The organism is Aeromonas sp. PI_26 (assembly GCF_027854445.1).
GTDB classification, from domain to species: Bacteria; Pseudomonadota; Gammaproteobacteria; order Enterobacterales; family Aeromonadaceae; genus Aeromonas; species Aeromonas veronii.
This window is the reverse complement of the sequence record NZ_JAJNOE010000002.1, coordinates 171,294-228,964: the sequence shown is the minus strand read 5'-3', so window position 1 is coordinate 228,964 and position 57,671 is coordinate 171,294. Positions and strand designations below refer to the sequence as shown.

Below are 57,671 nucleotides of genomic sequence, written 5' to 3'. Positions count from 1 at the left end.
TCCGCTTCATCGGTCTCGGAGAGCAGGGCATCGACCCCGCACTCCCAAAATGCATCCTGCAGGGTCGCCAGCCCTTCACGCAGTTCGGGGGGCATGGGAGTTCGCCCCTCCTTGTAGGCCGGATAGACCTCTTTGCGCCAGCTATGCACCTCGCCATCAAACACGGCAATGACATGGGTCGGCTCGCTATTGGCCAGCAGCTTGCGGCAGGTATTGATAAGGTTGGCGCGGGTTGCAACCAGCGCCTGGGCAGGGGTCAGTGCCTGCTGGGCCTGTACCGCGTGCAGACGGCGAATGAGGTTGAGGGCATCGATGATGAGCAGGTGTGGCCGGATAGTTGACATGGGGCACTCTTGGCGGTCGGGACGCCCCATTGTAACAAACCGCTCGCCTTATGGGGGATTGATGGCGGTCGGGAAGGCATAGCGCCAATAAAGAGGGGCGCCGATGCGCCCCTCTGTCGATGATGTATCTGTACCCTAGCGGACGATTTCGTAGCAGGGCACATACTGGCTGCCCGGCAGCTTCATCCGCTGCTGCTTGACGAAACTCTCCAGCAGCTTGTCCATCAGGTGCATCAGCTCCTTGTCACCGTGCAGCTTGAAGGGGCCTTTCTTCTCGATGGCGCGAATGCCCCCTTCCTTGACGTTGCCGGCGACGATGCCGGAGAAGGCACGACGCAGGTTGGCGGCCAGCAACTGGGGTGGCTGGTTGCGGTGCAGATCCAGACTGGCCATGCTGGCGTGATCCGGTTCGAAGGGAAGCTGGAACTCCGGCTCAATCTTGAGGGACCAGTTGAAAGAGTAGGCATCGCCGACAGATTTGCGGTATTCGCGGATTTTCGGCATCGCCTCTTTCATCACCCGGGCCACTTCCGGTGCATCGCCGACAATGATCCGGTAGAGCTTGGTCGCCGGTTCACCGAGGGTCGCCTTGATGAAGTCGTCGATGGCACGGAAGTAGTCGGCACTCTCTTTCGGGCCGGTCAGGATGATGGGCATCGGCTGCCGCTCGTTGGCCGGATGCATCATGATGCCGAGCAGATAGAGCAGCTCTTCGGCGGTGCCGACCCCACCCGGGAAGATGATGATGCCGTGGCCGAGGCGTACGAAGGCTTCCAGCCGTTTCTCGATATCCGGCAGGATCACCAGCTCGTTGACGATGGGGTTTGGCGGTTCGGCCGCGATGATGGAAGGCTCGGTCAGGCCGATGTAGCGGCCGTTTCTTACCCGCTGTTTAGCATGGCCGACGGCGGCCCCCTTCATCGGGCCCTCCATGGCGCCAGGGCCACAGCCGGTACAGATGTTCAGCTCACGCAAGCCCAGTTCGCTGCCCACGGCGCGGGTGTACTGGTACTCGATCTCGTTGATGGAGTGGCCACCCCAGCAGACGATCAGGTTGGGATCGGCGCCGGGCAGGATCACCTTGGCGTTGCGCAGGATGGCGAACACCACGTTGGAGATATGAGTCGAATTGGTGAGGTTGACCAGCCGGTTCGATTCGAGCTGATTGGAGACATAGAGAATGTCGCGCAGCACCGAGAAGAGGTGCTCCTGAATGCCGCGAATGATCTCGCCATCGACAAAGGCGTGCTCGGGGGCATTGAACAGTTCCAGCTTGACCCCGCGCTCGCGCCGGATCACATGAATATCGAACGATTTGAAGCGCTCCAGTATCTCCTTGGAGCTGTCGGTATGGCTACCGGAATTGAGCACTGCCAGCGAGCAGTTGCGAAACAGTTGATAGATATCGCTGGAGGCAGTCTGCTTGAGGCGATCCACCTCGAGCTGTGACAGCAAATCCATGCTGCCAACGGGATTGATGTGCGTAATCATAGGTTCCCCTTTACTCACTTGTTATCGTTGTGTTTTTCCCTGGGGAGAAAAGGGGACGCTATGTTGCATCCCCTGAGATCGATAGTAGTGGTAATAGAGGGAGGAGGGAAATAGGGCGACGACTGTTCGCTTTTTTTTTAGCCGCTTGTCAGGCCAGAGTCACTTGATCCCGACCGGTGTGCTTGGAGTGGTAGAGCGCCTTGTCCGCCCGTTCAAACACATCTGACGGGTTGTCCCCATCCTTGAACAGGGTTGCACCGATGGAAATGGTGATCTCCACCTTGGCATCGCGAAAACGGAACGGGATGCTCTTGATGGTCTGGCGCAGGGTCTCCAGCGGCTTCTGGAACTTGTCCGGATTGATGTTGGGCAGCAACACCACGAACTCTTCTCCACCAAAACGGGCGATGAAATCTGTATCACGCAGCGCGCTTTGCAGCGCCTTGGCGACTACTTTCAGCGCCTTGTCACCCGCCATATGGCCGTAGTTGTCATTGATGTTCTTGAAGTGATCGATGTCGATGATCGCCATGCAGAGCGGAGTGCGGTAACGAAGCCAACGTTTGTACTCCTGCTCCAGCCGTTCATCGAGGGCTGCCCGGTTGTGTACCTGAGTCAGGCTGTCGAGGAACAGCTTGTGTTTTTGAATGGTCAGCCGCTTCTTGTACTCGGCGGTCTCCTCCTTCATCAAGCGCAGCTTGGACTCCATGGTGGAGAGGCGGGTGAGCAGGTGACGTTCCCGTGCTGCGGTACTTTCCCGTTCTTGAAGCAGCAGGTTGATGGCGCCCATATGGCCGGAGATGGCGCGCTTGAGCGCATCGATGGAGTTATGGCTGGCCAGGGAGTGATCGATCGCCTGCAACTCGTTGACCAGCGCCTCGCGGGTCTCTCGGGTTTCGTTTTGCAGCGCACGCCCCTCATCGAGGGATTCGGTAAAGCCGACATGTACCGCGGAGAGGCTCTCGTTGAGGGAGCTGAGAAAGGCGCGGGAGGCTTTGCGCTCCTCACGGGTGCCTTCGATGATGAGCTCGATCACCTGCAGGCAGGTTTCTGCCAGCAGGGCAGGGTTGATCCCGATCAGCAGTTGGCGGCGAATGTCACTCAGGCTCTCGCCGATGGCGCCGGCAAAGTCGAGTTCGGTGATAAGTCGCTGCAGCTCATCGGCGATACGGGCGTGATCCTTGAGATCAAACGGGTCGACATCGGGCTGGCAATCGTTGCTGGCAGTATCGCTTTCTTGTTGAGTTGCACCTGAGGGTGCCAACAGGGGTTGGCTTGGCAGCAGCTGGATCTTGATCGCCTGCTGGTAGAACTCCAGCAGCTTGATCACCTTCTTCTGGTGATCGGCAATGCCGTAACCGGCGGGACTTGCCAGAAATTCCTTGAGGGACTTGCGGGTCTCTTCCGGGAAGCCCTTGATGGTTTTCAGCTGTTTGGAACCAAGATCGATGGCAGTTTGAGTCAGGGTGATCGACTCTTCCAGCGCATTGCTGTGCTGCTGCAGCAATTTTTCAATGGCCAGCAGGTCGGCGTCCAGCGAGGTAAATGCGGGGTTGTTATCCAGTTTCTGCTTGAGCTTGGCGAAGCGATTGTCCAGCTCGCGGTCGAAGCCACGGCAGGAGAGCATCAACTTGTTGATAAACTGGATGCCGCGAGCACGCTCTGCATCGGAAAACGACAGTACGCCGTCGAGTTCCAGCTGTTTCTGCTGAAGGGATTCCCTGAGTCTTGCCAATTGTCCTGCTACGGCAGCGATGTCATTCATTATCAGGTCGCCCTGTTGTCATTATTGTTTTTGGTGTTGGATAGCAACAGTGGTCGAACCTGGTTTCGATCCTCGCCTGTTATCTACATTGTTTCCTGGTGGTTATCGGCTGCCAGCTTCCTTGCAAGGCTGGGCCAATTAACCCATTGCTTTTCATGAGAAGAATTGACTTTTACCAGTCCCTTGTCAATTGCCATCAGGCCGCATTGCCACACATCTCCATTAAAAAATGCCGCTTGTTGGCAATCGATCGCCGCGAGCTCCAACCAGGCGTTTTGCTGGCATTTTTCACTGAGCTGAATGGCTCCCGACAGGGCGAGATAGCAGAGGTCAAACAGGCCATTGTGATCGAGCGCGGTCGCCGCTTTCGGCAGGAAGGGGTGACTGACAATCCCGAGGCTGATCCGGCGATCCAGCGGATAGTTGCAAGGGAAGGCGGCGATGGCGGTCAGCAGGTCTCCCGCCAGTTGATGCAGGTTGGTGACGTGGCGCTGTGGTACCACATAGAGCATGTGTCCTTCACGCAAGTCATAGATACGGCCATCTTGCGGGGTCAGGGTGTCCATATAGGCACCGAAGGCCTGCTCGATTTCTCTGCTGGCCTGATAGCCGTGGCGCTCCAGCGTGTTAACCAGGAAAGGCACCCGGAACAGCAGATAGTGCAGTTTGTCATCGAACTCGCTGGAGGGTTGTTCACTGAGGTACCAGCGATCCGATTTCAGCTGGCGCTTTGCCATCTCCCGTGGCCAGCGGTTCATCAGCCGCTGCCAGTTGGCCAGCCCCGAGCGTGGCTCGATCAGCAGGGCCTCATTGGTCCGTTTCAGTTGCAGGCGGGCAGTACGCAGCTTTAGCCAGAGGGTGAAGAAGAGGTAGATAAAGAGCGCCAGCAGCAGGCTGGTGGTGATACTCGACCAGAGATAGCGCTCCTGCTGATGCTGGCTGTTGTTAAGTCGTTGCTCCAGCTCCTTGATATGTTGCACCCGCTCGACCTGGACATAGTTGTCACGGATCGCCGCCTGCTCCATAGCCTGCTCCTGCTGGCGCACCTCCTCGCCAAGACGGTGGAAGCGCTTGTAGCTGTCGAGAGCCTGACGCAGATACCCCTTCTGCTCGTAGGCAAGCGATAACAGGCGGAATACCTCGTACTGACGGCGAGTATCACCGAGCTGATTGGCCAGCGCGCGGGCGTTCTCCAACTGCAGAATGGCGATGGCGCCCTCCTGCTTCTTCAGATAGAGCTCGCCGAGCAGCAACAGGGTATCGATCAGCGGCTCTTTGGCATCGCTCAGTTCGTGGGACTGACGTGCCGCATTGAGGTAGTTGCTGGCCAGCGAGAGGTTGCCGCTTTGCAGGTAGGTTTTGCCGATTTCGTATTTGAGCAGGGAGGCTTGTGGTCGGTTGCTCCCCTCATCGAGCAGATCCAGCGCATTGAAGAAGTAGACCAGCGCCATATTGAGGTCGCCCTGCTCGCGGTTGAGTCGTGCCAGCACCATCAGGGAGTCGCACAGCAGGGAAGGGTTTCCGATGGAGTGGAAGTAGTTGGCCGCCTCATTGGCATACTGCAGCGCTTTCTGGGGCTCCTGCTCCTGTTGGTAGAGTTTCACTATCTGGTTCGACAGCAGGCCAAGAAAGAGCGGGTCGTTGAGGCTTTTGGCCTGTTGCTGGGCATCGATATATTCCCCCAGTGCCAGTTGTGGCTGCTGCAGCGCGCGATAGAGGTCGCCGCTGATGGCGCTGACCCAGGCACTGGCGAGGGGATTGGGGGTCTTGGCGGCCCAGATCCGCGCATCTGCCAAGTGGGCCTTGGCATCATCGAAGTGCTGGTTCTCGATGTCGTAGCTGGTGCGTTGCAGGCGACCATAAATTTGCAGCTGGCTCTGCTTGAGCGTAGGGACGGCCAGCTGCTCGTCCAGTTGATCCATCAGGGCGCGGCTGGTGCTCTGGTTATCCGGTTTGAGGGCCTGGCTGCGGATCTTGAGATAGAGGCCGTGGGCCTTGAGTTCCGGTTGCTGCTCTTTGTCTGCCAGCGCCATCGCCTTGTCGAGCGCTTGCTGGGTGGCCTGATACTGGCCCAGTTGCAGCAGACACTCCCCTTTGAGCAGGTGGGCGCCTATGGTCTGGGCCGCTGTGCTGTAGCTCAGGATGGGCTCGCGATAACCGAACTCCTGGCGATTGCTGATGATTTGCTGGGGATTATTGGCTGCGCGCGTCAGGAAGGCGGTGGTGATCTGGACGCATCTGGCAGGATCGGTCAGTACCATCGATTGCGCTTGTTGCAGATCGATAGAGAGTTGCTCCTTGTCCAGATCCAGATTCGGAGCTGACAGGGAGGACATCATCATGGCCAGAAAAAACAGTTGATTCATTGGATTAAGGACGGCGCAGAGGTGTTGGCATGTTATCCAAGCCCCCCCCTGCGAGTCCAGCGTTTACTGTGGTTTGCTGGTGGCCGGCAAGTGGGTTTCGTCTGGATTTTATTATCCAGCACCCTTATCCCAGCTGCGCAAGGCATCGATTGAAGCCTTTTTTGCCCGTCATGGAGGGCTGTGCGACTGCCCTCTCTGTCGCAGCTCGACTTTATTGGCGGATCAGACGCAGGTTGGCGGGCACCGCTTCGAAATTGGAGCGGAACGGGTTGATGTCGAGGCCGCCGCGACGGGTATAGCGGGCATAGACGGTCAACTGCTCAGGCTGGCAATAGTGCTTGAGGTCGATAAAGATCCGCTCGATGCACTGCTCGTGGAACTCGTTGTGCTGGCGAAACGAGATGAGGTAGCGCAGCAGCTTCTCCCGATCGAGTTTCGGCCCCTTGTAGCGGATCACCACGGAGCCCCAGTCCGGCTGGCTGGTGACCAGACAGTTGGATTTGAGCAGGTGGCTGTGCAGGGTCTCCTCGACCAGCTCGCTACCTGCTGCACCTTGCAGCAGGGACGCATCAAACTCGTAATTGTCTACCTCGATATCCTGCTCGTCGATGCACTCGCCGGGCAGCTGGGCAATCTGGTGCGGCGCCTTGTCGAGGGGGAACAGGGTCACTTTGACGGTCTCGCCCGCACAGGCACTCAGATCCTTGGTCAGCATGGCGGCGACTGCCTCGATAGAGTCGCAACGGGTCTGGTTGAAGGAGTTGAGGTAGAGCTTGAAGGATTTGGATTCGATCAGGTTCGCACTGGTGGCCGGAATGGCCACTTCACCCACCGCCACCATCGGCTTGCCCTTGGCGTTGAGCCAGGAGAGCTCATAGAGGGTCCAGACATCGCAACCGCTAAAGGGCAGGTCATCGCCCAGCTGGAGATCATCCCGGTTCAGGCTACGTGGAACCGGCTGCAGCAGGGCGGGGGTGTACTGGCTGATGTAATCGGATTGCTGGCCCAGACTCAGGCCGGTCAGGGCGCTGGCCCCGGCGTATCTATCTTGTTTGCTCACAGGGTTGCTCACGTAATGTGCTCATGATGAGTGGAATGAAACGGGCCATTGCTGGGCCGGATGGTTGCAGCCGTTTGGCTTGGGCGTCGGCCTCTCTGTATCCCGGGTTCTGTTTCTCGGGTCGCAAGGTCGGCTGGCAACCTTGTCTGTTAACGGGTTTGGTGGTGCAATAGCGGACTTTGCCAGCAATTGTGGGGATTTTCGATGTCGGATCAAGTTTTGTCTGCCCTGGAGCACTTTTTTGCCCGCTGGCAACGGGATGGCGAGGCCAGACGAGGCCTGCCCCTGTGCGAGTGGGAGGCGGACTGGCGTTCCCCCTGCCAGCTTGGTGAGCCCGCCGATGGTCGGGTGGCCTGGCGTCCTCACCATCGCTCCGAGCCCGCCGATTTTACGGCCATGGGCGATGCTCTTGAGCTGACAATTCATCCCGGCGCCATTGCCCTGTTCGGGCACTGGTTCAGCCGCCCCATCCCCTGCCTTTTCAAGGGGCTGCGCCTTGAATTGATCCTGCCGTGGAACGACGCAGATCTCGACCTGCTCAGGGAGAACCTCATCGGCCACCTGCTGATGTTGCGCAAGTTAAAACGAACCCCCTCCATCTTTATTGCCACCACCCGCAACGAGATGACGCTCATCTCCCTTGATAACGAAAGTGGTCAGGTGTGGCTGGAGTGGCTTGATTCAGGCCGCCGTCTGACGCTGGCTCCCTCCTTGCCGGCGTTTCTGGAACGGTTGGAGACGTTGCCGCAATAGCGCCGCTTCGAGCCAAGGTTACCCATCGGAACGAAAAGAGCCTTGCCATGCGGCAAGGCTCTTTTTTATGGCATCGTGTACAGGGAACGCGCTTAATCCTTGAAATCCCAGGAGAGGTTGGAGACCAGACGGCAGCTGTCGCACTTGAAGTCGAAGATCTCGTGCAGCGGCTCTGCCAGCGCCCACTCACCGCCACAGCTGGGGCAGGGGCGCGCCTTCTCCTCGGCAGCGCTCAACCCGCCCACCCGGTAGAGGTAGTAGTAGGTGGGGATGCCGCTCAGCACTTCCAACCGTTTGGCCAGATCGCTGCCGCGCCGGTAGAGGCGGCTGCCCACTTCGCCGATTTCATGCAGCGCCGCATGTTCGGCGATGGAACCGTTCATCTGTAACTGATCGCATGCCTCCCAATCCTCCTGCCACTTGATGATCTGTTTCTGATCGCCGTTGGCGACCGCGGGCAGTTGGTAGAGCGGAATGGGGGCGAAGTGGTCACCACAGCGCAGCGGCGAGCAGGTATGCAGGAAGCTGGTATAGAGCAGCATCCAGCTGGGGCGCTCGCCCTGTGTGCCGCAAGGGTCGGTGCTGTCGGAGAGCAGATCCGCCCCTTGAAGATGGAGCTTTGGCGCCAATAACCCGGCCTGATTGAGCTGCTGTTCGGCCAGTTTGACCTGCTCGCTCTGGTTGTCGGGGTGCAGGCTATCCTGCTCCGGGCAGACTACCCGACTGACGAAATAGCCGTCATGCATGCTGGTGGGGAATTCCCGCCCGAGGATCTGGCCCTGATAACGCAGCATGTCGAGGTAGTTGACGATGGCCCGCTCGGCTTCGCCAAGGGAGGTATCGCGGTAACACTCAAAGCAGAGTTCGACGATATACATGGTTCAGCCTTGCCCCTGCTGGAGGAGCAGGTCGGTCAGGCGATCCACCTTCTGTTCGATGCGCGCGAGCTGTTCGGCGAGTTGCTGCAGGGTGAGCTCCGGTGCTGGCTGAGGCACAGCCTCTGGCAGGATCTCGCTCTCGGCGGTCGCAACTGGCTGCTGCTTCCACTGGCTCAGCACTTTCAGCAGCTCGGCCATCGGCACAGGCTGGGTGAGGCGGGCCTTGATCATGGCGGTGGTGGGTGTCAGGCCCTTGGCGGCCAGCTCGTTGGCAATTCGGATGATCTCGTGGGCGGACATAAGCATGCTCTGGGTGAGAAGGGGGGATCGATATCGGGGCGGGATCTTAACCAAAGCCGGCAGGGGAGGAAAGGGGCTGGCGGCTTAGCGGGGCTGGCGCAGCATCACATCGAGCTGGTCGATCGCCTCGCACCAGTCGGAGTCGTTCCACAGGGCATCGCGTAGAAAGCTTGCCTGGGCGGCGTTCCAGAAACCGGCCTCCGGCAGCAGGGTCTCATTGTCGAGGTGATGGTCGTGCACAAAGCGGTGCAAGCTCAGCTCGTCGTTGGCCATCCCGAGCTGGGCAAACAGGGCTGGCAGATCGTGGACAAGGGGTTCCATCTCGTCTCTCCCTTTGTTTAATCCCTGAGATTATAGACAGGCACAGCCATCGGGCGCAGAGACGAGATTGGGGATCAGGCAGAGGGGATGCGATGGGGTGGCAGATCAACGCCCACGACGTGCAGCCCCTGCATCTTGAGGGTGCCCTGATAGTGGCTCTCGCCATCGCTGGAGAATTCAAACTGATAGTGGGTCAGCAGTCGCAGGGGATTGCGGGCCAGCTCCCGCCGATGGCGAGCCAGTGACAGCAGTTGCAGATCATGGTGCTGGCAGTAGCGGCGCATATATTGCCATGCCACTTCTGCCTGTTGGCGTTGCAGCCAGAACAGGCCGCCCATCGCAATCAGCAACAAAATTCCGAGCATCTCTCCCATAGGCGGGCTTCCTTATCGTGATGTCGATAACCGGGAGTCCTGCTCGGCACTCCCGATCTCCTTTTCTATTTCCCGCCGTGTTGCCTCGTGGCGTGAGGGGGAGGCGAGGGATCAGGCCGAGGCAAACAGACGGCCGATGGCCTTGCCCAGCGCATCGCTGCGTTCGGGGTCTCGCAGTCTGGCCAGCATATCATTGCGCAGGGCCGGTAAAGTGACCAACTCGGCAAAAACCTGATTGAAGAACTGGGTCGGTTGCAGTGCCAGCTGTTCCAGATAGTGGCTGAGCAGATTGGCATCTTTCAGATCGGGCCAGAGCCGGCCCGCAATGGCGAGCAGCAGCGCAGGGCTCGGCTGGGTTTGCAGCAGGGTCAGCAGCTTGTTGGTGCGCAAAGTGCTGCCGGGGCAGGAGGCCATGGCGCGGCAGAGGTAGGCCAGGGTCTCAGGGTTGGGGGCGGCGCACTCCTGCTCCTTGCCGATCCGCTCGAGCAGGGCCCCTTGTACTGCAGGCGGCAGCTGGGCGTTTTCAAGGCTCTGGCAGAGGGCATAGAGCGGTTCCTGCGGCAGTTTGGGCAGCGCCTTGCAGGTCAGCGCCAGATTGCGTTCATCATGCAGCCGCTCGGCCAGATCGGCAAAGCCCTGCAGCCCCAGAGTCTGCCAACCGGTGTCGTTGGGGGCGGCCAGATAGTGGCAGAGGGCATCGTAATAGGCAGAAGGGGCCTGCTCCAGCTGGCGCGCCAGCTTGGCATGCAGACTGGCCATCTTGGCCTCCGCCGGGCGGAAGGTGTAGGGATTGTTGGCCAAGCGCTGGGCTTTCTCTTCATCCAGATCGCCGGTGAGCTTGTAGCCCAGGGTCTCCACCACCTGATCCATGAACAGCTTGGGGCCGTTTGACATCAGTAGGCCACGCTCATCGAGGGCGAACTTGAGGAACCAGAGGTAGTGGCGAGACTCGCTCGGCTGGAAGAAGTGCACACCCAGCCAAGCGTGTTGTTGCAGCGGCCAGGGATAGGGCTCCTGCTGCTGTTCGATGCGGACAAAGGTATCGCTTGCCAGTGGCCGCACCTGGCGGCCCATGTCAAACAGCTGGAACTGGGTGCCAGCCTGAGTCAGAAATTCGGTCAAGGTATTGATGGCAGTAGGCGTCGCAGACATGGTGAGATCCGGCTAATGGTGATGCGGGCCGATTATAAGGCCCTTGCCGAGGATAGCCAGTGGCAGCAGACGTGCGCTGCGGCAGATATCAACATGGCAGCCATGCGGGGGGAGGTGTATAGTATCGCCCTTTTTTAACGGCGGCAGGTCGCGCTGGTTGCCGTGTATGTCGACGAGCTGGCTGAATCGCCGGTGCTGCGCGACCGAATGTACCGGCATCCTGGCTGGCCCTGTCGGATCAGCGGATCAATCTGTGGTTATGAGGAAGAGAGCGAGATGAATCAATATTTGCTGGTAGCTGGCCTGTTGGGGGAACTCACCGCCGAGTTGCAGCGCCTCGAGCGCTGGCAAGCTGACCATCCCGGTGACGAAGCCCTAGCAAGCACCCTGCCTTTTTGTGTCGATACCCTGAGCTTTGATCAGTGGCTGCAGTTCGTGCTGATCCCGCGCATGGAGCAGCTGGTGATGTTGCAGGCTCCGCTGCCCACCAGCGTCTCCCTCTATCCCATGGCCAGCGAAGTCTACAAAGAGGATCTGGCCGAGGCAGAAGCGCTGCTGCGCCTGCTCGCCCGCTTCGACCTGCTGCTTTCCGGCAAAGTGATCGAACAATGATGCCAGCGCAAACCCGAGAAGAGAGTGACCTGAAGCTGACCCTGCTCTATCAGGATGAGTGGCTGGTGGCGGTCAACAAGCCGTCCGGTCTGCTGGTGCACCGCAGCTGGCTCGACAAGGGCGAGACCCGTTTTGCCATGCAGATGACCCGGGATCTCATCGGTGGTCGCCATGTCTATCCGGTGCATCGCCTCGACCGGCCCACCTCCGGTGTGCTGCTGTTTGCGCTCGATCCGGTGATTGCCCGCGCACTCACCGAAGCCTTCACCCAACGTCAGGTGCACAAGGAGTATCTGGCATTGGTGCGTGGCTGGGCACCCGAACAGGGGGTGATCGACTATCCCCTCAAGGAGCAGCTGGACAAGATTGCCGATGCCATGAGCAACCCGGCTCGTCCGGCGCAGGATGCCGTCACCACCTTCCGTCGCCTGCACCAGGTCGAGCTGCCCCACGCGGTCTCCAAGAAGCACCCCACCAGTCGCTACAGTCTGGTCAGATTGTTCCCGAAGACCGGCCGCAAGCATCAGCTGCGCCGCCATATGGATCACCTGTTCCACCCCATTGTCGGGGATACCACCCACGGGGATGGCCGCCACAACCGTTTCTTTCGCGAGCACTTTGGCTGCGAACGGCTGCTGCTGGTGGCCCGCACCCTGAGCTTTACCCATCCGGTGCTCAAGGTGCCGATGCGGATCCAGGCGCCACTCGGTCAGGATGTATTGCGCCTGTTTGCCGAGCTGGGCTGGCCCGCCAGCGAGAGCGACTACTAAGCGCCTGATCCTCAGCCCTGAACCGGTGGCATCTGACACCAGCTTGCTGATAGAGTTGCTCAAAAGAGTGACTCAAGCAGGGAGAGGAGAATGGCGCAGATCGATATCGTGGTAGGAACTGTCTATGGCGCAGCCATGCTGGTGGCCGAGACCTTGGCAGATGAGCTGGAACGCAAGGGGCATCACTGTACCCTGCACGAAGAAGCACTGCTGGCGGACATCGACCCCGGCCGTTTTTTATTGCTGGTCAGTGCCACCACCGGGCAGGGGGACATTCCTCCCAATCTGCAGCCCTTTGCCAGCGAGCTGGCTGACAAGGCGCCCTGGCTCAAGGGGCTGCGGTATGCACTGATTGCCATGGGCGACAGCAGCTATGACCATTTTTGTGGCGCGGGCCGTCGGCTGGACGGGTTGCTGCAAGAGCTGGGGGCCACGCAAGTGATGCCCCCTCTGGAGCTGGATGCCACCGTGCACGATGAACCTGAACAGGTGGCACTCAACTGGCTGAAAAAGTGGGATATTCAGCCCTGAATATTCTTTGAAATAGAGCCATATCAATCCCCTGATCCTTAACCGGCAGGGGATTGTCATTTGCACAAATGTCATCTCACTCAGCAAGCATATTTTCCACGCTTATTGCCGATAGTGGCGGAGGGATATTTCCCCCTTTTGACATTCCATCGGCGTAATGGTTTCAAGTGCACTGCAGACCCGTCATCCAAATAAAAGTTCAATCTTGAAAGCGATCTCAGTCATGTTTTTGTCATTCGATCGTAAAATAATGACTTTGGTTCAGTCGCAAATTAATTGCTGGTAACGCTTTCAAGTTTGGTGTGACTGCTTGTTTTGCGATTTTATTGGTTAACTGTTGCTTTGTTGGACGTTTTTTTGCTGACGGGTGTTGTGACGATCGTTTGCCGAGCGATTTGTCGCCATTTTGTGAGTCGCTTCATATTTGTCGTGAAATACGCTCCCTATAATCAACCTCGGTTATCACCAACAGGATTACATGGTGATAAGAAGTTGAATATTCAGGATCACACTCCTCACTGCGGGAAATAAGGAATATGACAATGAAAATGAAGTGGCTCCCGATTGCAGCAGCTGTTACTGCTGCCCTGGCTTCCCAAGCCGCCTTTGCCGTAGATTTCCACGGTTACTTCCGTTCCGGCGTCGGTGTTTCCGGCGACGGCGACATGGTTAAATACAACGTCAATAAAGTTGGCCGTCTGGGTAACGAAAATGATACCTACGGTGAAGTGCAACTGGGTCAGGAAGTATTCAACAAAGATGGCAAGACTTTCTATGTTGATTCCATGTTTGCCATGGCTTCCAACGGTTCAAACGACTGGGAAGGTACCGGTACTGTTTGTAACTTCGATGCCAAGCAGTGCAATGGTGATTCCGACTTCGCTCTGCGTCAGTTCAACGTACAAGCCAAAGGCTTGCTGAACTTTGCTCCTGAAGCAACCCTGTGGGCTGGTAAGCGTTACTATCAACGCCATGACATCCACATCTCCGACTTCTACTACTGGAACATCTCCGGTGCCGGTGCTGGTATCGAAGGCATCCAGGCTGGTCCGGGTAAAGTATCTTTCGCATGGGTACGCAACGATCGCAGCGCTGCCGATGTGTTTGGCCAGTACACCAATACCGGTACCAGTGCAGCTCCAAACTACGTCAAGAACGAAGATCTGAACGTCAATACTCTGGATCTGCGTTATGCCGGCATCCCGCTGTGGACCGATGCCTCTCTGGAACTGGGCGTGGATTACGCTCTGGTAAATGAAACCAATGATCAGAAAGCACTGAAGAAAGATCCGCAAGATGGCGTCATGCTGACTGCTGAACTGACCGCAGGCATCCTCGGTGGTTTCAACAAAACCGTTCTGCAATACGGTACCGAAGGTTACTCCAAGACCATGGCTTTCTACGGCGATGGTTCCTGGTACGGTGCTGAAGCCAAAGACGGTGCCGATGGTTTCCGTATCATCAACTGGGGCGTTGTTCCGATGGGCAACTCCTGGGAGATGGGTCACCAGTTGGTCTACGGTGTAGGCAACGAAATGTGGGATGGCAACGACAAGTATGAAACCATGTCCGCTGTTATCCGCCCTATGTACAAGTGGGATGACTTCAACAAGACCATCTTTGAAGGCGGCTACTTCAAGGACAACAACAAGTCTACCAATGGTAGTGAAGACAAAGATGCTGGCTACAAGCTGACCCTGGCACAAGCCTGGTCTGCCGGTTCCAGCTTCTGGGCCCGTCCGGAAATTCGTGTGTTCGCCTCCTATCTGGCTAACGACGAAGACAAGAAAGTCTTCGAAGGCAATACCTCCAAAGACACCTACCAATTTGGTGTTCAAGCAGAAGCTTGGTGGTAAGCAAAAGTTTAAGTTAAGTTAGTGACTGCCCCCTTATGGGGGCAGTTTTGTTTCGCCGGATCACGGCCACCGGATTATGGAGATAAGAAAAATGAAACGGGTAAAGATGTCTATTGCAGCCGTAATCACTGCGCTATTAACCGGTTGTGCCGGAAACATGGTTGTTCCTCTGCAAGAACACGGCTCGATCTTGAGCGATGCAGATCAAGCCAAGCAAGCGTTGGCCAAAGCCTCAAGCTGCTGTGTGGCGTTTAAAGATTTCAGTTATGCCCCCTTGCCTGAAGGTGAGACCTTGCTGGCCATTGATGGCAAGCAACCTACTTTTGAGTTTGATGAGGGGATGAGTTACTTTGCTGCTTATCGCTTGCCGACCAACACCGGCAATCTGGCGATCAGCCTGGCATCACAGGTGAGTAAAACCGTGATGGTGCCCAAGGTCATTATGCTGGATGCCGAGTTCAAGGTGACTCGGGTCCTGGGTGAGTCAGTATTCAGCTATCAGCCTGCTCACCTGCTCGATAACGACCGTATCGAAGGACGTCTCTTTGTTGACCGCAGCATGCCTGGCAACCCGGCCAGCGAAACATACATGATCGTTTATGCGCCCGCGGATAAGCTCTCAGGCAGCACAACAATCCTGCATCCATCAAAAGCATTTGCTCGCGCTAATGGTACCGTTGAGCCTGATATCAAGGATCCGGTGATCCCGCACTCCCCTTGGGGTTTGGTGCAGATCAAAGTCAAAGATATGGCCCGTGGGAGTGGCCTTGAAGCGGTATTCAAACCCGAATATGCCGACAAGGTGGCCATGAGCCAGGCTCAGCAGGTTGCAGCGATAGCGACTACCGCAGCCGTTACCACAACTGCAACAGCTGTGGTCGCAGCCAAACCTGCTCCTGCCATGCTGAGTGAAACTGAAGCCTTCTATCAGAGCCAGATCGAAAAAGCTGTCAAGGCGGGGGACATCGACAAGGCGATGAAGCTGGTGAACGAGGCCGAGCGGGCTGGTTCAACCAAGGCAAAAAGCGTGTTTATTGATGCGGTCAAGCGCTCGCAAAAATAGAATAATACGACCATTTACTGGTCAGATATATTTATTGAGGCCTCCCTTGTTGGAGGCCTTTTTAATCGGTAGACTGTAATAAATAAAAATCACGCCGTTACATTTGGTTACAGTGAGTTGCTTTTTGATGTAAACGGCATTATTAAAATACAAAGTGAAACTACTATTTATATGTCTTTGTAATAGAGTGATAATGCGGATTGTTAACTTATATTAGTGTTGTTTTTTAGCTGCTAAACAAGTTGTGATCTTCCCTCCAAATTCAATATTCCCCCGCCTTCGAAAGCAGCAATTTATGACCCGCTGGGTTATATTCTGATGGTCAAAATAAACAAGCCCGACTCGAAGATATCTGAATGAATCAGTCCTTATTTCATCCAGATAGATCGTTCAGGGACGACAATCCATTCAGGAGCGCACACAATGTTCAAAAATGCTTTCTCTAATCTGCAAAAGGTTGGTAAGGCGCTGATGCTGCCAGTATCAGTCTTGCCAGTCGCAGGTATTCTGCTGGGGGTGGGTGCTGCCCACTTCAGCTGGATGCCGGAAATTGTCTCCCAATTGATGGAGCAAGCCGGTGGTTCCGTATTTGGCCAGATGGCCCTGCTGTTCGCAGTGGGTGTTGCTCTGGGCTTTACCAATAACGACGGTGTATCCGGTCTGTCAGCCATCGTTGGCTACGGCATCATGGTCGCAACCCTGAAGGTCATGGCACCTGTGATGGGTGTTGAAACCATCGAAACCGGCGTGCTGGGTGGTATCCTGGCCGGTGGTATCGCTGCCTGGGCGTTCAACCGTTTCTACAAGATCCAGCTGCCAGAGTACCTGGGCTTCTTCGCGGGCAAACGTGCCGTACCCATCATCACCGGTTTCCTCTCCATCGGTCTGGGTGTGATCCTGTCCGTGATTTGGCCGCCAGTGGGTGGCGCCATCGGTGCCTTCTCTGACTGGGCTGCCAACCAGAACCCGGTACTGGCCTTCGGTATCTACGGCGTGGTTGAGCGCTCTCTGATCCCGTTCGGTCTGCACCACATCTGGAACGTACCGTTCTTCTATCAGGCTGGTACCTGCGTCAACGGTGCCGGTGAAACTGTTCACGGTATCATGACCTGCTTCCTGACTGCTGATGACGCTTCCCGCGCTGCCGGTAACGGTTTTGGTCAGCTGGCTGGTGGCTACCTGTTCAAAATGTTCGGTCTGCCTGCTGCTGCGTTCGCCATTGCTCACGCTGCCAAGCCGGAAAACCGCGCCAAGATCGTTGGTATCATGGCCTCTGCAGCCCTGACCTCTTTCCTGACCGGTATCACCGAGCCGATTGAATTCTCCTTCCTGTTCATCGCTCCGGTTCTGTACGCCATCCACGCAGTATTGGCTGGTCTGGCTTATGTGCTGACCAACTCTCTGGGTATCGTACACGGTCACACCTTCTCCAACGGCTTCATCGACTTCGTGGTGCAATCACCGCGTGCCGACAACATGCTGCTGCTGGTTGGTCTGGGTCTGGTTTACGCGGCCATCTACTACGTCGTATTCAGCTTCGTTATCCGTGCCATGAACCTGAAAACCCCGGGTCGTGAAGACGAGACTGCTGAAGAGGCCGTTGGCCAAGGCAAAGACGAAATGTCTGCTGCTCTGGTTGCCGCCTTCGGTGGTAAAGAGAACATCGCTTCTCTGGATGCCTGCATCACCCGTCTGCGTGTTGGTGTGAAAGATGTTGCCAAGGTTGACCAAGCTGGTCTGAAGAAACTGGGTGCTGCCGGTGTGGTAGTGGCTGGTTCCGGCGTTCAAGCCATCTTCGGTACCAAGTCCGACAACCTGAAAACCGACATGGACATCTGGATGAAGAGCAACTAATCCTGTTGCCTGAATATCAGCGTGTTTGAAGAGGGAGGCGAAAGCCTCCCTCTTGCTATTTCTGGTTATGGATCGTGCGAGTCGCTGTAGATCGATCTCGGCAGGAGTCTCTTTGCCCAAGGGGCGATATGTAACGGGTTGCCCAATGGTGGCCCAACAGCACAAGGTGGTGTGCTCCGCTCACCTTATCGCACGGCATTGCCAGATAACCCCATAGCCCCATAAAGCCAGCCAATAAAAAGAGCGCCACCTGGGCGCTCTTTTGTCGAGTCGGGGGGATTAGAGTTTCTCCAGATCCCGCTCGATTTCGCTGATCTTGTTCTGTACCACTTTTTCCAGATGGCGCAGGTCGCGCAGGATCTTCTGCTTGATGTCCGGGTCGGCCTGCTGATGGACGCCCTGGGTCAGGTTATCCAGCTCATCCACCACATATTTGAGGTTGGCGTTGATCTCGGTGACATCCTTGTACTCATGGGTACCGGAATCGACCAGCATGGTCTTGCGCTGGCGCGGGTATTTGAATTTGACACTCTTGGCGAAGAACTCGCCTTTCTGCTTCTTGAAGTAGATCTTGAGGATGTCGTGGTTTGCCTCCTGGCGCAGGGTATAGCTGTCGACGGAGGCGGGATCCTGGATCCCCAGGCTCTTCAGATTCTCGTACATCAGGCTTCCTCGGTTTGAAACGATCCTGTCCCATCCATCTTAACCGATGCCTCATGGCTTGCCTGTGACAGGGGCGCCAAAATCAAAAGGGCGCCATCAGGCGCCCTTTTCATCACAGCAATGCTGATTACTCGTCGATGGAGCGCAGCAGGGCGTTGATGCCGACTTTGGCACGGGTTTTGGCATCGACCTTTTTGACGATCACCGCCGCGTAGAGGCTGTACTTGCCGCACTTGGAGGGCAGGGAGCCGGAGACGACTACGGAGCCAGCCGGTACGCGGCCGTAGTGGATTTCGCCGGTTTCACGGTCATAGATGCGGGTGGACTGGCCGATGAAGACGCCCATGGAGATGACGGAACCTTCCTCGACGATGACCCCTTCAACCACTTCGGAGCGGGCTCCGATAAAGCAGTTGTCTTCGATAATGGTGGGGTTGGCCTGCAGTGGCTCCAGTACGCCACCAATGCCGACGCCGCCGGAGAGGTGGACGTTTTTACCGATCTGGGCGCAGGAACCCACGGTGGCCCAGGTGTCGACCATGGTGCCTTCGTCAACGTAGGCGCCGATGTTGACGTAGGAGGGCATCAGCACAGTGTTGGGCGCGATGAAGGAGCCTTTGCGAGCAGTCGCCGGCGGTACCACGCGTACACCGGCAGCCTTGAACTGCTCTTCGGTGTAGTTGGAGAACTTGAGGGGAACCTTGTCGTAGTATTGGGCGTCGTCGCCCTTGATGATGTAGTTGTCGTTGATACGGAACGAGAGCAGTACCGCTTTCTTCAACCACTGATGAACGACCCACTCACCGGCGATCTTCTCGGCAACCCGCGCCTTGCCGGAGTCCAGCAGGTCGATGGCTTGCAGGATGGCGGACTTGGTGGCGCTATCCACGGAGCCCGGAGTAATGGTGTCGCGGCGCTCGAAGGCCGCTTCAATGATCTGTTGCAACTCGGTCATGACAGGTTTCCTTTAAAAAATTCTGTTTGTTGTATCACACTTTTCCGACTGTTTTTAAGGGGTTGACCGGAATTCTTCCGGCCAGCGGCCATTTCTTCATCCGGTGTGCGCCAACCAGTTGTTTGGTATGGCAAAAAACGCCCGACAATCAGCCTCTTTCGAATCACCTTTCGCTTAATCCAGTACCGACTGCTGGGGATTGAGCTGGTGTACCAGTCGCTCTTCCAGCTGCAGTTGCTGCTCCGCCGTCAGTGGCTCGCCATCGAGGCTGGTCAGGCTGAAAAAGTCCTCGACCCTCTCACCGAAAGTGGCAATTTTGGCGGCGTGCAGCGACAGTCCGCACTGCTGGAAAACGGCACCGATCCGCGCCAGCAGGCCGGGGGTATCGAGGGCAGTCAGCTCCATCAGGGTGTGACGGCTCTCCCCTTTATGAGGCAGGAAGACTACCCGGGTCGGTACGCTGAACTGGCGGTGGCGCCGCGACAGCGGCTTGTTGCGCAGCACCAGCTTGCCCGGCTCCTGCAGCGCCTTCTCCAGCGCCTTCTTGATGGTGGCGGTGCGGTTGGGGCTGATGGGCTCGCCGCTCGGCTCCAGCACCACGAAGGTATCGAGCACATAGTTGCTGCGCGAGTTCATGATCTGGGCATCGTGGATGTTGAGGTTCTTCTGATCCAGTGCCGAGGCGACGGTGGCAAACAGATTCGGGGTATCGCGGCAGTAGATAAACACCTCGCTGCCTCCGCGGGTCGGGTGTTTTCCGATGATCACCAGCGGAGCCGGATTGTCACCATGCTCAATGATATGGCGGCAGTGCCAGGCGATCTGCTCCGGGCTGTGACGCAGGAAGTAGTCAGCCTTGAAATCGGCCCAGAGCTGGTTGATCGCCTCTTCCGATACATCCCGTTGCGCCAGCAGTTGCTTGGCCTGACGCTGGTTTTCGCGAATGCGCAGCCGCATGTCGGGCGGGTTCTCCAACCCTTGGCGCAGCGCCTTCTGGGTCGCGAAGTAGAGCTCGCGCAGCAGGGTGCCCTTCCAATCGTTCCACAGGGTATCGTTGGTGGCGCAGATATCGGCCACGGTGAGGCAGTAGAGCAGGTCGAGATGCTGCTCGTCGCGCACCTTCTGGGCAAAGTCGGTGACCACGTCGGGATCGTAGATATCGCGGCGCTGGGCGGTAACCGACATCAGCAGATGGTGGCGCACCAGCCAGGCGACCAGTCGGCTCTCGTAGCGATCCAGACCGTGCAGCTGGCAGAACTCCAGCGCATCGACGGCGCCGAGCTCCGAGTGATCGCCACGCCGCCCCTTGGCGATGTCGTGGAACAGGGCGGCGATGCTGAGCAGTTCCGGTTTGCGCAGCCGGGTGAAGACCTCGTGGCAGAGCGGGTGACTCTGGCGGCTGGCCGGATTGGGGAACTGGTGAATGTTCTTGAGCAGCCGGTGGGTGTGCTCATCTACCGTGTAGGCGTGGAACATGTCGAACTGCATCTGGCCGACGATCAGGTTCCACTGGGGCAGATAGGCCGCCAGAATGCCGTACTTGTGCATCAGGGTGAGCGGCAGGCCGATGCCATTGGGGTGGCGCAGCAGCGCCATAAAGAGGCGACGGCAGTCGGGCAAGTCTTGCAACCAGCAGTTGAGTTTGCGGCGTGCCTCGCGCAGTTGGCGCAAGGTGGCCGAGTGGATGCCCGCAATCTCGGGATGCTGGGCCATCTGATAGAAGAGGCGCAGGATGGCGGCTGGTTCACGGCTAAACAGCTCCGCATCCACCGCATCGATGAGGCGGCCACGAAGCTGGAACTCGTCGGAGAGGCGGCGCACATCCATGGCGGTGTTGCCGAGGATCGCCTCGTCAAACAGCTGCAGCAGCATCTCGTTGAGCTCGGAGACCCGCCGCACCGTCTGGTAGAAGCGCTTCATCATCTGCTCGACCGGAGTGTTGCCTTCCCCTTCGAACCCCAGCATCTGGGCCACGGTGCGCTGGCGATCGAACAGCAGTCGGTTATCTCCCTTGTTGATAGCCATGTGCAGGGCAAAGCGCACCTTCCAGAGAAAATTCTGGCAGTCGAGCAGTTCGCGATACTCGGCGCGGTTGAGAAAGCCGTGGCTGGTCATCTCGAACAAGGTAGTGGCGCCGAAGTGGCGGCGGGCGACCCAGGCGAGGGTCTGAATATCCCGCAGGCCGCCCGGATTGCTCTTGAGATCCGGCTCCAGCTTGTAGGCGGTGCCGAGAAACTGCTGATGACGTTCAGCCTGCTCCTGGCGCTTGGCGCGAAAGAAGGCTTCGCTTGGCCAGAAGTGCTGGGGGCCGGTGGCCTCTTTGAGCTGCTGGAATCCCTCCTGGCGACCTGTGATGTAGCGGGCCTCGATGAGGTTGGTGGCGACCGTAATATCGGCGCGCCCCTGCTCGAGACACTCCGCCACGTTGCGCACCGCCTGACCCACCTCCAGCTTGAGATCCCACAGCAAGGTGATGAACTCGCCGATCCGCAGTCCCAGCACCTCGTCCAGCTCTTCGCCGTCATAGAGGATTAGCAGGTCGATATCGGAGTGGGGGTGCAGCTCGCCGCGACCATACCCCCCCACCGCGATCAGGGTGAGGTCGCTCTTGTCAAAGCCGAATTTCTGCCACAGGCGGCAGAGCAACTGATCCATGTACTCGGAGCGGGTGGCGACCAGCTCGATGATGTTGTCGCCGGCATCAAAACGGGCGTGCAGCCAGCCGAGAAAGCGGCTCAGGTACTCTTTGCAGTTGTCGCGAGTGAGCTGGTCATCGGGTAACAAATGGGGGGAAAGCAGGCTGGCGTCCATGGCATCTCACACACAGTGGCAGGCAAACGGCTGAAACAGAAGTAAAAACCCCGGCGCTTTGGAAGTTCAGGGCCGGGGTTCGATGTTAGCTGTGTTTGATGAAGCGGTCGATAGTGTCATCGGGGCGCAGGGTGAGCACCTCGCAGCCATCATCGGTCACCAGCAGGGTGTGCTCCCACTGGGCGGAGTCGCCGCCATCCTTGGTGGTCACGGTCCAGCCATCCTTCGGATTGACCTTGCAGTGATACTTCTTGCTGTTGACCATCGGCTCGATGGTGAAGCACATGCCCGCTTTCAGCTCCAGCTTGCCACTGTTGCGGTAGTGGAGGATCTGCGGCTCTTCGTGGAACTCGGCACCGATGCCGTGACCGCAGTAGTCACGCACCACGGAGAAGCCGGCCTTCTCGACGATGGGCTGAATGACGGCACCAATCTCGGTAATGCAGGCACCCGGACGCACCTTCTTGATGGCGGCGTAGAGGCTCTCTTGCGCAACCTTGCAGAGCTGGCGGCGCAGCGGGGTGGTTTCACCCACGATGAACATGGCCGAGGTATCGCCGTGGTAGCCATCCTTGATGACGGTGATATCCAGGTTGATGATGTCGCCATCGCGCAGCTTCTTGTGATTCGGGATACCGTGGCAGATCACATCGTTCACCGAGGTGCAGATGGATTTGGGGAAGCCGTGGTAGTTGAGCGGAGCTGGAACCGCCTGTTGTACGTCGACAATATAGTCGTGGCAGAGGGTGTTCAGTTCGTCAGTGGTGACGCCAGCTTTGACATGGGGCGCAATCATGACCAGCACATCGGCGGCCAATTGGCCGGCAACGCGCATCTTTTCAATCTCTTCCGGTGTCTTGATTTTAATGGACATGGGATCTCTCTTGCGGCCTGCCACTGGGCCTGCGAGGGCAGACAGGACAGGTAATGAAAAATAGATGCGTTTGCAATCAGGGCAAAATTTTATCCGCAACCCCTGCGTACTTCCAGTGTGATTGTCATCACAACGTCAAATCGGCGTCGCAGCATCCTCTGGCGGGATCCATATTTACACCTGTTTAGGGTGTCGGCCGGTGGTGTCCTGAACAAAGTTATGGTATAAAGCGCGCCGGAATGGGGAACTTGCGTCCCGATTTCATCACCCTTACTTAAACAACACACACACATCGACACATATGCCGGGGTGCCTTAACGGGTCGGTTATATGGGATGTGTGGAGGCCTAACCCCAATACAGAGGTATAAAATGGCTAAAGTTTCTATGCGCGACATGCTGCAAGCCGGCGTTCACTTCGGTCACCAGACTCGTTACTGGAACCCGAAAATGAAATCCTACATCTTCGGTGCCCGCAGCAAAGTTCACATCATCAACCTGGAAAAAACCGTTCCGATGTTTGACGATGCCATGAACTTCATCAGCTCCGTAGCTGCCAAGAAAGGCAAGGTACTGTTCGTTGGTACCAAGCGTGCCGCGTCTGAAGCCGTAAAAGAAGCCGCTGAGCGTTGCGACCAGTTCTATGTAAACCACCGCTGGCTGGGCGGTATGCTGACCAACTGGAAAACCGTTCGTCAGTCTATCAAGCGCCTGAAAGATCTGGAAACCCAGAGCCAAGACGGTACCTTCGACAAGCTGACCAAGAAAGAGGCGCTGATGCGTACTCGCGAAATGGAAAAGCTGGAGAAGAGCCTGGGTGGTATCAAGAACATGGGCGGCCTGCCTGACGTTCTGTTCGTTGTCGATGCCGACCACGAGCATATCGCTATCAAAGAAGCCAATAACCTGGGTATCCCGGTAGTTTCCATCGTTGATACCAACTCCAACCCGGACGGCGTTGACTATGTCATCCCGGGTAACGACGACGCTATCCGTGCCGTACAGCTGTACCTGAATGCTGCTGCTGACACCGTACTGGAAGCTCGCGCTCAGGACATCGTTGTTCAAGCCGAACAAGATGGCTTCGTTGAAGCTGAGTAATTGATAAGGACTGTAAAGCCCTTATTAACCAAGCTGATGTAATTGGTTAGCAGGGGCCCTTGTGGCCCCTGTTTCTTGTCAATTCAAGACCGAGGATACTGGACATGGCAAACATTTCTGCCGCCCTGGTAAAAGAACTGCGCGAGCGCACCGCCGCTGGCATGATGGATTGCAAAAAAGCGCTGGAAGAAGCCAACGGTGATATCGAGCTGGCTATCGAGAACATGCGTAAATCCGGTCAGGCCAAGGCCGCCAAGAAAGCTGGCCGTATCGCCGCTGAAGGTGTGATCTTCGCCCGTACCGAAGGCAACGTTGCCGTCATGATCGAGCTGAACTGCGAGACTGACTTCGTTTCCAAGGATGCCGGTTTCCTGGCCATGGGTCAGAAGATCGTCGAGATCGCTGCTACCCAGAAAATCGCTGACGTTGACGCGCTGAAAGCCGCCGACTTCGGCAACGGCGAGTCCGTCGAGCTGACCATCACCAACCTGATCGCCAAGATCGGTGAGAACATGAATCTGCGTCGCGTGATGCTGGTTGAAGGTGACAACCTGGGCACCTACGTTCACGGCTCCCGCATCGGTGTTATCACCAAGCTGGTTGGCGGTACCGACGAGCTGGCCAAAGATCTGGCCATGCACGTTGCTGCCAACAGCCCGCAATTCGTCAAACCGGAAGACGTGTCTGCCGAAGTCGTTGCCAAAGAGCGCGAAATCCAGATCGACATCGCCATCAACTCCGGCAAGCCGAAAGAGATCGCCGAGAAGATGGTTGAAGGCCGCATGAAGAAGTTCACCGGTGAGGTTTCCCTGACTGGTCAACCGTTCGTGAAAGATCCTTCCATGACCGTTGCCGAGCTGCTGAAGAAAGAAGGCGCTGACGTTGTCTCCTTCACCCGTTTCGAAGTGGGTGAAGGCATCGAGAAGCAAGAGACCGATTTCGCTGCTGAAGTTGCAGCCCAAATCGCGGCCGCTCAAAAGGCCTAATCGAACCGGTTTTTCCGTTTCCCCAGACCGCGACTTATGTCGCGGTCTTTATATGACCAGGAATCAGTGACATGAGTACCAATCCCAAACCTGCATACAGACGTGTTCTTCTGAAGTTGAGTGGTGAAGCCCTGCAAGGATCCGAGGGTTTCGGCATTGATCCGGCGGTGCTGGAGCGGATGGCCCAAGAGATCAAAGAACTGGTTGAGTTGGGTGTTCAGGTCGGTCTGGTCATCGGTGGCGGCAACCTGTTCCGTGGTGCCGGTCTTGCCAAAGCGGGCATGAACCGCGTGGTGGGCGACCACATGGGTATGCTGGCAACCGTGATGAACGGTCTGGCCATGCGTGATGCCCTGCATCGTGCTTATGTGAATGCCCGTCTGATGTCTGCCATCTCCCTGCAAGGCGTCTGTGACTCCTACAGCTGGGCCGAGGCAATCAGCCAGCTGCGCGCTGGCAAAGTCGTTATCTTCTCTGCCGGTACCGGCAACCCCTTCTTCACTACCGATTCTGCGGCTTGCCTGCGCGGGATCGAGATCGAAGCTGACGTGGTGCTCAAAGCCACCAAGGTTGATGGTGTATACAACGAAGATCCGGTCAAGAATCCGGATGCCGTGCTGTATCATGAACTGAGTTATGATGAAGTTCTTGAAAAAGAGCTCAAGGTGATGGATCTTGCTGCCTTTACCCTGGCACGTGACCATGATCTGCCGATCCGCGTGTTCAACATGAACAAACCGGGTGCCCTGCGCCGGGTTGTCATGGGTGAACCGGAAGGCACTCTGATCCACCACGTTGGTAAATAAGATAAAAGTGAGCCACCTGGCGCTCTTATCCTATCCATCACGTCAGTAAATAAGATAGACACGGGCCGTGTAGCGGCTCGTTCGCCAAAAGGAAAACCACTGTGATCAACGAGATTAAAAACGACGCCAAGGACCGTATGGGCAAGAGCGTAGAAGCGCTCAAGACTCAAATGTCCAAGATCCGTACCGGCCGCGCTCACCCGAGCCTGCTCGACGGTATCCAGGTTGAGTATTACGGTGCTGCCACTCCGCTGAAACAGTTGGCCAACGTCGTGGCAGAAGATGCTCGCACCCTCTCCATCTCCATTTTTGACCGCTCCATGATCCAGGCGGTAGAGAAGGCGATCCTGACCTCCGATCTGGGCCTGAACCCGTCCAGCAATGGCCAGACCCTGCGCGTGCCGCTGCCGCCGCTGACCGAAGAGCGTCGTCGTGACCTGACCAAGATCGTCCGTGCCGAAGCTGAAAATGCCCGTGTTGCCGTGCGCAACATCCGTCGTGACGCCAACGCTGACCTGAAAGCGTTGCTGAAGGACAAAGAGATCTCCGAAGACGACGACCGTCGCGCCCAGGAAGAGATCCAGAAACTGACCGACTCCTACATCAAGCTGGTCGATGAGGCCCTTGCCGTAAAGGAGAAGGAGCTAATGGAAATCTAACCGTCTGAAAGGTATATTACGAGCGCCGTGTAGTGCCCCTGCACGGCGCTTTTGTCTTTGTGGGAGAATTACATGTCGCTTTTGGCTGCGTTGGGTGATTGTGCCAACTCGTCTTTACCCCGTCACGTCGCCATCATCATGGATGGTAACGGTCGCTGGGCCCAGAACCGAGGCAAGATGCGGGTTTATGGCCACAAGGCGGGCGTCAAGTCAGTGCGCGAGGCCGTTACCTTTGCTGCGCGTGCCAAGATCGAGGCATTGACCCTGTTTGCATTCTCCAGCGAGAACTGGCGCCGCCCGGAAGGGGAGGTCAGTGCCTTGATGGAACTGTTCATCACAGTGCTGGGTCGTGAGGTGCAGAAACTGCACAACAACGGGATCCGGCTCAAGGTGATTGGCGATACTGCTCGCTTTAGTGAGCGGTTGCAGGCCAAAATCGCCAAGGCGGAAGCCTTGACCGCCAATAACAAGGGGTTGACCCTGAACATTGCGGCTAACTATGGCGGCCAGTGGGATATCGCCCAGGCGGCCCGCAAGCTGGCTAAAGCAGTGGCGGCCGGTGAACTGGCCGCTGACGACATTGATGAATCCATGTTGACCCGCGAGGTTTGCATGGCCGATCTGCCACCCGTGGACCTGTTGATCCGCACCGGTGGCGATCATCGCATCAGCAACTTTGTGTTATGGCAGCTCGCCTATGCCGAGCTCTATTTTACCCCGGTATTGTGGCCCGATTTCAACGAGGCCGAGTTCAGTGAGGCGGTCGCCTCTTTCGTTGCCCGCGAGCGTCGCTTCGGTTGCACTGGTGAACAGATACGGGAATTGATCGCCGAGCAGCAGACCGGCTAAACCCCGCTCCCAAGAGAGAGGTTTCTTTTGCTAAAACAACGAATTATTACTGCTTTGATGTTGATCCCCCTGGTGTTGGGGGCGCTCTTCTTTCTGCCATTGAAATTTTTTGCCCTGTTGGCTGCGCTGGTGTTTTTGTTGGCCAGTCGCGAATGGAGTGGGTTTGTCTCTGCTGCTCCGCAGCAATGGTTACCCATCGTATTTTGTCTGTTGCTCGGTGCCAGCCTCTTTTGGCTGCCGGTAGAGCAACTCTGGACGCCCCATCTGCACCCCCTCGTGATGGGCGTGCTCTGGACCGCGGTAAGCTGGTGGCTGCTGGGTCTGCTGCTGGTGCTGCGCTATCCCCAAAGCGCCAAGCTGTGGAAAGAGTCTATCTGGCTCAAGTCGCTGTTTGGTCTGGTGACCCTGGTCCCTTTCTTCTGGTCGCTGGTCGCCATCCGTGGTTACAACTTTTACCATGACCCCATGATGGGCGCCTGGATCCTGTTGTTCGTGATGGGACTGGTCTGGGCGGCAGATTCTGGCGCGTATTTTTTCGGCAAGGCGTTCGGTAAGCACAAGCTGGCACCGGCTGTGAGTCCGGGCAAAACCATCGAAGGAATGTGTGGCGGCCTCTTTACCGCCAGCCTGCTGGCCATCGGCGTTACCTGGTCGATGGGATTTGTTCCTGCCAAGATGATCACCGTGCTGTTTTGCTCTCTGCTGGCGGTGCTGGCCTCCGTGCTCGGCGATCTGACCGAGAGCATGTTCAAGCGCGAAGCAGGCATCAAGGACTCCGGCACTCTGCTGCCGGGTCATGGCGGTATTCTCGACCGGATCGACAGCCTGACCGCCGCTCTGCCGGTGTTTCTGCTCAGTTATCTGCTACTCAGTCAGGAGTTTTGATGCACAAGTCACTGGTTATTCTGGGAGCCTCCGGCTCCATTGGTCAGAGTACCTTGAAAGTGCTGCGCCATAACCCGGGCAGTTGGCAAGTGTTGGCGTTGACCGCCGCCCGCAACGTGGATGCCATGTTGCGGGACTGCCTCGAATTCTCCCCCCGTTTTGCCGTGATGGTCGATGAGGATGCCGCCCGTGAACTGGCTGCCCGTCTGAAAGCGCACGGCAGTGCGACCCGGGTCATGTCTGGTGCCGCAGCCCTTTGCGAGGTTGCCGCTCACCCCGACGCCCATAGCGTGATGGCCGCCATCGTCGGTGCGGCCGGTCTGGCCCCGACCATGGCCGCGGTACGTGCCGGCAAGCGAATTTTGCTGGCCAACAAGGAGGCGCTGGTGATGTCCGGTGCTTTCTTCATGGAAGCCGTGCGCGAACATGGCGCCGAGCTGCTGCCCATCGACAGTGAACATAATGCCATCTTCCAGTGTCTGCCGACTGCCGTGCAGCGCCAGCCCGGTTTTTGCGATCTGGCGGCGGCGGGGATCAGCAAGATTTTGCTGACTGGTTCCGGCGGCCCGTTCCGTTACACCGAGATCAGCGAGTTGGCCAAGGTGACGCCGGCGCAGGCCATCGCCCATCCCAACTGGTCGATGGGGGCCAAGATTTCGGTCGACTCCGCCACCATGATCAACAAGGGGCTGGAGTACATCGAGGCGCGCTGGTTGTTCAATGCGGCGCCCGAGCAGATCCAGGTGGTGATCCACCCCCAGTCGGTGATCCACTCCATGGTGCAGTACAAGGATGGCTCCGTGCTGGCCCAGCTTGGCAATCCGGATATGTGTACCCCCATCGCCCATGCGCTGGCTTATCCCAATCGCATCCCCTCCAGTGTGGAACCTTTGGATTTCTTCAGTGTCGGAGAGTTCAGCTTTATCCGGCCTGATTACGATCGCTACCCCTGTCTGGCGTTGGCCATCAATGCCTGCCAGAAGGGACAAGCGGCGACCACTGCGCTCAATGCGGCCAACGAGGAGGCGGTTGCCGCCTTCCTGGCCGGGCGCATCGGCTTTATGGATATTGCCCGGATCAACGAGGCAGTGATGCTGGCGCTGGAGAGCAGCGCAGTCGGCTCACTCGATGATCTGTTTGCCCTGGATGGTGCGGCAAGAGCCCGTGCTCACACTTTGATTGAGGAGCTTGGCTGATGGGCGGTGTGTTGTGGAATATCGGTGCCTTTGTTGTTGCGCTGGGCCTGCTGGTCGCAGTGCACGAGTTTGGTCACTTCTGGGTGGCCCGTCGTTGTGGCGTCAAGGTTGAGCGCTTCTCCATCGGTTTTGGCAAGGCGATCTGGCGCCGGATGGGTAAAGATGGCACCGAATATGTGCTGGCGCTGATCCCCCTCGGTGGTTACGTCAAGATGCTCGATGGCCGGGTCGATGAACTCAAGCCCGGTGACGAGCAGTATGCCTTCAACCACAAGAGTGTCTGGGCGCGGATGGCGATTGTCGCCGCAGGCCCCATGGCCAACTTTGTCTTTGCCCTGTTCGCCCTCTGGCTGATGTTTATCATCGGGGTGCCGAGCGTCAAGCCGGTGATCGGTGAAGTGCGTCCGGCATCCATCGTGGCCGAGGCGGGTGTGCTGCCGGGGATGGAGATTGTCGGGGTCGGCGATGAGCAGACCGGTGACTGGGAGAGCGTCACTTACGCCCTTATCAGCCATCTGGGTGATGATGCTGTGACTCTCAAGGTGCAGGCACCCAATACCAGCTATGCCACCGATAAAACCTTGTCGCTGACCGGCTGGACCTTCGATCCGGATAAAGAGTCGCCTATCGGTAGCTTGGGGATCGTCCCCCTGAGTGGCAAAGTGCTGCCAGTCGTGGCTGCCGTGGTGGCCAAGAGTGCCAGTGAAAAGGCGGGGCTGCAGGTTGGTGATCGCATCAAGCGGGTCGGCGAGCAGGAGATCACCGAGTGGGCCCAGTTCGTCGAGTTGGTGCAACAGGCACCGGGCGAACCCCTGCAAGTGGTGGTTGAGCGCAACAACAGCGCTCTCAACGTGACCCTGACCCCGGATAGCCGCAAGGTGCAGGGCAAGCTGGTAGGATTCGTCGGTCTCTCGCCACAACTGGTTCCATTACCGGATGAATATCGAATTCTGTTACAGTATGGGCCTTTGCAGGCGCTGTGGCATGGCGCGGACAAGACTTGGAGCCTGATCACACTCACCTTTGACATGATTGGCAAGTTGATCGGTGGCATCGTGTCGCTGGACAACCTGAGTGGCCCCATCTCCATTGCCAAGGGCGCCGGCAGCAGTGCCGACTATGGTCTGGTCTATTTCTTGAGTTTTCTGGCGCTGATCAGCGTCAACCTGGGAATTATCAATCTGTTCCCCCTGCCGGTGCTCGATGGTGGCCATCTGGTCTATTTCCTGATCGAAGCGGTCACCGGCAAGCCGGTATCAGAGAAAATACAGGAAGTGGGTTTCAGGATCGGCGCCGCCATTCTGATGTTATTGATGGGCATTGCGCTGTTTAACGATTTCGCTCGCCTCTGAGGCCAGAGCATCAACAAGGACACATAAGAACAAAATGGCTGTTAAAAAAGCATTGGTGTTGAGTTGCCTGCTGGGTGCCAGTTTCCTGGCCCAGGCGGCCCCTGCCTCTTTTGTGGTGCAAGATATCCAGGTCGAAGGTCTGCAACGGGTGACCCTGGGTGCCGCACTGTTGAACCTGCCGATCCGGGTCGGTGATACCGTCGATTCCGTGGCTCTGGCCAGCGCCATCAAAAAGCTCTATGGCTCGGGTAACTTCGAGGATGTGAAGGTTTACCGTGACGGCCAGGTATTGCAGGTGATGGTCAAGGAGCGTCCGACCATCTCCAGCATCGAGTTTGCAGGCAACAAGGATATCAAAGAGGAGCAACTGACCCAGAGTCTGGAGTCCTCCGGTATCCGTGTGGGCGATCCGCTGGATCGCACCGTGCTCACCTCCCTCGAGAAGGGACTGGAAGATTTCTACTATGGCGTGGGTAAATACTCCGCCAAGGTCAAGGCCATCGTTACCCCGTTGCCGCGCAACCGGGTCGACCTCAAGTTCACCTTCGTGGAAGGGGAAGCGGCCAAGATCCAGCAGATCAACATCGTCGGCAACAGCGTCTTCCCTGAAGAGAAGTTGATTGCCCAGCTCTCCCTGCGCGACGAAGTGCCCTGGTGGAACTTCACCGCCGATCAGCGCTATCAGAAGCAGAAACTGGCCGGCGATATCGAGACCCTGCGCTCCTACTACATGGATCGCGGCTATATCCGCTTCCAGCAAGAGTCTACCCAGGTCTCCATGACCCCCGACAAGAAGGGCGTCTACGTCACCCTCAACATCAAGGAAGGGGATCAGTACAAGGTCTCCGGTGTCCAGCTCAAGGGTGACCTGATCGATCGCGGTGGCGAGATGAAGGGATTGATCCCGATCGCTGCCGGCAGCATTTACTCTGCCAGTCAGGTGACTCATACCGAAGAGGTGCTCTCCAAGTTCCTCGGCCGTTACGGCTATGCCTATCCGAAAGTGGTCACTTTCCCGCAGGTCAATGACAAGACCAAGGAAGTCGAGCTGATCGTCAACGTTGAGCCGGGCCCCCGTGTCTATGTGCGCAATATCAACTTCAGCGGTAACGCCACTACCGAAGATCAGGTGCTGCGTCGCGAGATGCGCCAGATGGAGGGCACCTGGCTCTCCTCCGACAACATCGAGCAGTCCAAGAGCCGTCTCAACCGCCTTGGCTACTTCGAGAGCGTCGAAGTGGACACCAAGCGGGTGCCGGGCAACGATGACCTGGTTGACCTCGACTTCAAGGTCAAGGAGCAGCCAGCAGGCTCCATCAACGCAGGTATCGGTTACGGTACCGAATCGGGTCTGAGCCTGCAGGCGGGGATCTCTCAGAATAACTTTATGGGTACCGGTAAAACGGTCTCCATCAACGCCAGCACCAACGACTACTCCAAGAACGTTGACCTGAGCTACAACGACCCCTACTTCACCGTAGATGGTGTCAGCTTGGGTGGTCGGGTTTACTACAACCAGTTCCGCGCCGATGATGCCGATATCGTCGATTACGAGAACGAAACCATCGGTTTCCGTCTCTCCAGCGGCTTCCCGGTCAACGAGTTCAACCGTCTCGACTTCAGTACCGGTATCGAGAGCACCAAGCTGAGTCGCCCCTCATTCAATAGCCAGAACTATCAGGAATGTCTAAAGGACAATCCGGATACTGACGGCAATACCTATTGCTGGGATCAGTGGAACGATAACCGCCAGTCGGTGCAGATGGATCAGTTCTGGAATCTCTATTCACAGGATGGTTCCAACCTCGACTTTGTGACCGTCGATGTCACCGCTGGCTGGACCCGCTCCACCCTGAACAAGGGGATGTTCCCGACCGCCGGTGACCGCCAGCGTGTCAACGCCAAGGTGACCGTACCGGGCATGGAACTGCAGTACTACAAGCTCTCCGCCGAAGATGCCCATTACTTCCCGCTCGATGCGGATCATAACTGGGTGATGATTGGCAAGGGGCGCGTCTCCTACGGTAACGGCTATGGCGATGACCCCATGCTGCCGTTCTTCGAGAACTACTATGCCGGCGGTTTCGATACGGTACGTGGCTTCAAGAGCAACACCATTGGTCCCAAGGCGATTTACAAGACCTACAACAAACCGGGGGTTGGCACTTGTACTGGCAGTCAACCTTGTGAGACCGGCAGTTATGAAGGTTCCGACACCTCGGTGGGCGGTAACGCTCTGGCCGTTGCAACACTGGAGCTGGTCTTCCCGACCCCGTTCGTCTCCGAGACCTATCGTCCGCAGATCCGTTCCACCGTCTTTATGGATGCAGGTACCGTCTGGAGCACTGATTTTGCCAACGGAGCATATCCTTGCGCCGCCGGTTCTGATTGCAACTATCTGAGCCAGGACTACTCCAGCCCGGGCAATATCCGGGTCTCTGCTGGTGTCTCCCTGCAGTGGCTCTCGCCGATGGGTCCGCTGGTGTTTGCCCTGGCCAAGCCGATCAAGAAATACGAAGGGGATCGCACCGAGTTCTTCTCCTTCAACATCGGTCGTACTTTCTAAGCAGAGTTTCGCCCCCACCCATGCGGTGGGGGTCTTCAATGATGGGACGCGCGGTATGCGTGCCTCACCAGGTAACAAGACGGTCCTAACGCCGCTTGCATAATCGGGTAAATCAGGTAGCCCTCGCCATGAGGGAACAAGGAGTAAGTGTGAATAAAGCGTTGAAAGTAGCTGGTTTGAGCTTTGCACTGATGGCTGCCGGCATGGGTTCTGCCTTCGCTGAGACCAAGATCGCCGTGGTTGATATGGGCGAAGTCTTCCAAAAGCTGCCCCAGCGTGAAGCCGTTGCAGCCAAGCTGAAAGGTGAATTCGAGCCGCGTATGCGTGAGCTGCAAAAGCTGGAACAGGAAGGCCAGAAGCTGGTCGAGAAGTTCCGCAAGGATGAAGCCTTCATGAGCGCCGAGCAGAAGAAGCAGAACCAGGAGAAGCTGGCCAAGCTGCAGATGGAGTTCAACCAGAAGCGTCAAGCCTTTGAGCAGGACAACGGTCGCCGTCAGTCCGAAGAGCGCAACAAGATCCTGACCAAGGTGCAGGCTGCCATCGATTCCATCGCCAAGAGCAATGGTTACGATCTGGTGCTGGAGCGCAATGCCGCCCCGTATGCCGCCAGCAAGCTGGACATCTCCGGCCAGGTTATTTCTCAGGTAAGCAAGAGCAACTAATTGATGGCATTCACTCTCGCACAGCTGGCCCAGCAACTGGGGGCCCAGGTCCATGGCGACGGAACCCTGGAAATCCGCAAGGTAGCGACACTGGAAAAGGCCGGGGAGGGGGATATCACCTTCCTGTCCAACAAAAAGTACCGGCACTATCTGGAGCAGAGCAAGGCGACCGCCGTGCTCATTACAGAAGCGGATCTGCCATTTTGTCCCACCAATGCCCTGGTGCTCAAAGACCCCTATGTGGGCTTTGCCCGGGTAGCCCAACTGCTGGACACCACCCCGCAGCCGGCCACGGATATCCATCCGAGCGCCGTTATCGCGGCTGACGTGCAACTGGGCGAGAGAGTGGCTATCGGCGCCAATGCAGTGATCGAATCCGGCGTCGTGCTGGGTGACGATGTACGCATTGGCCCGGGCTGTTTTGTTGGCAAAAATACCCGGCTGGGAGCGCGCTCCCGGCTGTGGGCCAACGTTACCCTCTATCACAATGTGACCATGGGCACCGACTGTCTGGTTCAATCCGGCACAGTGATCGGCGCCGATGGTTTCGGTTATGCCAACGAGCGTGGCGAGTGGATCAAGATCCCCCAGCTCGGCGGTGTGACTATTGGCAACCGGGTCGAGATCGGTGCCTGTACCACCATTGATCGCGGTGCGCTGGAAGATACCCGCATCGCTGACAACGTCATCATCGACAACCAGTGCCAGATCGCCCACAACGTGGAGATCGGCTATGGCACCGCCGTGGCGGGCTCTACCGTGATGGCTGGTAGTCTCAAGGTCGGCAAATACTGTATCATTGGCGGCGCTTCCGTCTTTAACGGGCATATGGAGATCTGCGACCAGGCCACCGTTACCGGTATGGCCATGGTGATGCGACCCATTACCGAGCCCGGTGTCTACTCTTCCGGCATCCCTCTGCAAACCAATAAAGAGTGGCGCAAAACCGCCGCCCGGGTGATGCGTATCGAAGAGATGCACAAGCGGTTAAGCAAGCTTGAGAAGAAGCTGGATCAAGAATAATCACGATTGGTATAGGGTACTGTTTTGACTACTGAAAAGAAGAGCCTGGGTATCCAGGAAATCATGGATCTGCTGCCCCACCGTTATCCGTTTCTGATGGTGGATCGTGTAGACGACTACGAGATCAGCGATGAGCGCAAAACCCTGCGTGCCATCAAGAACGTCTCGTTCAACGAGCCGATCTTCCAGGGGCACTTCCCGGCCAAGCCGGTGTTCCCGGGCGTACTGATCCTGGAAGCCATGGCACAGGCCACTGGTATCCTGGCCTTTACCATGGTGGGCAAGCCGTCTCCCAACGAACTCTATTATTTTGCCTCAATCGACAACGCTCGTTTCAAGCGTCCGGTCGGCCCCGGTGACCAACTGGTGCTGGACGTGGAGTTCCTGAAAGAGCGTCGCGGTATTGCCAAGTTCACCGGTGTCGCTACCGTCGACGGTGAAGTGGTCTGTACCGCCGAGCTGATGTGCGCCAAACGCGAGGTTTAACACACGTGATCGACCAGACTGCCATCATTCACGATACTGCCATCGTCCATGAGTCTGCCGTGATCGGTAAAGGGGTTGAAATCGGCCCCTTTTCTGTCATCGGCGCCGAGGTGGAAATCGGTGACAACACCTGGGTAGGTTCCCATGTGGTGATCAAGGGCCCGACCAAGATTGGTCGCGGCAACAAGATCTTCCAGCACACCTCCATCGGTGAGGATTGCCAGGACAAGAAGTACGCCGGTGAGCGCACCTTCCTCGAGATTGGCGACAACAACGTCATTCGCGAGAACTGCACCTTCCACCGTGGCACCATTCAGGATCAATCCCTGACCAAGGTGGGCAGCGGCAACCTGTTCATGGTCAACGTTCACGTTGCCCACGACTGCATCATCGGTGACAACTGCATCTTCGCCAACAACGCGACCCTGGCGGGCCACGTGGTGATCGGTGACTTCGTGATCTTTGGTGGTCTCTCCGCCATTCACCAGTTCGGTCGCGTCGGTTCCCACGCCTTCGTCGGTGGCTGCGCCGCCCTGAACAAGGACGTACCGCCTTACGTGATGGCTGCCGGCAACTACGCCAAGCCGTTCGGGGTCAACTCCGAAGGTCTGCGTCGCCGCGGTTTCAGCGCCGAGGCCATCTCTGCCGTCAAGCGTGCCTACAAAGAGATCTTCCGCTCCGGCAAGACCATCGAAGAGGTGCTGCCGGTGCTGATCGAGATGGCGCAAGCCGAACCGGCCGTCCAGCTCTATGTGGACTTCCTCAAAGATAACGAGCGCGGGATCATCCGTGCCTGATCCGGTTCGTATCGGTATCGTCGCCGGAGAAGTCTCCGGCGACATTCTGGCTGCCGGTCTGGTGCGTGAGCTGCAAGCCCGCTACCCGGATGCGCAGTTTGAAGGGATCGCCGGGCCGCGGATGCAGGCCCTCGGCGTCAAGGCCCTGTTCGAGATGGAAGAGCTCTCCGTCATGGGGATCACCGAGGTGCTGGGCCGTCTGCCGCGCATCCTCAAGGTCCGTCGCGAACTGCTGCGCCACTTTATTGCCAATCCGCCCGATATCTTCATCGGCGTGGATGCGCCGGATTTCAATATCGGAGTGGAGCTGAAACTGCGCCGCGCCGGTATCAAGACGGTTCACTATGTCAGCCCCTCTGTGTGGGCCTGGCGCCAGAACCGCATTCACAAGATCAAGGCCGCCACCGACATGGTGCTCGCCTTCCTGCCGTTCGAGAAAGCCTTCTACGACAGCTTCGACGCCCCTTGCCGTTTTGTCGGTCATACCATGGCGGATGATATTCCATTGGTGCCGGATCAGGCCGCCGTGCGTCGCAACCTCGGTATCGATGCCAATCGCCGCTGGCTGGCAGTACTGCCGGGCAGCCGCACCGCAGAAGTGGGCTTTATGTCCCCCCTGTTTCTCGAGGCGTGCAAACACCTGACGGTGCGCTATCCGGATCTCGGCTTCATCGTGCCGCTGGTCAACCAGAAACGGCGCGAGCAGTTTATGGCCATCAAGGCTGAGGTAGCGCCGGGTCTCGACATGGTGCTGCTGGAAGGGCAGGGCCGCGAGGCGATGATCGCCGCCGACGTGGTGATGCTGGCCTCCGGCACTGCGGCGCTCGAAGCCATGCTGGTGAAAAAGCCGATGGTGGTGGGCTACAAGCTCAAGCCCTTCAGCTACTGGCTGGCCCAGCGACTGGTGAAGACCGAATTTGTCTCTCTGCCCAACCTGCTCGCCGGTCGCATGCTGGTGCCGGAACTCATCCAGCACGAGTGTACCCCGGAGAATCTGGTGGAAGAGGTGAGCAAGTACTTCGAGCACGACAACAGTGCGCTGGTCAACACCTTCACCGAGCTGCATCAGCTGATCCGCTGCAATGCCGACTCGCAGGCCGCCGATGCGGTGGCGGATCTGCTCGGCAGGTAGCAGCGGTAGGTTCGATTAGCCGCGCTGCGGCGTAATCGGACGATCGCGTCACTGTGTCGCCGAACGCTCACCTAACTAATACATGTCCAGGGAACGTTCGAATACGCTTCGCTATTCGAACCTACCTTCCTTGTTTTGATTCAAGGCTACAAGATGATGATCGATATTCCTGACGACAAGCTGGTTGCCGGTGTGGACGAAGTGGGTCGTGGCCCCCTGGTGGGTGACGTGGTCACCGCTGCGGTCATTCTCGATCCCGCCAATCCGATCGCGGGGCTCAACGACTCCAAGAAGCTCTCCGAGAAGAAGCGCCTCGCCCTGTTTGACGAGATCAAAGAAAAAGCGCTCGCCTGGTCCATCGGTCGCGCCACTCCGGAGGAGATCGACGAGCTCAACATCCTGCATGCCACCATGCTGGCGATGCAGCGAGCCGTGGCGGGGTTGAAGGTCACCCCCGAGCTGGTCTTCATCGATGGCAACCGCTGTCCGGCGCTGCCGATGGAAGCGCGCGCCGTGGTCAAGGGCGATAGCCTGGTGGCCGCCATCAGCGCCGCCTCTATCCTCGCCAAGGTGACCCGCGACGGCGAGATGACCGAGCTGGACAGCCGTCATCCCGAATATGGTTTTGCCCGTCACAAGGGTTATCCGACTGCGGAGCACCTCGCCATTCTGGCCGAGCGTGGCCCGTTGCCAGAATATCGCAAGAGCTTCAAACCGGTGCGCCGCGCACTGGGGATCGAGTAGACCATGTCATTTAGTTTGAGCAGCGAGAGGAGATGACGATGGCTGACCCCCGTTTTATCCACCTGCGAGTCCACTCCGACTTCTCCATGGTCGATGGCCTGCAGAAGATCAACCCCATCGTCGGGGCGGCTGCGGCCAACAACATGCCGGCGCTGGCGCTGACCGATCAGATGAACATGTGTGGTCTGGTGCGCTTCTATGGCGCAGCCCACGGCAAGGGGATCAAACCCATCGTCGGTGCCGACTTCTGGGTGCAGAGCGATGAGCTCGGCGACGAGCAGTTCCGTCTCACCCTGCTAGCCATGGATAACGACGGCTACCAGAACATCACCCTGCTTATTTCCCGCGGTTACCAGCGCGGCCACGTGCAGGGTCGTCCGGTTATCGACAAGAGCTGGCTCGCCGAGCATGCCAAGGGGGTGATCGTCCTCTCCGGTGGCCGCGAGGGGGATGTGGGCAAGTTCCTGCTCAAGGGCAACCGGCAGATGACCGAGCAGTGTGTCGCCTTCTATCAGACCCACTTCCCCGATGCCTACTATCTCGAACTGCTGCGCACCGGTCGACCCGACGAAGAGGTCTATCTGCACATGGCGGTGGCCATCGCTACCGAGTTCGAGCTGCCAGTGGTCGCCACCAACGAGGTGGTGTTCCTCAACGCCGATGACTTCGATGCACACGAGATCCGGGTTGCCATCCACGATGGCTATACCCTGATGGACAAACGCCGTCCCCGTCGCTACAGCCCCCAGCAGTACCTGCGCAGTCAGGAGGAGATGGCGGAGCTGTTTGCCGATATCCCCGAAGCGCTGGAAAACACGGTGGAGATCGCCAAGCGCTGCAACGTGACGGTGCGTCTTGGCGAGTACTTCCTGCCCAACTTCCCGACCGGCGACATGACCACCGAAGATTTTCTGGTGGCCAAATCGAAAGAGGGTCTGGAGGAGCGTCTCGAGTTTCTGTTCCCGGATCCGGCGGTGCGGGCCGAGCGCCGTCCCGAGTATGACGAGCGTCTCGATGTCGAGCTGAAAGTGATCAACCAGATGGGCTTCCCGGGTTACTTCCTCATCGTGATGGAGTTTATCCAGTGGTCCAAGGACAACGGCATCCCCGTTGGTCCGGGCCGGGGGTCGGGGGCAGGCTCTCTGGTGGCCTACGCCCTCAAGATCACCGATCTGGACCCGCTGGAATTTGACCTGCTGTTCGAACGTTTCCTGAACCCCGAGCGGGTATCCATGCCCGACTTCGACGTCGACTTCTGCATGGACCGACGCGATGAGGTGATCGAGCACGTCTCCGACATGTACGGCCGGGAGGCGGTCTCCCAGATCATCACCTTCGGCAGCATGGCGGCCAAGGCGGTGGTGCGGGATGTGGGCCGGGTGCTGGGTCACGCCTACGGCTTTGTCGATCGTATCTCCAAGCTGATCCCGCCGGATCCGGGCATGACGCTCGCCAAGGCATTCGAGGCCGAGCCCAAGCTGCCCGAGCTCTACGAGCAGGATGAGGAGGTCAAAGACCTCATCGATATGGCCCGCCGCCTGGAAGGGGTGGTGCGCAACGCCGGTAAACACGCTGGTGGCGTGGTGATCGCGCCCACCAAGATCACCGACTTTGCGCCGCTCTACTGCGATGACGAGGGTCATCACCCGGTCACCCAGTTCGACAAGAACGATGTGGAGTACGCCGGGCTGGTGAAGTTCGACTTCCTGGGTCTGCGCACTCTCACCATCATCGACTGGGCGCTCGGCATGATCAACCCGCGTCTTGCCAAAGAGGGCAAGCCGCCGGTCGATATCGCCGCCATCCCCATTGATGACAAGAAGTCGTTCGACCTGCTGCAGCGCTACGAGACCACGGCGGTATTCCAGCTCGAATCCCGCGGCATGAAGGATCTCATCAAGCGGCTGCGCCCCGACTGCTTCGAAGACATGATCGCACTGGTGGCCCTGTTCCGACCGGGCCCGCTCCAGTCTGGCATGGTGGATAACTTCATCGACCGCAAGCACGGTAATGAAGCGATCTCCTATCCGGACGAGAAGTGGCAGCACGAGAGCCTGAAACCGATTCTGGAACCGACCTACGGCATCATCCTCTATCAGGAGCAGGTGATGCAGATCGCCCAGACCCTGGCGGGTTATACGTTGGGTGGTGCGGATATGCTGCGCCGGGCGATGGGTAAGAAAAAGCCCGAGGAGATGGCCAAGCAGCGGGCTGGTTTCGAGGAGGGGGCCGTCAAGAATGGCGTCGACGGCGAATTGGCGATGAAGATCTTCGATCTGGTGGAGAAGTTTGCGGGCTACGGCTTCAACAAATCCCACTCCGCTGCCTATGCGCTGGTCTCCTACCAGACCCTCTGGCTCAAAACCCACTTCCCGGCCGAGTTTATGGCGGCGGTGATGACCGCCGATATGGACAACACCGACAAGATCGTGACCCTGGTGGACGAGTGTCAGCGGATGGGGCTCACCGTGATCCCGCCGGATGTGAACACCGGCCGCTATCGCTTCTCGGTCAACGAAGATGGCCATATCGTCTACGGGATCGGGGCGGTGAAAGGGGTGGGTGAAGGCCCTATCGACGCTATCCTCAGCGCCCGGGATCAGGACGGCCCGTTCCGCGATCTGTTCGACTTCTGTAACCGGGTCGATATCAAGAAGCTCAACAAGCGGGTGATGGAGAAGCTGATCCTCTCCGGCGCCATGGATCGGCTCGGCCCCCACCGCGCCGCCCTGATGGCAACGCTGGAGGAGGCGATGCGTGCCGCCGAGCAGCACGCCAAGGCGCAGGCGGTGGGGCAGGTCGACATGTTCGGCGTGCTCACCGAAGAGATTGACGACGTCAAGAAGGCGTTTGCCAACGTGCCGCACTGGCCTGACAAGGTGTGGCTGGAAGGGGAGCGCGAGACTCTCGGGCTCTATCTCACCGGCCACCCCATCAACCAGTACAGCAGCGAATTGCGTCGTTATACCTCGGGTCGCCTGTGCGATCTGCATCCCACCTCCCGCGATACCGTGACCACGGCGGCTGGGCTGGTGATTGCGGCCCGCAGCATGGTGACCAAGCGTGGCAACAAGATGGGGATCTTCACTCTGGACGACCGTTCCGGTCGCCTCGATGTGACCCTGTTCAGTGAAGCGCTGGAAAAATATGAAGAATTGATGCAAAAAGACCGCATTTTGGTGGTTTCTGGACAGGTCAGCTTTGATGACTTCTCCGGTGGCCTTAAAATGTCGGCCCGTGAATTACTGGATATCAACGATGCGAGGGAGCGTTTTGCCAGAGCAATTCGCATCTCCCTTGATGAACAGCGTATCGATGATCGCTTTTTTCCGCGTTTGTGCGAGATTTTGGAGCCCGCCCGTGCCGGAGTCTGTCCGGTTCAGGTAAACTATCGTCGCCCCGGTTCCCGGGTGCGATTGACGCTCGGTACCGAGTGGCGGGTGACGCCCACCGATCAACTGTTAGATGACTTGCGCGTCCTGCTTGGGCGAGAGCGGGTCGAGTTGGTTTTTGATTAGAGGTTCTAAGGCCCTATGAGTCTTTTTCTGGATTTTGAACAGCCGATTGCCGAGTTGCAGGCGCAGATTGATGAACTCAAACATGTGAGTGAAGGCAATCACGCCGTGGATCTGAAAGACGAGATCCGCCGGCTGGAGAAGAAAAACGAAGAGCTGACCAAGAAGATCTTCGGTGATCTGGGTGCCTGGCAGGTATCCCAGATGGCGCGTCATCCCCAGCGCCCCTACACCTTTGACTATATCGAGCATATCTTCACCGATTTCGACGAGTTGGCTGGCGATCGCGCCTATGCCGATGACAAGGCTATCGTCGGCGGCATCGCCCGTCTCGACGGTGAGCCGGTGATGGTGATTGGTCACCAGAAGGGTCGCGAGACCAAAGAGAAGATCAAGCGTAACTTCGGCATGCCGCGTCCGGAAGGATACCGCAAGGCCCTGCGTCTGATGGAGATGGCCGAGCGCTTCAAGATGCCGATCATCACCTTTATCGATACCCCGGGCGCTTACCCCGGCGTCGGTGCCGAAGAGCGTGGTCAGTCCGAAGCGATTGCCCGCAACCTGAAAGTGATGGCCGGTCTGACCGTGCCGGTGGTCTGCACCGTGATCGGTGAGGGTGGCTCCGGTGGTGCGCTGGCCATTGGCGTGGGTGACCGCGTCAATATGCTGCAGTACTCCACCTACTCCGTCATCTCGCCGGAAGGGTGTGCCTCCATCCTGTGGAAGAGCGCAGACAAGGCTTCTGTGGCTGCCGAAGCGATGGGGATCACTGCCCAGCGTCTGAAAGAGCTCAAGCTGATCGACCACGTGATCGACGAGCCCCTCGGCGGTGCCCACCGCGATGTGGAGAAGATGGCCAAAAACCTCAAGGCTCGCATCAAGCAGGATCTGGACGCCTTGCGTCCGCTCGATACCGAGCAACTGCTGGAGCAGCGCTACCAGCGTCTGCTGGGCTACGGTTACTGCTAAGCGCAGCCGTCACCCCCGAGTATTCAGGCCCCCGTCATCGACGGGGGCTTTTTATTGCGGTTGATCTGTCATTCAGGTGAGTGCCCCAACGCGCCCTGAAACGGCGCCGCTCACTCTTCGCGGGTGAGGGGCAGGGTTAGTATGCCACGCTGTTGGTGAGGGCTGTCAGGGACTGTGGCAACGCGTTGTCTGTCGCCTGCCCGCTGCATCCTGCGGCATCGCTAGCGATGGCATGACAAGCCACGTGATCATCCTATTGCGGCATAAAAAAGCGCCCCGACTATGCGGAGCGCTTTTACAGGTGTCTGGCGGTATTACAGTTCAATCTCGTCTGTAAGACCTTCATAGGCGATATCGATGGATTGCAGCTCCTTCTGCAGGCGATGTTTGTCTTTCAACGCCTCGATTTCACGCCATTTACGTTTTTTTCCCGTTGTCCCGCGGCTACGCGAACCGAGTTCAACCACCTCGTCATAATCGAAGTTGAACATTTCCATGGCTCCCTCCTTGGTTTTTATCGTTTTCACCACCCGTATAACATAACGAATCTGAAATTAAAACGTTTTCGTGACGACTCTATGACAGCGCTAAAAAAGCCCATGAAAAAAAACCGGGCCCCTTGTCAGGGGCCCGGTTTTTATCAGAAAAAAGAACCGATTACAGGCGGCTTGCCAGCATGGTTTCCAGCTTGCCCTGGTCGATGGCGAACATGCGGATGCCTTCGCCCAGCTTCTCGTGAGCCATGGCATCCTGGTTCAGTTCCCAGCGGAATTCGGCTTCGGTCATCGGAGTCGGTTTGGCCTTGCGCTCACCGGTGTAGTCCAGTTTGCGTACCACGGCGCCTTCGGTCTTGCTCAGCTCTTCCAGCAGGGCCGGGCCAATGGTCAGGCGGTCGCAACCGGCCAGTTCCAGGATCTCGCCGGTGTTGCGGAAGCTGGCGCCCATCACCACGGTCGGGTAGTCGTGCTGCTTGTAGTAGTTGTAGATGGAGGTGACGGACACCACGCCCGGATCTTCGCTGGCGGTGTAATCACGGCCATTTTTAGCCTTGTACCAGTCGAGGATGCGACCCACGAACGGGGAGATCAGGAAGGCACCGGCTTCGGCACAGGCACGGGCCTGGGCGAAGGAGAACAGCAGGGTCAGGTTGCACTGGATACCCTCTTTCTCCAGTACTTCAGCGGCACGGATCCCTTCCCAGGTGGAGGCCAGCTTGATCAGAATGCGGTCGTTGCTGATGCCGGCTTCGTTGTAAAGACGGATCAGTTTGCGGGCCTTGGCGATGCTGGCTTCGGTATCGAAGGAGAGACGGGCATCCACTTCGGTAGAGATACGGCCCGGAACGATCTTCAGCACTTCCAGACCGATGTTGACGGCCAGCTTGTCGCCCGCGTCGATGATTTGCTGTGCCTTGTCCTGGCTCTGGGCTTTGGCCCACTTGATGGCGTCTTCGATCAGCGGAGCGTACTCGGGGATCTCGGAGGCCTTCAAAACCAGAGAGGGGTTGGTGGTGGCATCGATGGGCTGATAGCGTTTGATGGCTTCGATATCACCGGTGTCGGCAACAACAGTGGTCAGGGCTTTCAGCTGGGTTAATTTATCGGCCATAGCGAATATCATCTCTTAATGAGGGAGTAATCCCTGGGTTGCGGGCTTGAGACGGTGGTTCTGAAATAAAATTACAGGATCTTGGTGCCTCAGGCTCAGAAAAGCGCGATGGGGGCGGCCCATCGTCATTGCCTGCCTAATTAATACTGATGTAGTGCATCCTGCAATAGGGGCGCTTGGTTGTTAAACATTCAGGCTGTTGAGTTATCCCGTTTTATGGCGTGAAACTATATGATTAGTAAGGTTTTTTATATTTCCCTTCGACCTCGCTCCGGTTTGCTTTCAGCTGAACTTTTTTAGCCAATATCCATATTTGTGTCGTCGATCACATAAATTATCTCGCTACGTACTTGAAATTTAATTACAGCGAAAACGTTTGGCGAAATATCGCCGTTTGAAAGCCATTTCATGCAAGCGTTTGCGTTTTCGGATAGCTCATCAGGGATATATCAAAATGGTTCTCTTATGGGGCTTAATGGTGGCCTGTCTGATTGAATTATTGAGTTTGTTGAAAGTTTGCGATTTAAATGGAGCTTTATGGGCTTTTACCGTTCGTTTTTTGTGTCTCGCGTGACCGGGATCACTATTCCGGGCTCTCCCGCTGTGCTAGATTCCGCCCCTTTAGCGAAACGCTAATTAAACGACAGACAGAAAACGGTCAGCGCAGACTGACCATGGATGTGAATAACAACGAGAGAATTATGGACACCTTGATTGCGATGCTAAACGACCTGATGTGGGGAGCCGTGCTCATCTACCTGCTCATCGGGGTCGGTATCTTTTTCACCTTCCGCCTGGGTTTTATCCAGATCCGTCACTTTGGCCACATGTTTTCCGTGCTGAAAAACAGCCGTAAATCGGACAACGCAGGCATCTCCTCTTTCCAGGCCCTCTGTACCAGCCTTGCCGCCCGGGTCGGCACCGGCAACCTGGCCGGTGTGGCAGTCGCCATCTATCTGGGTGGCCCCGGCGCCATCTTCTGGATGTGGCTGATTGCCTTTATCGGCATGGCGACCGCCTTCGTTGAAAGCACTCTGGCCCAGCTCTACAAGGTCAAGGATGAGGATGGCAACTACCGTGGTGGCCCGGCCTACTACATGGAGAAAGGCCTTGGCATGCGCTGGATGGGGGTGGTCTTCTCGCTCTGCCTGATCCTGGCATTTGGTCTGGTGTTCAACGCGGTGCAGGCCAACTCCATCAGTCTGGCGATGAAGGTGGCGTTTGGCATTCCTGACTGGGTCAGCGGTCTGGCGCTGGTGGCGCTCTCCGGCCTGATTATCTTCGGCGGCATTCGTGGCATTGCCCGTTTTGCCGAGCTGGTGGTGCCCTTTATGGCACTGGCCTACATCCTGCTGGCGCTGGTGATCGTGGCGATGAACATCACCGAGTTGCCCCATGTCTTCATGCTGATCATCAAGTCCGCCTTCGGGATTGAGCAGGCAGGCTCGGGTGCGCTGGGTTATGCCATCTCCCAGGCGATGATCAACGGTATCAAGCGCGGTCTCTTCTCCAACGAGGCGGGCATGGGCTCTGCGCCCAACGCTGCGGCGACTGCCACTCCCTATCCGCCGCACCCGGCCTCTCAGGGTTATGTGCAGATGCTGGGCGTCTTTATGGACACCATCGTTATCTGCAGTTGTACCGCCGCCATCATCCTGATGTCCGGTCAGTTTGAGCCGGGCTCCGGCGTGACAGGTGTCGAGCTGACCCAGCGTGCGCTCTCTTCCCAGATTGGCAGCGGTGGCAACATCTTTATCGCGGCAGCCATCTTCTTCTTCGCCTTCACCTCTATCGTGGCCAACTACTCCTATGCCGAAACCAATCTGGTGTTCCTCGAGCACAACCACAAGGGCGGCCTGATGCTGTTCCGGATGTTTGTGCTGGGTATGGTGATGTTCGGCTCTGTGGGCGAGTTACCCACTGTCTGGGCCATGGCGGATGTTTCCATGGGACTGATGGCCATCGTCAACCTGGTGGCGATCCTGCTGCTCTCCAGCGTCGCCATCAAGCTGGCGAAGGATTACAACGACCAGCTCAAGCTGGGCAAGGTGCCCACCTTTGATGCCAACAAGTACCCGGAGATCCGCTCCCAGCTGGAAGAGGGAATTTGGGACAATCCGACCAAAAAATAACAAGCGGTGAATCAAACCTCTTGATTAAAACCTGAAGGGGGAGCCGGTGGCTCCCCCTTCTTTTATGGTGCACTCGTTGGCTGTTGATCCCAGCGCCGAACGAGTTGCCTGATACGCCGTCGCAACTGGTGCCAGCAGCGCCCTTGTTGCCGTTCGCTGAGGGGGGCATAACGCCAGAGTCGATAGAGCCACGCACTCTTTAGCAGGGAGTGGGCAAGGTCGGGACGCAGCCGTGCCAGCCGCTCGCACCATGCCCCCATGCTCTCGGCGGGCTCTGGGGGATAGCCACTGCGTTTGCCCCGTTTGAGCAGGGGCTGCCAGATGCGCCGCTCTGGCGGCAGGCGGGCGGGCAACAGCAGGGGCAGGCTCACCAGCAGGGCGACCAGCATCAGGCTGGCGAGGATCAACCAGGGTGTGTGCCCCGCCAGTGCAGGCCAGCGCAGACTGATTTGCTGCCAGAGCTGGCCCGCATCGTAACCAATCACCCAGCGACTCCACTGGTAGTCGATATTGTTGCCCCACCAGCGCAGTTGATTGAGCAGAGCCCAGTTGCGATAACGCTGCAAAGCGAGGGGGTCTGCAGCGGTAAACTCGTCGCTTAGCGCCTCCCTCACGCCGCCTTCAATGCGCTCCGGTGCCACTGCCGCCGTGGGGTCGATTCGCCGCCATGTTCCCCCTTCATCGAGATACTCCACCCAGGCATGAGCATCGAACTGGTGTACCGCCAGATAGTTGCCGGTGGGATTCCATTCGCCGCCGAGATACCCGGTGACCAGCCGTGCCGGAATACCGGCAGCGCGCAGCACGAAAGCGGTCGCCATGGCGTAGTGGCCGCAAAAGCCGCGCCGAGTATCGAACAGGAACTCATCCACCCCGTCACCGCCAAGTCGTGGCGGTGTCAGGGTGTAGTAATAGGATTGGCTGCGAAACTGCGCTAGCAGGGCGGCGACCAGCTCTGCGCGATCCGGATAGCGCACAGCCAGCACTTGGCCATGGACGCGCGCTCTCGGGTTGCCTCCGGCTGGCAGTTGCAGGTTGCGCTGAGCGGCTTGGCTATCATTCTCTGGCTGCGCTTCGCCGCGGCCAATGCGATAGCGGATTGCCACCTCGCCGCTCCCCTGCCGATAGAGGGTGTGAATGGGGGTGAGCAGCACTGGTCCAGTCAGAATAGTCGGTTCACTTTGGGCAAAGGCCCAGCGGTGGCGCTGGGGCTCGGCGATCACCTCGTAGCTCCCGGCGGGTAATGGACTATCTGCCAGCTGATTGCTTGCCCGTGAAGATGATGCCAGAAGGGTCAGCCCGGTCTGCACCGGCACTGTCTGCTGCCATGCTTTGACCTCGGGGCTCAGCAACCAGCGCTGACCATCGAAAACTTCTTGGCGCATCACCGGAAAATAGCGCTCGCGGGCCGGGGGAGGGCCATCGGCAAAGGTGACCCGAAACGCCAGTTCCGAGGAGTTGACCAGTTCGCTGATATCGCCGGGGGCCAGCTCTTCCGAGAGGCCGGACAGGGCACGGCTGGTGGTGGGCATCTGCCAGAGGGGCGGCAGCCTTGGCAGTAGTATAAACAGGGTGATAAGCAGGGGAAGCGCCAGCAGCAGGGCGCCGCCCGCACTGCGCCATGGCCTTTTCTGTTCGGGGGCGACGGCGGCCACCAGCGCGGTCACTGCCAGCCAGAGCGCTACTGTCATTCCGGCCGTCCAGCCGATGCTCTGTCGCTGCACCAGCGCCAGCGCGATGAGAAAGAAGGCGAGCAGCAGCACCTGCTCGATATCCCGCTCGCGCCGTACCTCGATCATCTTGAGACTATAGCCGAGCCAGAGCAGATTGATCAGGGCTGGCAGGGTGCCCAATGTGCGCCACTGCAACCCCAGCAACACCACGGTTGTGATGGCCAGCAGCGCCAACCTGCGGGCAGGGAGGGGCAGCCAGCCGCGCCACAGCATCATGGCCCGGATGCCGAGGGTTATTGCGCCCACTGCCACTACCCAGAGCTGCAACTGGGGCCAGAGCGCCGCGACCAGCAGCAGCTGTTGCAGGGCGATGAGTGGCAGCAGGCGGCGGTTATCGAGCAGCATCTGGCGTGCTCTTCGGTGGTGTGGCATCGAATTGGGCCAGTGCCAGCAGGCAGCGCTGCACAAAGGCGGCGCCGCTATCGGGCCCCAGCGTCTGGTTTGCCAGTGTCAGGGTAAAGGGGATGCCCCGCTTGCCGTAATCGGCGCACCACCAGGCCAGCACCGCCAGCCGCTGCTCCAGATCCCCGCCCGCGACCCGCTGCAAGGTGAGGTGAGTGTCATCCTGCTGCGGTTCATGGAACTGTTTGGTCAGCAGGCCGCGCCCCTGGGCAAGTTGTTTCCAGGCGACCCGGCTCAGTGGTTCACCGGCCTGATGTGTCCGCAGGGTATCAAAGTCACCGAGAGTGGCCGGAGCGGGCTGGCCCTGATGCCCTTCGCTTTGGGTCGCATGCTCCCCTCTTAACGCGCTGAACGCAGGTTTGGGGGCGAGCCAGCCCTCCAGCTGCAAGTCCAGCAGGGACCAGCAGCGAAACAGGCCGAGAGGGTAGCGGCTCTCGACCCGCAATCGACCAAGGTGCAGTGGCCCGCGGCGCGAGCCCGATACTGGCAGGATAACTGAGCTGGGCACAGCGTCGGCCTGTGCCAGCCAGAGGGTGCCTTCGTTGAGGCTAAACCGGAGCGCCTGCACCGGGCGAGGGCTCTGCGCCAAGATACGGATAGGCAGCTGGCTACCCGCTTCCCCCAGCACCAGCGGGCCACCCAGCAGCTCCAGCCCCAGCAGGTTGCGGTGGGTGAGCCACATGGCTGCCATAAACAGGCTGCCGAGGCAGTAGGCCACCAGCAGTACCAGATTGTTCTGGTAGTTGGTGCCGAGCAGATAGATGGCGAGCAGCACCAACAGATAGAGCAGCCCCATGCGGGTGGGGAGGATAAAGAGGCTGCGGGTACCCAGCGTGATCTGGCGGGCCGGGGGAATGCGGCGGTCGAGCCAGCGTCGCTGCCAGCGGGCTCGCCACTGCTGCCAACGGTTTAGCAATTTGCTCATCAGGGATTGTCCGGATCGACCTTGGCCAGCAATCGCTGGCTCAGGGGACAGGCTTCGCCGTGCTGTACGCCAAAGCTGCCCCGCAGCCGATGCTCGGCCACATAGGGGAAGACTGCCTGCACATCCTCCACCGTGACAAAGCGCCGCCCCGCCACCAGCGCCCAGGCCCGGCTCACCGCCAGCAAGGTCTGGGCTGCCCGGGGGGAGAGGGGCTGTGGCAGCTCCCCATCAAAGCGGCTCTGGTGCACCAGCGCCAGCAGGTAGTCGAGGGTGGCATCGGAAACATGGATGGCATCACCTTCCGCTTGCAGGGCAGCCAGCTCGGCGGCATTCAGCATGGCGGGCAACGGGTCAGTCGGCTGGTTGCCCCGCAGTAGCTGGCGCTCCGCCTCTCGCGGTGGAAAACCCAGCGAGAGTCGCACGGCGAAGCGGTCTAGCTGGGATTCCGGCAGCGGATAGGTGCCCGCCTGATCCGCCGGGTTCTGGGTGGCGATGACGAAAAACGGATCGGGGAGGGGATGCGTATTCCCCTCAATGCTCACCTTGCCCTCGGCCATCGCCTCCAGCAGGGCGCTTTGTACTTTGGGGCTGGCACGGTTGATCTCGTCCGCCAGCAGCACCTGGGCGAAGATGGGGCCGGGGTGAAAGCGAAATGTTTGTTGCTGGGGGTCAAAGATCTGCAGCCCCAGCAGGTCGGCGGGGAGCAGATCGGCGGTGAACTGCATCCGCCTGCATGCCAGCCCCAGCACCTGCGCCAGCGCGTGGGCCAGGGTGGTCTTGCCCATACCGGGCAGATCCTCGATCAGCAGATGACCACGCGCCAGCAGGGTCACCAGCGCGATTTTCAGTTGCAGCGGCTTGCCCAGAATGACTTGCTCCAGTGCCGCCAGCAGCCCGGCAATCTGCTCTTCTCTCTTCATTCCCTTCATACACATTCCCTGTATTGCGTCGCACCTACAGCTTATACGCCCGTAAGGGCCAAGGCAGATAACAGACGGGCGGTAAACGTGCTGCGCAGGGATGGCTATGAGCGGGAGGTGACGTGGTTTATTAGTGAGTCTGCTCGATTCAATATGGCCGTCCAGGCACGCAGCTCAATACAATATTTCCTGATTGGAATGTACCGATCGCCATCTCTTCACTAGGTGAGGGCGCTGGGCGCCCATATAGTTGCCCCCATTGCGACGCGCTGTGTTGCTACCTTTGTCACCACCTTGGCCCCGCCACTGTTCGCCTGTCGCTGTGATCTGGCAGGCATCGGCACGCCACTCTGTTATGGAGCGTTCATGCCTGTATTCCTGTTGTGCACTTTTCTGATGATCATCCTCTATCCGGTCGGGATCGATCTCTATCTGGTCGCCGTGCCCCAGATTGCCGATACCCTGAAGGCGAGCGAGGCGCAGATCCACACGGCCTTCTCCATTTATCTGTTTGGCATGGCGGCGACCGTGCTGCTGGGCGGGATGATTGCCGATCGCTTCGGGCGGCGCTGGGTGGTGCTCGGTGGCGCGCTGATTTTTGTCCTTGCCTCGCTGGTAGCAGGCAGCGCAGAGTGGATAAGTCAGTTCTATTTCGGCCGTTTCTTGCAAGGGGTCGGGGCGGGTGCGCTCTATATCATGACCTTTACCGTGCTGCGGGATGTGCTGAGTGAGGAGCGGTTGGCGATGGCGCTCTCGATGATTAACGGGGTCATCTGCGTGATCCCGGTGCTGGCGCCGGTGCTCGGTTACCTCATCCTGTCCCATTTTGACTGGCGCGGGATCTTCGTGGCGATGGCGCTGGTGGCTGTCGTCAGCGGTCTGGTGAACTTGTTGCTGCTCAAGGAGACCCGCCCAGCCCGGCAACCGGACAGTGGCGCAGCGCTGCCTTTTGCCCTGCTGCGCTCCCCGCGCTTTATGCTGCTCTCCCTGCTGACCAGTGCCAGTGTGACCGCCATTCTGGTCTATGTCAGCATCTCGCCGCTGATCCTGATGAAGGAGTTTGGTTTCACCACCGAGCAGTACTCCATCGTGATGATGGTGATGGCCGGCGTGAGTATGTCCACCTCCTTCCTGACGCCCCTGCTGTTGCGCTGGTTGGGCAAACAGAAAGTGCTGGCGGTGTCTCATCTCTCCTATCTGCTGGCGGCGTGCTCACTGATCGGCAACTGGCAGGCGGGGGGCGATATCCATCTGTTGCTGCCGGGGTTTGCGCTGGTCTGTGTCGGCTTCTCCTGTGGCTTCGGGGTGGCGATGGGGGAGGCGCTCGATGGTTGCCAGCACAATGTGGCGTTCGCTAGCGCGGTGCTCTGCATCATGCAGATCAGCCTCTCCGGCCTCTATATCTGGCTGCTGGGCCAACTTGGCTTTGCCCCGACCGAGATGCTGATCTGCGCTCTGCTGCTGGCACTGCTCAGTTACCTGGCTGTCAAAGGGCTGTTACCATGGCTCGCGCTTCGTGAAGTGCGGTCGCAGGGCTGATGGAAGATGAGAGGGGATATGCGCAATCTGGGTGAACTCGATTTGAACCTGCTGGTGGTCTTCAAGTACCTGATGCAGGAGCGCAGTGTGGCAGGGGCGGCCAAAAAGCTCTGTGTCACTCCGTCGGCGGTGAGCAAGTCTCTGGCCAAATTGCGGGAGTGGTTTGACGATCCCCTGTTTGTGCGGGTGCGGCAGGGGTTGCAGCCCACCAACCTCTCCCTGACCCTGGAGGAGGAACTGAAGGTCTGGTTCCAGCTCACCGACAGCATCACCTCGCTCAATAGCGAGGCGATCCCCGACGGTGCCCGCTTCACCCTGGTGATGGAGTCCCCCTTCTACATCAGCTTCCTGAGCGATCTGCCCATGACCATCTACCAGAAGTACCCCAACTCGGTGGTCAGGATGCTGGGGTGGGATCACCACTCCCTCAACGACATCGTCAATGGCGATGCAGATCTCGGCTTTTGTGCCCGCGAGACCCATGGCCGCTCTCTGGCCAAGGTCAACCGCTTGCCTTATTACATCGATCATGAGGTGCTGTTCACCGATCGCCCGGTGGTTTTTCTGCGCAAGGATCACCCCTTGCTCGAGCAGAAGTGGTCGCTGGAGAACTTTCTGGCCTGCCCCCAGATCAGCATGGTGTGGGAAGCGAACGATACCTGGGCTCTCGACAGTCTGCTGGAGGACGAGGGGCTGAAGCGGGAGGTGCCCATCATGGTCTCCAGCTTCGAGCAGGCGCTGCATATTGCCTCCCAGTCGAGCCACGAGCTGATTGCGGTGGCCCCCTCCTACTGCGGGGGGTATGCCAGTCGGCATCACGACAATCTGATCGCGATGCCGCTGCCGTTACCCGAGAAGCTCTACGCCCAGCTGGAGATCGCCTTCATCCTGCTGTGGCACAAGCGGCACAATCAGGATGCCAAGGTGATGTGGCTGCGCAACGAGATCCGGCGACTCTACAACGACGAATCGCCACGCTAATGTGGCCGTTACGGTGCCCATCGATCAGCCGGAGCCATCTGCTCCGGCTTTTGTTGTCGTATCGCCCGGATGAGTGGGCTTTTGCACGACTTAAGTGCCGAGATCGGGTTCAAAATGTGTGCCATTCAACTCTCTTTATGCACATATTGGCCTTGGTTGCACGTCTCGAGGGAAGCTCTTTTCACGAAAAAAATTCATGTTGTTTCATTAGAAAACTTCACTGATGGTCACTTTTAAAGTGTGATCGACCATTAAGTTCCTGTATTTGCAGTGATATGGCATGACTCCCCTTGGAATGGCGGGGTTAGATAGCGCCTGCGTAGGTGACTGCCAGTAGAGCGCGGCGTGAGCCAGCCCCACAGGTCGTCTGTGGCCGTGTCATGCCCCGGCTATCTGGCCACCAGCCATGAGTGATGGAGCAGAGGGGAATAAGCATCAAGGTTGATAAACCGGCTTGAGTGAAGGGATGCAGCAAAGGTAGAACCCGGAGCCGGTAACTGTACTGGGAGACGCCACTCACCATCCCCCGATAACCCGTAATTGAAACCGGCTAGATGAAAAACACCTTTCATCGAACGGGGCCCGTGCACCCGAAAATAGCCAGATTGGCAGGCTGACTGTGCTCCCCGTTATGGCAATGGCGGGCAAAAAAATAGTGCGGTAGCCACCACCAGATTAATAAAAATAAATCTCAGCAAAGGCAGGTTGATATGCGTCCAGCAACAGCACCCACAGGGTTGTTACAACAGCCCAAGCCCTTCTTTATGATATTTTTCGTCGAACTCTGGGAGCGCTTCGGTTATTACGGCGTGCAGGGGATATTGGCGGTCTTCTTTGTACAGCAACTGGGTTTTTCCCAAGAGCAATCCTTTATTACCTTCGGTGCCTTCTCGGCGCTGGTATATGGTCTGATCTCGGTCGGTGGCTATGTCGGCGACCATGTGCTTGGCACCAAGCGCACCATGGTGCTGGGGGCCGTGGTGCTGGTGATAGGCTACTTTATGACCGGCATCTCTATCTACAATCCCGACCTGATTTTCTATGCGCTGGGCACCATTGCAGTCGGTAACTGCCTGTTCAAGGCCAATCCGGCAAGCCTGCTGTCAAAATGCTACCAGCCAAAAGATCCGCGGCTGGATGGGGCGTTTACCCTGTTCTATATGTCGATCAATATTGGCTCCCTTATTTCCCTCTCGCTCGCGCCGGTGATTGCCGATCACTACGGCTATACCGTGACCTATAACCTGTGCGGGGTGGGGCTGATTATTGCGCTGCTCACCTTCTTTGCCTGCCGCAATATGGTCAAGGATATTGGCTCCGCGCCGGATCACCTGCCGCTCGATTACAGCAAGCTGCTGCTGGTTATATTGGGTTCGGTAGCCATGGTCTTCTTCTGCGCCTGGCTGATGCACCACGTGGTGATCGCCAACATGGTGCTGATGACGGTAACCATCGCCGTGGTGATTTTCTTCTTTCGCGAGGCGTTCAGGCTCGATACCGTGGGCCGCAACAAGATGTATGTGGCCTTCGTACTGATGCTGGAGGCGGTGCTCTTCTACGTGCTGTACGCCCAGATGCCGACGTCTCTGAACTTCTTTGCCATCAACAACATGCACCACGAAATGCTGGGCATGAGCGTCAACCCCATCAGCTTCCAGGCGCTCAACCCCTTCTGGGTGGTGGTGGGTAGCCCGGTACTCGCGATGATCTATACCCGGATGGGCTGCAAGGGGCGGGATCTCACCATGCCGCTCAAATTCACCCTCGGAATGTTCTTCTGCTCGCTGGGCTTTCTGACGGCGGCGGCATCCGGCTGGTGGTTTGCCGATGAGCAGGGGCTTACCTCCCCCTGGTTTATGGTGCTTATCTATCTGTTCCAGAGTCTGGGTGAGCTGATGATCAGCGCCCTGGGGCTGGCGATGGTCGCCGCGCTGGTGCCGCAACGGCTGATGGGCTTCATTCTCGGAATGTGGTTCCTGACTCAAGCGATGGCATCCCTGCTGGGAGGCTATGTGGCGACCTTTACCGCCGTGCCGCAAGGGATGACGGATCCGCTGCAAACTTTGCCCATTTACACCGGCGTATTTGGCAAGATCGGGATGGCGACTCTGCTGATTGCGGTAGTGATGGGGCTGATGGTGCCCTGGCTCAACCGGATGATGAATGCGACGCCGACCGAAGCCGAAGGGCTGGTGGCGGGACAATCACAGGCGTAATGAGGGAATCGTGCGAGACAAGGCAAGGGCTGCGACCCTTGCCTTTTTGTTGATGGTTTAGTTGTACTGCTCTTCCATCCAGGCTTCGACGATCAACTGCGCCGAGACGCCGTCCACACTGCCTTTTTCCAGCGCGCGATAGCCGCCTCGCTCAAACAGCCGGGCGCGGGCATCTGTGGTGGTGAGTCGCTCATCCTTGAACTCCACCGGCTTGCCGAAACGACCATGCAGCCGGTTGCCGAATTTGCGGGCCCGTACCGTGATCTCCTGATCGGTACCATCCATGTTCAGCGGCAGGCCGACCACCAGCAGGTCCGGTTGCCACTCCTTGAGCAGCTTCTCAATCTCGTCCCAGTTGGGGATGCCGTCGTTGGCCTTGAGGGCGCGCAGAGGCTGGGCTGTGCCAGTCAGCTCCTGACCGATGGCGACGCCAATGCTCTTGGTGCCATAGTCAAAGCCCATGATGCTGCGTGATGACATAACTGATAAATCCTCGAAATAGAGAGCGGAGCGGGCCAGCCGATCAGCTGTGGCCGATATCGCTGGAGAGGTGAACCGGGTTCACCCCTATGCTGGCGGCGGCTTGCTGCCAACGTTTGTGAATGGGGGTCTTGAACACCAGAGCCGGATTGGGGGGGATCACCAGCCAGGCGCCATCCACCAGCTCCTGCTCCAGCTGCCCGGCGCTCCAGCCGGCATAGCCAAGGGCCACCAGCCAATGGGCAGGGGCTTCGCTCGTACCCAGGGTTTCCAGAATATCCTTGGAGGTGGTCACCATCATCTCATCCCCCACCTGCAGGGTGGAGTTGAAGCCGGGGCGGAAGCTGTGCAGCACGAAGCCGCGATCGGCGTGAACCGGCCCCCCTTGCAGCACCGGCTGCTTGAGTTCCGGGTTGTTGGGCGGATTGAGCTGGAGCTGGGTCAGCATGGTTTCCAGCGACATCTCGACCGGAATGTTGACGACCAGTCCCATGGCGCCCTCTTCGTTGTGCTCGCACAGATAAACCAGCGAGCGCTCGAAGTAGGGATCCGTCAGGCTTGGCATGGCAAGCAGGAAGTGATTTTGCAGTGTTTGCATAGAGGCCAAATAGTGCAAAGGTATTTGAGGTCAATTATGGCAGTTGATCCCCATGGGAAAAACCGCTTTTTGGGCTGGGCGAGATCCCGCCCCTTTCCGGATTGTCTTGAAACAGAGAGGGTGGCGCTGGGCCACCCTCTCTGTTTCCGGACTTGTCAGTGGCGGGTTGCCCCTGAACAGGCGGTTAGCCTGCCTGGCGATTATTTGCCCAGCCGACGCTCGATGGCATCCATCAGCATGCCGGTGATGTGTACATCGAAGGCCGCTTCAATCTCGCGAATGCAGGTCGGGCTGGTGACGTTAATCTCGGTCAGCCGATCGCCGATGATGTCGAGACCGACGAAGATAAGGCCTTTCTCTTTCAGAGTAGGGCCCACCGCACGGGCGATGGCCCAGTCAGCTTCGCTTAGGGGGCGCGCTTCACCACGGCCACCGGCAGCCAGATTGCCACGGGTCTCCCCCTGCGCCGGAATGCGGGCGAGGCAGTAAGGCACCGGTTCACCGTCCACCACCAGCACCCGCTTGTCGCCATCCTTGATGGCGGGCAGATAGGTCTGCGCCATGCAGTACTGGCTGCCGTGGGCGGTCAGGGTCTCGATAATCACGCCGACGTTGGCGTCATCTTCCTTCATGCGGAAGATGGAGGCACCGCCCATGCCGTCCAGCGGTTTGAGGATCACGTCTTTGTGCTTCGCGTGGAAGGCGCGCAGCTTGTCGGCGCGGCGGGTCACCAGCGTGGTCGGGGTGTGCTCGGCAAACCAGGCGGTGTAGAGCTTCTCGTTGGCATCGCGCAGGCTCTGCGGCTTGTTGACAATAAGGCAACCCTCATCCTCTGCCCGCTCCAGCATGTAGGTGGCGTAGATAAATTCGGTGTCGAACGGCGGATCCTTGCGCATCAGGATCACATCGAGGTTGGAGAGGGGCTGATCCACCACCTCGCCCAGGGTGTACCAGTCGGCATAGTCATATTTGACGGTCAGCGGGCGCATGGTGCCAAAGGCGCGACCGGCTTCCATGTAGAGATCCTTCATCTCCAGATAGAAGAGCTCATAGCCGCGCTTTTGCGCCTCTTCGAGCATGGCAAAGCTGGAATCTTTCTTGATGTTGATGGCCGAGATGGGGTCCATCACGATGCCGAGTTTAATGGTCATCCGCTGTTCCTTTTTAATGGCTCGATAGGGTTATAGGGTCGATTAGCGCAGCGTAATCGGCCGCTTGCGGTTGCGTCGATGCAGCCATGAGGCTGATTGATGCGGCCGATAGTATCAAGCGAGATCGCCAAAGCGGCATTGCAGCGCAGTAATCGCCGTCAGGGCGGCAGTTTCGGTACGCAGCACCCGCGGCCCCAGCAGCATCTCTTTGAAATCTTCCTGCACGGTACGGGCGATCTCGTCGCTCGACAAGCCCCCTTCCGGGCCAATCAGCAGGCGCACGCCGTGCTCGGGAACGGGTAGGGTGTTGATGCTGTACTCGGCCCGCGGATGCAGGTTGAGCTTGAGCTCTTTGGTCTCTTCCGCCAGCCAGGCGTCGAGCTCCATCGGCATGCGCACCTCTGGCACCACGTTGCGGCCGCACTGTTCGCAGGCGCTGATCACCACCTTCTGCCACTGCTCGCGC

The 57,671-nt window shown here is 58.2% G+C and carries 51 protein-coding genes (2 of these 51 cut by a window edge); 28 read left to right on the top strand and 23 right to left on the bottom strand.

The annotated features are described in order from the left end of the window. The 5 genes from xni to queF all read right to left on the bottom strand — a co-directional run. Positions 1-344 carry the start of a flap endonuclease Xni gene (gene xni, locus LRL22_RS03505; RefSeq protein WP_110303307.1) on the bottom strand. Its footprint begins 457 nt before the window's first position, so the window shows 344 of its 801 coding nt (coding positions 1-344); the start codon lies at positions 342-344; its stop codon lies off the left edge, out of view. Between the two features lie 135 nt (positions 345-479). Next, complete coding sequence (gene ppnN, locus LRL22_RS03500; protein WP_019445906.1) at positions 480-1,835, bottom strand: nucleotide 5'-monophosphate nucleosidase PpnN; 1,356 nt, start codon at positions 1,833-1,835, stop codon at positions 480-482. A gap of 148 nt (positions 1,836-1,983) precedes the next feature. Then, on the bottom strand, positions 1,984-3,600 hold the full coding sequence (locus LRL22_RS03495; protein WP_270904731.1) for a GGDEF domain-containing protein: 1,617 nt from the start codon (positions 3,598-3,600) through the stop codon (positions 1,984-1,986). A gap of 83 nt (positions 3,601-3,683) precedes the next feature. Further along, on the bottom strand, positions 3,684-5,966 hold the full coding sequence (locus LRL22_RS03490) for a tetratricopeptide repeat protein (RefSeq protein WP_202000290.1): 2,283 nt from the start codon (positions 5,964-5,966) through the stop codon (positions 3,684-3,686). A 211-nt stretch (positions 5,967-6,177) separates the two neighbouring features. Next, positions 6,178-7,026, bottom strand: coding sequence for an NADPH-dependent 7-cyano-7-deazaguanine reductase QueF (gene queF, locus LRL22_RS03485; protein WP_202000292.1), 849 nt, complete (start codon positions 7,024-7,026; stop codon positions 6,178-6,180). Positions 7,027-7,230: 204 nt separating this feature from the next. Here queF and syd point away from each other — a divergent pair, with 204 nt between their 5' ends. After that, positions 7,231-7,779 (top strand): SecY-interacting protein, encoded by a 549-nt coding sequence (gene syd / locus LRL22_RS03480; RefSeq protein ID WP_201932723.1) that lies wholly within the window; start codon positions 7,231-7,233, stop codon positions 7,777-7,779. A 92-nt stretch (positions 7,780-7,871) separates the two neighbouring features. On the opposite strand, the gene LRL22_RS03475 is transcribed toward syd, so the two are convergent. From LRL22_RS03475 to LRL22_RS03455, 5 genes are all read right to left on the bottom strand, one after another. Then, the gene (locus LRL22_RS03475; RefSeq protein WP_270904730.1) at positions 7,872-8,657 is read right to left on the bottom strand and encodes a Zn-ribbon-containing protein; all 786 of its coding nucleotides are present in this window, start codon (positions 8,655-8,657) and stop codon (positions 7,872-7,874) included. Between the two features lie 3 nt (positions 8,658-8,660). Then, positions 8,661-8,957 (bottom strand): DNA-binding protein, encoded by a 297-nt coding sequence (locus tag LRL22_RS03470; RefSeq protein ID WP_005343755.1) that lies wholly within the window; start codon positions 8,955-8,957, stop codon positions 8,661-8,663. An 84-nt stretch (positions 8,958-9,041) separates the two neighbouring features. Beyond that, positions 9,042-9,278, bottom strand: a complete 237-nt coding sequence (locus LRL22_RS03465) for a DUF2789 family protein (protein WP_005338602.1) — start codon at positions 9,276-9,278, stop codon at positions 9,042-9,044. A 74-nt stretch (positions 9,279-9,352) separates the two neighbouring features. Next, the gene (locus LRL22_RS03460; protein ID WP_106842366.1) at positions 9,353-9,652 is read right to left on the bottom strand and encodes a DUF3301 domain-containing protein; all 300 of its coding nucleotides are present in this window, start codon (positions 9,650-9,652) and stop codon (positions 9,353-9,355) included. Positions 9,653-9,763: 111 nt separating this feature from the next. Continuing rightward, entirely contained in the window at positions 9,764-10,804 is a 1,041-nt protein-coding gene (locus LRL22_RS03455) for a DUF3549 family protein (protein ID WP_270904729.1), read from the bottom strand. 276 nt (positions 10,805-11,080) lie between these two features. Between LRL22_RS03455 and LRL22_RS03450 the strand changes: the two genes are divergently transcribed. The 6 genes from LRL22_RS03450 to ptsG all read left to right on the top strand — a co-directional run bounded on the left by LRL22_RS03450 (position 11,081) and on the right by ptsG (position 17,490). After that, positions 11,081-11,416 carry a YqcC family protein gene (locus LRL22_RS03450; RefSeq protein WP_270904728.1) on the top strand — a complete coding sequence of 112 codons (336 nt, stop codon included), beginning with the start codon at positions 11,081-11,083 and terminating at the stop codon, positions 11,414-11,416. Further along, positions 11,413-12,186 (top strand): tRNA pseudouridine(65) synthase TruC, encoded by a 774-nt coding sequence (gene truC, locus LRL22_RS03445; RefSeq protein ID WP_270904727.1) that lies wholly within the window; start codon positions 11,413-11,415, stop codon positions 12,184-12,186. Before LRL22_RS03450 ends, truC begins: the two co-directional genes overlap by 4 nt. Before the next feature lie 90 nt (positions 12,187-12,276). Then, complete coding sequence (locus tag LRL22_RS03440; protein WP_270904726.1) at positions 12,277-12,717, top strand: flavodoxin; 441 nt, start codon at positions 12,277-12,279, stop codon at positions 12,715-12,717. Between the two features lie 542 nt (positions 12,718-13,259). Beyond that, positions 13,260-14,573 carry a maltoporin gene (locus LRL22_RS03435; RefSeq protein ID WP_280205606.1) on the top strand — a complete coding sequence of 438 codons (1,314 nt, stop codon included), beginning with the start codon at positions 13,260-13,262 and terminating at the stop codon, positions 14,571-14,573. Positions 14,574-14,664: 91 nt separating this feature from the next. Then, on the top strand, positions 14,665-15,636 hold the full coding sequence (locus LRL22_RS03430) for a MalM family protein (protein ID WP_270904725.1): 972 nt from the start codon (positions 14,665-14,667) through the stop codon (positions 15,634-15,636). A 423-nt stretch (positions 15,637-16,059) separates the two neighbouring features. Continuing rightward, positions 16,060-17,490, top strand: coding sequence for a PTS glucose transporter subunit IIBC (gene ptsG / locus LRL22_RS03425; RefSeq protein ID WP_005338586.1), 1,431 nt, complete (start codon positions 16,060-16,062; stop codon positions 17,488-17,490). A gap of 279 nt (positions 17,491-17,769) precedes the next feature. Here the strand turns inward: ptsG and LRL22_RS03420 are convergent, their stop codons facing one another. From LRL22_RS03420 to map, 4 genes are all read right to left on the bottom strand, one after another. Next, the gene (locus LRL22_RS03420) at positions 17,770-18,153 is read right to left on the bottom strand and encodes a DUF3461 family protein (protein WP_005338583.1); all 384 of its coding nucleotides are present in this window, start codon (positions 18,151-18,153) and stop codon (positions 17,770-17,772) included. Positions 18,154-18,280: 127 nt separating this feature from the next. After that, a complete protein-coding gene (gene dapD, locus LRL22_RS03415; RefSeq protein WP_270904724.1) occupies positions 18,281-19,108 on the bottom strand; it encodes a 2,3,4,5-tetrahydropyridine-2,6-dicarboxylate N-succinyltransferase in 828 nt (275 codons plus the stop codon). A gap of 174 nt (positions 19,109-19,282) precedes the next feature. Continuing rightward, positions 19,283-21,919 carry a bifunctional uridylyltransferase/uridylyl-removing protein GlnD gene (gene glnD, locus LRL22_RS03410; protein WP_270904723.1) on the bottom strand — a complete coding sequence of 879 codons (2,637 nt, stop codon included), beginning with the start codon at positions 21,917-21,919 and terminating at the stop codon, positions 19,283-19,285. A gap of 85 nt (positions 21,920-22,004) precedes the next feature. After that, on the bottom strand, positions 22,005-22,793 hold the full coding sequence (map, locus tag LRL22_RS03405) for a type I methionyl aminopeptidase (protein ID WP_021229216.1): 789 nt from the start codon (positions 22,791-22,793) through the stop codon (positions 22,005-22,007). Between the two features lie 371 nt (positions 22,794-23,164). On the opposite strand from map, the gene rpsB reads away from it, so the two are divergent. From rpsB to accA, 17 genes are all read left to right on the top strand, one after another. Then, positions 23,165-23,893, top strand: a complete 729-nt coding sequence (gene rpsB / locus LRL22_RS03400) for a 30S ribosomal protein S2 (protein ID WP_005303470.1) — start codon at positions 23,165-23,167, stop codon at positions 23,891-23,893. Positions 23,894-23,997: 104 nt separating this feature from the next. Then, complete coding sequence (gene tsf, locus LRL22_RS03395; protein ID WP_010673404.1) at positions 23,998-24,879, top strand: translation elongation factor Ts; 882 nt, start codon at positions 23,998-24,000, stop codon at positions 24,877-24,879. Positions 24,880-24,950: 71 nt separating this feature from the next. Next, entirely contained in the window at positions 24,951-25,685 is a 735-nt protein-coding gene (gene pyrH, locus LRL22_RS03390; RefSeq protein ID WP_005338577.1) for a UMP kinase, read from the top strand. Between the two features lie 101 nt (positions 25,686-25,786). Beyond that, positions 25,787-26,344 carry a ribosome recycling factor gene (gene frr / locus LRL22_RS03385; RefSeq protein WP_005338576.1) on the top strand — a complete coding sequence of 186 codons (558 nt, stop codon included), beginning with the start codon at positions 25,787-25,789 and terminating at the stop codon, positions 26,342-26,344. A gap of 72 nt (positions 26,345-26,416) precedes the next feature. Beyond that, positions 26,417-27,193 carry a polyprenyl diphosphate synthase gene (uppS, locus tag LRL22_RS03380; protein ID WP_005338574.1) on the top strand — a complete coding sequence of 259 codons (777 nt, stop codon included), beginning with the start codon at positions 26,417-26,419 and terminating at the stop codon, positions 27,191-27,193. A gap of 27 nt (positions 27,194-27,220) precedes the next feature. Then, the gene (locus LRL22_RS03375; protein ID WP_026034918.1) at positions 27,221-28,078 is read left to right on the top strand and encodes a phosphatidate cytidylyltransferase; all 858 of its coding nucleotides are present in this window, start codon (positions 27,221-27,223) and stop codon (positions 28,076-28,078) included. Further along, complete coding sequence (ispC, locus tag LRL22_RS03370) at positions 28,078-29,274, top strand: 1-deoxy-D-xylulose-5-phosphate reductoisomerase (RefSeq protein WP_005338569.1); 1,197 nt, start codon at positions 28,078-28,080, stop codon at positions 29,272-29,274. The genes LRL22_RS03375 and ispC overlap by 1 nt, the downstream gene beginning before the upstream one ends. After that, a complete protein-coding gene (gene rseP / locus LRL22_RS03365) occupies positions 29,274-30,626 on the top strand; it encodes a sigma E protease regulator RseP (protein WP_270904722.1) in 1,353 nt (450 codons plus the stop codon). The genes ispC and rseP overlap by 1 nt, the downstream gene beginning before the upstream one ends. Positions 30,627-30,660: 34 nt before the next feature. Beyond that, complete coding sequence (gene bamA, locus LRL22_RS03360) at positions 30,661-33,192, top strand: outer membrane protein assembly factor BamA (RefSeq protein ID WP_270904721.1); 2,532 nt, start codon at positions 30,661-30,663, stop codon at positions 33,190-33,192. Positions 33,193-33,341: 149 nt separating this feature from the next. Continuing rightward, positions 33,342-33,854 carry an OmpH family outer membrane protein gene (locus LRL22_RS03355; protein WP_005338563.1) on the top strand — a complete coding sequence of 171 codons (513 nt, stop codon included), beginning with the start codon at positions 33,342-33,344 and terminating at the stop codon, positions 33,852-33,854. Between the two features lie 3 nt (positions 33,855-33,857). After that, positions 33,858-34,877: a UDP-3-O-(3-hydroxymyristoyl)glucosamine N-acyltransferase gene (gene lpxD / locus LRL22_RS03350; RefSeq protein ID WP_005338561.1), complete on the top strand. Its 1,020-nt coding sequence runs from the start codon at positions 33,858-33,860 to the stop codon at positions 34,875-34,877. 24 nt (positions 34,878-34,901) lie between these two features. After that, positions 34,902-35,363, top strand: coding sequence for a 3-hydroxyacyl-ACP dehydratase FabZ (fabZ, locus tag LRL22_RS03345; RefSeq protein WP_005338559.1), 462 nt, complete (start codon positions 34,902-34,904; stop codon positions 35,361-35,363). 5 nt (positions 35,364-35,368) lie between these two features. Next, positions 35,369-36,160: an acyl-ACP--UDP-N-acetylglucosamine O-acyltransferase gene (lpxA, locus tag LRL22_RS03340; protein WP_005338557.1), complete on the top strand. Its 792-nt coding sequence runs from the start codon at positions 35,369-35,371 to the stop codon at positions 36,158-36,160. Next, the gene (gene lpxB / locus LRL22_RS03335) at positions 36,153-37,292 is read left to right on the top strand and encodes a lipid-A-disaccharide synthase (protein WP_252655997.1); all 1,140 of its coding nucleotides are present in this window, start codon (positions 36,153-36,155) and stop codon (positions 37,290-37,292) included. The genes lpxA and lpxB overlap by 8 nt, the downstream gene beginning before the upstream one ends. A gap of 153 nt (positions 37,293-37,445) precedes the next feature. Beyond that, positions 37,446-38,036 carry a ribonuclease HII gene (rnhB, locus tag LRL22_RS03330; RefSeq protein WP_064337095.1) on the top strand — a complete coding sequence of 197 codons (591 nt, stop codon included), beginning with the start codon at positions 37,446-37,448 and terminating at the stop codon, positions 38,034-38,036. 38 nt (positions 38,037-38,074) lie between these two features. Then, positions 38,075-41,554 carry a DNA polymerase III subunit alpha gene (dnaE, locus tag LRL22_RS03325; protein WP_270904720.1) on the top strand — a complete coding sequence of 1,160 codons (3,480 nt, stop codon included), beginning with the start codon at positions 38,075-38,077 and terminating at the stop codon, positions 41,552-41,554. A gap of 15 nt (positions 41,555-41,569) precedes the next feature. Beyond that, positions 41,570-42,520: an acetyl-CoA carboxylase carboxyl transferase subunit alpha gene (gene accA / locus LRL22_RS03320; protein WP_005338549.1), complete on the top strand. Its 951-nt coding sequence runs from the start codon at positions 41,570-41,572 to the stop codon at positions 42,518-42,520. Positions 42,521-42,834: 314 nt separating this feature from the next. Here the strand turns inward: accA and LRL22_RS03315 are convergent, their stop codons facing one another. Both LRL22_RS03315 and tal read right to left on the bottom strand, forming a co-directional pair. Then, positions 42,835-43,017 carry a DUF3545 family protein gene (locus LRL22_RS03315; protein WP_005338547.1) on the bottom strand — a complete coding sequence of 61 codons (183 nt, stop codon included), beginning with the start codon at positions 43,015-43,017 and terminating at the stop codon, positions 42,835-42,837. Positions 43,018-43,177: 160 nt separating this feature from the next. Next, positions 43,178-44,128 (bottom strand): transaldolase, encoded by a 951-nt coding sequence (tal, locus tag LRL22_RS03310; RefSeq protein WP_005349780.1) that lies wholly within the window; start codon positions 44,126-44,128, stop codon positions 43,178-43,180. A 701-nt stretch (positions 44,129-44,829) separates the two neighbouring features. Between tal and LRL22_RS03305 the strand changes: the two genes are divergently transcribed. Continuing rightward, a complete protein-coding gene (locus LRL22_RS03305) occupies positions 44,830-46,260 on the top strand; it encodes an alanine/glycine:cation symporter family protein (RefSeq protein ID WP_270904719.1) in 1,431 nt (476 codons plus the stop codon). Positions 46,261-46,322: 62 nt separating this feature from the next. Here LRL22_RS03305 and LRL22_RS03300 read toward each other — a convergent pair whose 3' ends face one another. From LRL22_RS03300 to LRL22_RS03290, 3 genes are read right to left on the bottom strand one after another with little or no spacing between them, the layout of a single operon-like run. After that, the gene (locus tag LRL22_RS03300) at positions 46,323-48,338 is read right to left on the bottom strand and encodes a transglutaminase family protein (protein ID WP_270904718.1); all 2,016 of its coding nucleotides are present in this window, start codon (positions 48,336-48,338) and stop codon (positions 46,323-46,325) included. Further along, a complete protein-coding gene (locus LRL22_RS03295) occupies positions 48,325-49,320 on the bottom strand; it encodes a DUF58 domain-containing protein (RefSeq protein ID WP_270904717.1) in 996 nt (331 codons plus the stop codon). The genes LRL22_RS03300 and LRL22_RS03295 overlap by 14 nt, the downstream gene beginning before the upstream one ends. Continuing rightward, a complete protein-coding gene (locus LRL22_RS03290; protein ID WP_425292787.1) occupies positions 49,320-50,249 on the bottom strand; it encodes an AAA family ATPase in 930 nt (309 codons plus the stop codon). The genes LRL22_RS03295 and LRL22_RS03290 overlap by 1 nt, the downstream gene beginning before the upstream one ends. Before the next feature lie 357 nt (positions 50,250-50,606). On the opposite strand from LRL22_RS03290, the gene LRL22_RS03285 reads away from it, so the two are divergent. The 3 genes from LRL22_RS03285 (at position 50,607) to dtpB (ending at position 54,976) form a co-directional block, all read left to right on the top strand. Further along, complete coding sequence (locus LRL22_RS03285; RefSeq protein WP_270904716.1) at positions 50,607-51,779, top strand: MFS transporter; 1,173 nt, start codon at positions 50,607-50,609, stop codon at positions 51,777-51,779. 18 nt (positions 51,780-51,797) lie between these two features. Then, a complete protein-coding gene (gene yidZ / locus LRL22_RS03280; protein ID WP_270904832.1) occupies positions 51,798-52,760 on the top strand; it encodes an HTH-type transcriptional regulator YidZ in 963 nt (320 codons plus the stop codon). Between the two features lie 710 nt (positions 52,761-53,470). After that, positions 53,471-54,976 (top strand): dipeptide/tripeptide permease DtpB, encoded by a 1,506-nt coding sequence (gene dtpB / locus LRL22_RS03275; protein ID WP_270904715.1) that lies wholly within the window; start codon positions 53,471-53,473, stop codon positions 54,974-54,976. A 57-nt stretch (positions 54,977-55,033) separates the two neighbouring features. On the opposite strand, the gene ruvX is transcribed toward dtpB, so the two are convergent. From ruvX to rsmE, 4 genes are all read right to left on the bottom strand, one after another. Beyond that, positions 55,034-55,456, bottom strand: a complete 423-nt coding sequence (ruvX, locus tag LRL22_RS03270) for a Holliday junction resolvase RuvX (RefSeq protein WP_005343821.1) — start codon at positions 55,454-55,456, stop codon at positions 55,034-55,036. Positions 55,457-55,499: 43 nt separating this feature from the next. Beyond that, positions 55,500-56,054 (bottom strand): YqgE/AlgH family protein, encoded by a 555-nt coding sequence (locus tag LRL22_RS03265; protein ID WP_005349793.1) that lies wholly within the window; start codon positions 56,052-56,054, stop codon positions 55,500-55,502. Between the two features lie 200 nt (positions 56,055-56,254). Next, positions 56,255-57,205 (bottom strand): glutathione synthase, encoded by a 951-nt coding sequence (gene gshB, locus LRL22_RS03260; RefSeq protein ID WP_040066605.1) that lies wholly within the window; start codon positions 57,203-57,205, stop codon positions 56,255-56,257. Between the two features lie 114 nt (positions 57,206-57,319). Then, positions 57,320-57,671, bottom strand: the end of a protein-coding gene (rsmE, locus tag LRL22_RS03255; RefSeq protein ID WP_069556423.1) for a 16S rRNA (uracil(1498)-N(3))-methyltransferase. The gene runs 380 nt beyond the window's last position; only the last 352 of its 732 coding nucleotides appear in the window; its start codon lies beyond the right edge, outside the window; the stop codon is at positions 57,320-57,322.

Excerpts from the sequence above, each read along its gene's own strand:
- LRL22_RS03465 (WP_005338602.1), bottom strand. The coding sequence starts at position 9,278 with ATGGAACCCCTTGTCCACGATCTGCCAGCCCTGTTTGCCCAGCTCGGG.
- LRL22_RS03430 (WP_270904725.1), top strand. The coding sequence starts at position 14,665 with ATGAAACGGGTAAAGATGTCTATTGCAGCCGTAATCACTGCGCTATTA.
- yidZ (WP_270904832.1), top strand. The coding sequence starts at position 51,798 with ATGCGCAATCTGGGTGAACTCGATTTGAACCTGCTGGTGGTCTTCAAG.
- LRL22_RS03300 (WP_270904718.1), bottom strand. The coding sequence starts at position 48,338 with ATGCTGCTCGATAACCGCCGCCTGCTGCCACTCATCGCCCTGCAACAG.
- LRL22_RS03455 (WP_270904729.1), bottom strand. The coding sequence starts at position 10,804 with ATGTCTGCGACGCCTACTGCCATCAATACCTTGACCGAATTTCTGACT.
- ptsG (WP_005338586.1), top strand. The coding sequence starts at position 16,060 with ATGTTCAAAAATGCTTTCTCTAATCTGCAAAAGGTTGGTAAGGCGCTG.
- rseP (WP_270904722.1), top strand. The coding sequence starts at position 29,274 with ATGGGCGGTGTGTTGTGGAATATCGGTGCCTTTGTTGTTGCGCTGGGC.
- LRL22_RS03450 (WP_270904728.1), top strand. The coding sequence starts at position 11,081 with ATGAATCAATATTTGCTGGTAGCTGGCCTGTTGGGGGAACTCACCGCC.
- LRL22_RS03475 (WP_270904730.1), bottom strand. The coding sequence starts at position 8,657 with ATGTATATCGTCGAACTCTGCTTTGAGTGTTACCGCGATACCTCCCTT.
- LRL22_RS03265 (WP_005349793.1), bottom strand. The coding sequence starts at position 56,054 with ATGCAAACACTGCAAAATCACTTCCTGCTTGCCATGCCAAGCCTGACG.
- LRL22_RS03315 (WP_005338547.1), bottom strand. The coding sequence starts at position 43,017 with ATGGAAATGTTCAACTTCGATTATGACGAGGTGGTTGAACTCGGTTCG.
- LRL22_RS03490 (WP_202000290.1), bottom strand. The coding sequence starts at position 5,966 with ATGAATCAACTGTTTTTTCTGGCCATGATGATGTCCTCCCTGTCAGCT.
- bamA (WP_270904721.1), top strand. The coding sequence starts at position 30,661 with ATGGCTGTTAAAAAAGCATTGGTGTTGAGTTGCCTGCTGGGTGCCAGT.
- lpxD (WP_005338561.1), top strand. The coding sequence starts at position 33,858 with ATGGCATTCACTCTCGCACAGCTGGCCCAGCAACTGGGGGCCCAGGTC.
- truC (WP_270904727.1), top strand. The coding sequence starts at position 11,413 with ATGATGCCAGCGCAAACCCGAGAAGAGAGTGACCTGAAGCTGACCCTG.
- map (WP_021229216.1), bottom strand. The coding sequence starts at position 22,793 with ATGTCCATTAAAATCAAGACACCGGAAGAGATTGAAAAGATGCGCGTT.
- glnD (WP_270904723.1), bottom strand. The coding sequence starts at position 21,919 with ATGGACGCCAGCCTGCTTTCCCCCCATTTGTTACCCGATGACCAGCTC.
- ppnN (WP_019445906.1), bottom strand. The coding sequence starts at position 1,835 with ATGATTACGCACATCAATCCCGTTGGCAGCATGGATTTGCTGTCACAG.
- LRL22_RS03440 (WP_270904726.1), top strand. The coding sequence starts at position 12,277 with ATGGCGCAGATCGATATCGTGGTAGGAACTGTCTATGGCGCAGCCATG.
- accA (WP_005338549.1), top strand. The coding sequence starts at position 41,570 with ATGAGTCTTTTTCTGGATTTTGAACAGCCGATTGCCGAGTTGCAGGCG.
- tal (WP_005349780.1), bottom strand. The coding sequence starts at position 44,128 with ATGGCCGATAAATTAACCCAGCTGAAAGCCCTGACCACTGTTGTTGCC.
- dnaE (WP_270904720.1), top strand. The coding sequence starts at position 38,075 with ATGGCTGACCCCCGTTTTATCCACCTGCGAGTCCACTCCGACTTCTCC.
- dapD (WP_270904724.1), bottom strand. The coding sequence starts at position 19,108 with ATGACCGAGTTGCAACAGATCATTGAAGCGGCCTTCGAGCGCCGCGAC.
- syd (WP_201932723.1), top strand. The coding sequence starts at position 7,231 with ATGTCGGATCAAGTTTTGTCTGCCCTGGAGCACTTTTTTGCCCGCTGG.
- LRL22_RS03305 (WP_270904719.1), top strand. The coding sequence starts at position 44,830 with ATGGACACCTTGATTGCGATGCTAAACGACCTGATGTGGGGAGCCGTG.
- LRL22_RS03295 (WP_270904717.1), bottom strand. The coding sequence starts at position 49,320 with ATGAGCAAATTGCTAAACCGTTGGCAGCAGTGGCGAGCCCGCTGGCAG.
- rpsB (WP_005303470.1), top strand. The coding sequence starts at position 23,165 with ATGGCTAAAGTTTCTATGCGCGACATGCTGCAAGCCGGCGTTCACTTC.
- ruvX (WP_005343821.1), bottom strand. The coding sequence starts at position 55,456 with ATGTCATCACGCAGCATCATGGGCTTTGACTATGGCACCAAGAGCATT.
- LRL22_RS03470 (WP_005343755.1), bottom strand. The coding sequence starts at position 8,957 with ATGTCCGCCCACGAGATCATCCGAATTGCCAACGAGCTGGCCGCCAAG.
- gshB (WP_040066605.1), bottom strand. The coding sequence starts at position 57,205 with ATGACCATTAAACTCGGCATCGTGATGGACCCCATCTCGGCCATCAAC.
- rnhB (WP_064337095.1), top strand. The coding sequence starts at position 37,446 with ATGATGATCGATATTCCTGACGACAAGCTGGTTGCCGGTGTGGACGAA.
- LRL22_RS03460 (WP_106842366.1), bottom strand. The coding sequence starts at position 9,652 with ATGGGAGAGATGCTCGGAATTTTGTTGCTGATTGCGATGGGCGGCCTG.
- LRL22_RS03435 (WP_280205606.1), top strand. The coding sequence starts at position 13,260 with ATGAAAATGAAGTGGCTCCCGATTGCAGCAGCTGTTACTGCTGCCCTG.
- ispC (WP_005338569.1), top strand. The coding sequence starts at position 28,078 with ATGCACAAGTCACTGGTTATTCTGGGAGCCTCCGGCTCCATTGGTCAG.
- tsf (WP_010673404.1), top strand. The coding sequence starts at position 23,998 with ATGGCAAACATTTCTGCCGCCCTGGTAAAAGAACTGCGCGAGCGCACC.
- uppS (WP_005338574.1), top strand. The coding sequence starts at position 26,417 with ATGTCGCTTTTGGCTGCGTTGGGTGATTGTGCCAACTCGTCTTTACCC.
- LRL22_RS03420 (WP_005338583.1), bottom strand. The coding sequence starts at position 18,153 with ATGTACGAGAATCTGAAGAGCCTGGGGATCCAGGATCCCGCCTCCGTC.
- dtpB (WP_270904715.1), top strand. The coding sequence starts at position 53,471 with ATGCGTCCAGCAACAGCACCCACAGGGTTGTTACAACAGCCCAAGCCC.
- pyrH (WP_005338577.1), top strand. The coding sequence starts at position 24,951 with ATGAGTACCAATCCCAAACCTGCATACAGACGTGTTCTTCTGAAGTTG.
- LRL22_RS03290 (WP_425292787.1), bottom strand. The coding sequence starts at position 50,249 with ATGAAGGGAATGAAGAGAGAAGAGCAGATTGCCGGGCTGCTGGCGGCA.
- LRL22_RS03495 (WP_270904731.1), bottom strand. The coding sequence starts at position 3,600 with ATGAATGACATCGCTGCCGTAGCAGGACAATTGGCAAGACTCAGGGAA.
- LRL22_RS03285 (WP_270904716.1), top strand. The coding sequence starts at position 50,607 with ATGCCTGTATTCCTGTTGTGCACTTTTCTGATGATCATCCTCTATCCG.